The 53074-nt window shown below is 63.2% G+C and carries 60 protein-coding genes and 1 pseudogene (1 of these 61 running past the window's edge); 30 read left to right on the top strand and 31 right to left on the bottom strand.

Translation table 11 applies throughout. The annotated features are described in order from the left end of the window. Positions 1 to 891 carry the 3' portion of a LysR family transcriptional regulator gene (locus NLY42_RS10170; protein ID WP_023752874.1) on the top strand. 18 nt of this gene lie to the left of the window's left edge, so only the last 891 of its 909 coding nucleotides appear in the window; the start codon falls outside the window, past its left edge; its stop codon occupies positions 889 to 891. On the opposite strand, the gene NLY42_RS10175 is transcribed toward NLY42_RS10170, so the two are convergent. The 3 genes from NLY42_RS10175 to NLY42_RS10185 form a co-directional block, all read right to left on the bottom strand. Continuing rightward, positions 855 to 2030 (bottom strand): MFS transporter, encoded by a 1176-nt coding sequence (locus NLY42_RS10175; RefSeq protein ID WP_023752875.1) that lies wholly within the window; start codon positions 2028 to 2030, stop codon positions 855 to 857. The genes NLY42_RS10170 and NLY42_RS10175 overlap by 37 nt on opposite strands. Before the next feature lie 155 nt (positions 2031 to 2185). Beyond that, on the bottom strand, positions 2186 to 2494 hold the full coding sequence (locus NLY42_RS10180; protein ID WP_023690051.1) for a DUF1244 domain-containing protein: 309 nt from the start codon (positions 2492 to 2494) through the stop codon (positions 2186 to 2188). 12 nt (positions 2495 to 2506) lie between these two features. Continuing rightward, a complete protein-coding gene (locus tag NLY42_RS10185) occupies positions 2507 to 3304 on the bottom strand; it encodes an N-formylglutamate amidohydrolase (protein WP_023752876.1) in 798 nt (265 codons plus the stop codon). 246 nt (positions 3305 to 3550) lie between these two features. Here NLY42_RS10185 and NLY42_RS10190 point away from each other — a divergent pair, with 246 nt between their 5' ends. Both NLY42_RS10190 and pyk read left to right on the top strand, forming a co-directional pair. Continuing rightward, on the top strand, positions 3551 to 4039 hold the full coding sequence (locus NLY42_RS10190) for a DUF1036 domain-containing protein (protein WP_023673118.1): 489 nt from the start codon (positions 3551 to 3553) through the stop codon (positions 4037 to 4039). Continuing rightward, positions 4036 to 5481, top strand: coding sequence for a pyruvate kinase (pyk, locus tag NLY42_RS10195; protein WP_023673117.1), 1446 nt, complete (start codon positions 4036 to 4038; stop codon positions 5479 to 5481). The genes NLY42_RS10190 and pyk overlap by 4 nt, the downstream gene beginning before the upstream one ends. Before the next feature lie 8 nt (positions 5482 to 5489). On the opposite strand, the gene NLY42_RS10200 is transcribed toward pyk, so the two are convergent. The 4 genes from NLY42_RS10200 to ykgO all read right to left on the bottom strand — a co-directional run bounded on the left by NLY42_RS10200 (position 5490) and on the right by ykgO (position 7962). Beyond that, positions 5490 to 5954 carry a hypothetical protein gene (locus NLY42_RS10200; RefSeq protein ID WP_023754117.1) on the bottom strand — a complete coding sequence of 155 codons (465 nt, stop codon included), beginning with the start codon at positions 5952 to 5954 and terminating at the stop codon, positions 5490 to 5492. Positions 5955 to 5961: 7 nt separating this feature from the next. Continuing rightward, positions 5962 to 7026 (bottom strand): alpha/beta fold hydrolase, encoded by a 1065-nt coding sequence (locus NLY42_RS10205; RefSeq protein WP_023754118.1) that lies wholly within the window; start codon positions 7024 to 7026, stop codon positions 5962 to 5964. Positions 7027 to 7141: 115 nt separating this feature from the next. Beyond that, positions 7142 to 7723 carry a tetratricopeptide repeat protein gene (locus NLY42_RS10210; protein WP_023754119.1) on the bottom strand — a complete coding sequence of 194 codons (582 nt, stop codon included), beginning with the start codon at positions 7721 to 7723 and terminating at the stop codon, positions 7142 to 7144. Between the two features lie 113 nt (positions 7724 to 7836). Beyond that, positions 7837 to 7962: a type B 50S ribosomal protein L36 gene (gene ykgO, locus NLY42_RS10215; RefSeq protein ID WP_006327841.1), complete on the bottom strand. Its 126-nt coding sequence runs from the start codon at positions 7960 to 7962 to the stop codon at positions 7837 to 7839. A gap of 242 nt (positions 7963 to 8204) precedes the next feature. Here ykgO and NLY42_RS10220 point away from each other — a divergent pair, with 242 nt between their 5' ends. Continuing rightward, positions 8205 to 8633 (top strand): lysozyme inhibitor LprI family protein, encoded by a 429-nt coding sequence (locus NLY42_RS10220; RefSeq protein ID WP_023684031.1) that lies wholly within the window; start codon positions 8205 to 8207, stop codon positions 8631 to 8633. 38 nt (positions 8634 to 8671) lie between these two features. Here NLY42_RS10220 and NLY42_RS10225 read toward each other — a convergent pair whose 3' ends face one another. The 8 genes from NLY42_RS10225 to NLY42_RS10260 all read right to left on the bottom strand — a co-directional run bounded on the left by NLY42_RS10225 (position 8672) and on the right by NLY42_RS10260 (position 15138). Continuing rightward, the gene (locus NLY42_RS10225; protein ID WP_023754120.1) at positions 8672 to 9748 is read right to left on the bottom strand and encodes a 5-(carboxyamino)imidazole ribonucleotide synthase; all 1077 of its coding nucleotides are present in this window, start codon (positions 9746 to 9748) and stop codon (positions 8672 to 8674) included. Continuing rightward, positions 9745 to 10242, bottom strand: coding sequence for a 5-(carboxyamino)imidazole ribonucleotide mutase (gene purE, locus NLY42_RS10230; protein WP_023754121.1), 498 nt, complete (start codon positions 10240 to 10242; stop codon positions 9745 to 9747). Before purE ends, NLY42_RS10225 begins: the two co-directional genes overlap by 4 nt. A 74-nt stretch (positions 10243 to 10316) precedes the next feature. Further along, positions 10317 to 11522 (bottom strand): aminotransferase class V-fold PLP-dependent enzyme, encoded by a 1206-nt coding sequence (locus NLY42_RS10235; RefSeq protein ID WP_031244798.1) that lies wholly within the window; start codon positions 11520 to 11522, stop codon positions 10317 to 10319. Between the two features lie 20 nt (positions 11523 to 11542). Next, positions 11543 to 12004: a RidA family protein gene (locus NLY42_RS10240; protein WP_023673109.1), complete on the bottom strand. Its 462-nt coding sequence runs from the start codon at positions 12002 to 12004 to the stop codon at positions 11543 to 11545. 117 nt (positions 12005 to 12121) lie between these two features. Next, positions 12122 to 12916 (bottom strand): amino acid ABC transporter ATP-binding protein, encoded by a 795-nt coding sequence (locus tag NLY42_RS10245; RefSeq protein WP_023754123.1) that lies wholly within the window; start codon positions 12914 to 12916, stop codon positions 12122 to 12124. A 4-nt stretch (positions 12917 to 12920) separates the two neighbouring features. Further along, positions 12921 to 13571 (bottom strand): amino acid ABC transporter permease, encoded by a 651-nt coding sequence (locus NLY42_RS10250; protein WP_023754124.1) that lies wholly within the window; start codon positions 13569 to 13571, stop codon positions 12921 to 12923. A gap of 1 nt (position 13572) precedes the next feature. Beyond that, positions 13573 to 14238 carry an amino acid ABC transporter permease gene (locus NLY42_RS10255; RefSeq protein ID WP_023673106.1) on the bottom strand — a complete coding sequence of 222 codons (666 nt, stop codon included), beginning with the start codon at positions 14236 to 14238 and terminating at the stop codon, positions 13573 to 13575. Positions 14239 to 14307: 69 nt separating this feature from the next. Further along, the gene (locus NLY42_RS10260) at positions 14308 to 15138 is read right to left on the bottom strand and encodes a transporter substrate-binding protein (protein ID WP_023673105.1); all 831 of its coding nucleotides are present in this window, start codon (positions 15136 to 15138) and stop codon (positions 14308 to 14310) included. A 156-nt stretch (positions 15139 to 15294) separates the two neighbouring features. Here NLY42_RS10260 and NLY42_RS10265 point away from each other — a divergent pair, with 156 nt between their 5' ends. Then, positions 15295 to 16110 (top strand): IclR family transcriptional regulator, encoded by an 816-nt coding sequence (locus tag NLY42_RS10265; protein ID WP_023684025.1) that lies wholly within the window; start codon positions 15295 to 15297, stop codon positions 16108 to 16110. Between the two features lie 24 nt (positions 16111 to 16134). On the opposite strand, the gene NLY42_RS10270 is transcribed toward NLY42_RS10265, so the two are convergent. After that, positions 16135 to 16338 (bottom strand): YdcH family protein, encoded by a 204-nt coding sequence (locus NLY42_RS10270; RefSeq protein ID WP_023673103.1) that lies wholly within the window; start codon positions 16336 to 16338, stop codon positions 16135 to 16137. Positions 16339 to 16578: 240 nt separating this feature from the next. Between NLY42_RS10270 and NLY42_RS10275 the strand changes: the two genes are divergently transcribed. From NLY42_RS10275 to NLY42_RS10300, 6 genes are all read left to right on the top strand, one after another. Next, complete coding sequence (locus NLY42_RS10275) at positions 16579 to 16758, top strand: YdcH family protein (RefSeq protein ID WP_023684024.1); 180 nt, start codon at positions 16579 to 16581, stop codon at positions 16756 to 16758. Positions 16759 to 17045: 287 nt separating this feature from the next. Further along, entirely contained in the window at positions 17046 to 18299 is a 1254-nt protein-coding gene (ispG, locus tag NLY42_RS10280; RefSeq protein ID WP_023754125.1) for a flavodoxin-dependent (E)-4-hydroxy-3-methylbut-2-enyl-diphosphate synthase, read from the top strand. A gap of 3 nt (positions 18300 to 18302) precedes the next feature. Beyond that, positions 18303 to 19160 carry a lytic transglycosylase domain-containing protein gene (locus NLY42_RS10285; protein ID WP_023754126.1) on the top strand — a complete coding sequence of 286 codons (858 nt, stop codon included), beginning with the start codon at positions 18303 to 18305 and terminating at the stop codon, positions 19158 to 19160. 8 nt (positions 19161 to 19168) lie between these two features. Next, on the top strand, positions 19169 to 19720 hold the full coding sequence (locus NLY42_RS10290; RefSeq protein WP_023754127.1) for a chloramphenicol phosphotransferase CPT family protein: 552 nt from the start codon (positions 19169 to 19171) through the stop codon (positions 19718 to 19720). 287 nt (positions 19721 to 20007) lie between these two features. Next, positions 20008 to 20982 carry a sterol desaturase family protein gene (locus NLY42_RS10295; RefSeq protein WP_245263505.1) on the top strand — a complete coding sequence of 325 codons (975 nt, stop codon included), beginning with the start codon at positions 20008 to 20010 and terminating at the stop codon, positions 20980 to 20982. Positions 20983 to 21061: 79 nt separating this feature from the next. Continuing rightward, on the top strand, positions 21062 to 21814 hold the full coding sequence (locus tag NLY42_RS10300) for a Stf0 family sulfotransferase (protein WP_023754129.1): 753 nt from the start codon (positions 21062 to 21064) through the stop codon (positions 21812 to 21814). Here NLY42_RS10300 and NLY42_RS10305 read toward each other — a convergent pair whose 3' ends face one another. The 3 genes from NLY42_RS10305 to NLY42_RS10315 form a co-directional block, all read right to left on the bottom strand. Further along, complete coding sequence (locus NLY42_RS10305) at positions 21815 to 24157, bottom strand: response regulator (protein WP_023684019.1); 2343 nt, start codon at positions 24155 to 24157, stop codon at positions 21815 to 21817. A gap of 85 nt (positions 24158 to 24242) precedes the next feature. Further along, positions 24243 to 24428, bottom strand: a complete 186-nt coding sequence (locus tag NLY42_RS10310; RefSeq protein ID WP_023754130.1) for a hypothetical protein — start codon at positions 24426 to 24428, stop codon at positions 24243 to 24245. A gap of 36 nt (positions 24429 to 24464) precedes the next feature. After that, the gene (locus NLY42_RS10315; protein WP_084569953.1) at positions 24465 to 25484 is read right to left on the bottom strand and encodes a LacI family DNA-binding transcriptional regulator; all 1020 of its coding nucleotides are present in this window, start codon (positions 25482 to 25484) and stop codon (positions 24465 to 24467) included. Positions 25485 to 25702: 218 nt separating this feature from the next. Between NLY42_RS10315 and NLY42_RS10320 the strand changes: the two genes are divergently transcribed. The 4 genes from NLY42_RS10320 (at position 25703) to NLY42_RS10335 (ending at position 31034) form a co-directional block, all read left to right on the top strand. Next, on the top strand, positions 25703 to 26536 hold the full coding sequence (locus NLY42_RS10320) for an inositol monophosphatase family protein (protein ID WP_050588586.1): 834 nt from the start codon (positions 25703 to 25705) through the stop codon (positions 26534 to 26536). A 61-nt stretch (positions 26537 to 26597) separates the two neighbouring features. Beyond that, positions 26598 to 27623, top strand: coding sequence for an ABC transporter substrate-binding protein (locus NLY42_RS10325; RefSeq protein ID WP_023748323.1), 1026 nt, complete (start codon positions 26598 to 26600; stop codon positions 27621 to 27623). Positions 27624 to 27732: 109 nt separating this feature from the next. After that, complete coding sequence (locus NLY42_RS10330) at positions 27733 to 29919, top strand: ABC transporter permease (protein WP_050591097.1); 2187 nt, start codon at positions 27733 to 27735, stop codon at positions 29917 to 29919. Positions 29920 to 29975: 56 nt separating this feature from the next. Then, positions 29976 to 31034: an ABC transporter ATP-binding protein gene (locus tag NLY42_RS10335; RefSeq protein ID WP_023754132.1), complete on the top strand. Its 1059-nt coding sequence runs from the start codon at positions 29976 to 29978 to the stop codon at positions 31032 to 31034. A gap of 165 nt (positions 31035 to 31199) precedes the next feature. On the opposite strand, the gene NLY42_RS10340 is transcribed toward NLY42_RS10335, so the two are convergent. The 4 genes and pseudogenes from NLY42_RS10340 to NLY42_RS10355 all read right to left on the bottom strand — a co-directional run bounded on the left by NLY42_RS10340 (position 31200) and on the right by NLY42_RS10355 (position 36130). Next, entirely contained in the window at positions 31200 to 33581 is a 2382-nt protein-coding gene (locus NLY42_RS10340) for a xanthine dehydrogenase family protein molybdopterin-binding subunit (RefSeq protein ID WP_023754133.1), read from the bottom strand. Continuing rightward, complete coding sequence (locus NLY42_RS10345) at positions 33578 to 34570, bottom strand: FAD binding domain-containing protein (RefSeq protein WP_023754134.1); 993 nt, start codon at positions 34568 to 34570, stop codon at positions 33578 to 33580. The genes NLY42_RS10340 and NLY42_RS10345 overlap by 4 nt, the downstream gene beginning before the upstream one ends. After that, the gene (locus NLY42_RS10350) at positions 34567 to 35058 is read right to left on the bottom strand and encodes a (2Fe-2S)-binding protein (RefSeq protein WP_023730815.1); all 492 of its coding nucleotides are present in this window, start codon (positions 35056 to 35058) and stop codon (positions 34567 to 34569) included. Before NLY42_RS10350 ends, NLY42_RS10345 begins: the two co-directional genes overlap by 4 nt. A 239-nt stretch (positions 35059 to 35297) precedes the next feature. Next, positions 35298 to 36130: pseudogene (locus tag NLY42_RS10355) on the bottom strand (SDR family oxidoreductase). A 178-nt stretch (positions 36131 to 36308) separates the two neighbouring features. Between NLY42_RS10355 and NLY42_RS10360 the strand changes: the two are divergent. Then, positions 36309 to 37178, top strand: a complete 870-nt coding sequence (locus NLY42_RS10360) for a LysR family transcriptional regulator (protein WP_245263526.1) — start codon at positions 36309 to 36311, stop codon at positions 37176 to 37178. A gap of 308 nt (positions 37179 to 37486) precedes the next feature. Here the strand turns inward: NLY42_RS10360 and NLY42_RS10365 are convergent, their stop codons facing one another. Then, positions 37487 to 38074 (bottom strand): TetR/AcrR family transcriptional regulator, encoded by a 588-nt coding sequence (locus NLY42_RS10365; RefSeq protein ID WP_023754135.1) that lies wholly within the window; start codon positions 38072 to 38074, stop codon positions 37487 to 37489. Positions 38075 to 38179: 105 nt separating this feature from the next. Between NLY42_RS10365 and NLY42_RS10370 the strand changes: the two genes are divergently transcribed. After that, a complete protein-coding gene (locus tag NLY42_RS10370) occupies positions 38180 to 38995 on the top strand; it encodes an oxidoreductase (protein WP_023754136.1) in 816 nt (271 codons plus the stop codon). A gap of 68 nt (positions 38996 to 39063) precedes the next feature. Continuing rightward, the gene (locus tag NLY42_RS10375; RefSeq protein ID WP_023673085.1) at positions 39064 to 40065 is read left to right on the top strand and encodes an NADP-dependent oxidoreductase; all 1002 of its coding nucleotides are present in this window, start codon (positions 39064 to 39066) and stop codon (positions 40063 to 40065) included. A gap of 96 nt (positions 40066 to 40161) precedes the next feature. Here NLY42_RS10375 and NLY42_RS10380 read toward each other — a convergent pair whose 3' ends face one another. After that, a complete protein-coding gene (locus NLY42_RS10380; RefSeq protein WP_023754137.1) occupies positions 40162 to 41079 on the bottom strand; it encodes a polyprenyl synthetase family protein in 918 nt (305 codons plus the stop codon). Between the two features lie 132 nt (positions 41080 to 41211). Between NLY42_RS10380 and NLY42_RS10385 the strand changes: the two genes are divergently transcribed. From NLY42_RS10385 to NLY42_RS10400, 4 genes are all read left to right on the top strand, one after another. Then, positions 41212 to 41919 (top strand): transglycosylase domain-containing protein, encoded by a 708-nt coding sequence (locus NLY42_RS10385; protein WP_050588540.1) that lies wholly within the window; start codon positions 41212 to 41214, stop codon positions 41917 to 41919. Positions 41920 to 42072: 153 nt separating this feature from the next. After that, positions 42073 to 42255, top strand: coding sequence for a 50S ribosomal protein L32 (rpmF, locus tag NLY42_RS10390; protein WP_008834724.1), 183 nt, complete (start codon positions 42073 to 42075; stop codon positions 42253 to 42255). Between the two features lie 196 nt (positions 42256 to 42451). Next, complete coding sequence (locus tag NLY42_RS10395; protein WP_023670155.1) at positions 42452 to 43399, top strand: agmatinase; 948 nt, start codon at positions 42452 to 42454, stop codon at positions 43397 to 43399. A 192-nt stretch (positions 43400 to 43591) separates the two neighbouring features. Continuing rightward, positions 43592 to 43993: a hypothetical protein gene (locus tag NLY42_RS10400; RefSeq protein WP_023670154.1), complete on the top strand. Its 402-nt coding sequence runs from the start codon at positions 43592 to 43594 to the stop codon at positions 43991 to 43993. 122 nt (positions 43994 to 44115) lie between these two features. On the opposite strand, the gene NLY42_RS10405 is transcribed toward NLY42_RS10400, so the two are convergent. From NLY42_RS10405 to NLY42_RS10415, 3 genes are all read right to left on the bottom strand, one after another. After that, positions 44116 to 44547 carry a GlcG/HbpS family heme-binding protein gene (locus tag NLY42_RS10405; protein ID WP_023733046.1) on the bottom strand — a complete coding sequence of 144 codons (432 nt, stop codon included), beginning with the start codon at positions 44545 to 44547 and terminating at the stop codon, positions 44116 to 44118. A 176-nt stretch (positions 44548 to 44723) separates the two neighbouring features. Beyond that, entirely contained in the window at positions 44724 to 44957 is a 234-nt protein-coding gene (locus NLY42_RS10410) for a hypothetical protein (protein ID WP_023670152.1), read from the bottom strand. A gap of 79 nt (positions 44958 to 45036) precedes the next feature. Continuing rightward, positions 45037 to 45564, bottom strand: coding sequence for a winged helix-turn-helix transcriptional regulator (locus NLY42_RS10415; protein ID WP_023754138.1), 528 nt, complete (start codon positions 45562 to 45564; stop codon positions 45037 to 45039). 114 nt (positions 45565 to 45678) lie between these two features. On the opposite strand from NLY42_RS10415, the gene NLY42_RS10420 reads away from it, so the two are divergent. The 5 genes from NLY42_RS10420 (at position 45679) to NLY42_RS10440 (ending at position 48496) form a co-directional block, all read left to right on the top strand. Then, positions 45679 to 46512, top strand: a complete 834-nt coding sequence (locus tag NLY42_RS10420; protein ID WP_023754139.1) for an alpha/beta fold hydrolase — start codon at positions 45679 to 45681, stop codon at positions 46510 to 46512. 116 nt (positions 46513 to 46628) lie between these two features. Beyond that, positions 46629 to 47285 carry a glutathione S-transferase family protein gene (locus NLY42_RS10425; protein ID WP_023754140.1) on the top strand — a complete coding sequence of 219 codons (657 nt, stop codon included), beginning with the start codon at positions 46629 to 46631 and terminating at the stop codon, positions 47283 to 47285. Between the two features lie 5 nt (positions 47286 to 47290). Beyond that, positions 47291 to 47617 (top strand): ArsR/SmtB family transcription factor, encoded by a 327-nt coding sequence (locus tag NLY42_RS10430; protein ID WP_023699361.1) that lies wholly within the window; start codon positions 47291 to 47293, stop codon positions 47615 to 47617. Between the two features lie 23 nt (positions 47618 to 47640). Then, entirely contained in the window at positions 47641 to 48015 is a 375-nt protein-coding gene (locus tag NLY42_RS10435; protein ID WP_032887163.1) for a nuclear transport factor 2 family protein, read from the top strand. 16 nt (positions 48016 to 48031) lie between these two features. Next, positions 48032 to 48496, top strand: coding sequence for an SRPBCC family protein (locus tag NLY42_RS10440; protein WP_023754141.1), 465 nt, complete (start codon positions 48032 to 48034; stop codon positions 48494 to 48496). A gap of 29 nt (positions 48497 to 48525) precedes the next feature. Here NLY42_RS10440 and NLY42_RS10445 read toward each other — a convergent pair whose 3' ends face one another. The 3 genes from NLY42_RS10445 to NLY42_RS10455 all read right to left on the bottom strand — a co-directional run bounded on the left by NLY42_RS10445 (position 48526) and on the right by NLY42_RS10455 (position 50351). Continuing rightward, complete coding sequence (locus NLY42_RS10445; protein WP_023754142.1) at positions 48526 to 48789, bottom strand: ArsR/SmtB family transcription factor; 264 nt, start codon at positions 48787 to 48789, stop codon at positions 48526 to 48528. A 32-nt stretch (positions 48790 to 48821) separates the two neighbouring features. Beyond that, the gene (locus tag NLY42_RS10450; RefSeq protein ID WP_023670146.1) at positions 48822 to 50060 is read right to left on the bottom strand and encodes an MFS transporter; all 1239 of its coding nucleotides are present in this window, start codon (positions 50058 to 50060) and stop codon (positions 48822 to 48824) included. Between the two features lie 96 nt (positions 50061 to 50156). Beyond that, entirely contained in the window at positions 50157 to 50351 is a 195-nt protein-coding gene (locus NLY42_RS10455; protein ID WP_023670145.1) for a DUF1192 domain-containing protein, read from the bottom strand. Between the two features lie 135 nt (positions 50352 to 50486). Here NLY42_RS10455 and NLY42_RS10460 point away from each other — a divergent pair, with 135 nt between their 5' ends. From NLY42_RS10460 to NLY42_RS10470, 3 genes are all read left to right on the top strand, one after another. Then, positions 50487 to 51497: an NAD(P)H-quinone oxidoreductase gene (locus tag NLY42_RS10460; protein ID WP_031244805.1), complete on the top strand. Its 1011-nt coding sequence runs from the start codon at positions 50487 to 50489 to the stop codon at positions 51495 to 51497. A 356-nt stretch (positions 51498 to 51853) separates the two neighbouring features. Further along, complete coding sequence (locus NLY42_RS10465) at positions 51854 to 51994, top strand: DUF1127 domain-containing protein (protein ID WP_023670143.1); 141 nt, start codon at positions 51854 to 51856, stop codon at positions 51992 to 51994. Positions 51995 to 52320: 326 nt separating this feature from the next. Next, on the top strand, positions 52321 to 53013 hold the full coding sequence (locus NLY42_RS10470) for a DUF1013 domain-containing protein (protein WP_023670142.1): 693 nt from the start codon (positions 52321 to 52323) through the stop codon (positions 53011 to 53013). The last annotated feature ends 61 nt before the right edge of the window (positions 53014 to 53074 follow it).

The raw sequence follows: 53074 nt of genomic DNA on the forward strand, positions 1-53074 counted from the left end.
AACCTGATCAAGAGTTTCGTCACCGTGGCGGAGACCGGCAGCCTGTCGGCCGCGGCGCGCAAACTGTCGGCCAGCCAACCGACGCTCGGGCGTCACATCGGTGAGCTCGAACAGGCGTTGGGCGTCACCTTGTTCCGGCGCGGGCGGCGCGGCTATGCGCTGACGGAAGCAGGCGCCACGCTGTTCGAACGCGGCAGAGCGGTGAGCGAGCAGGCGAGCGCGTTCTCACTATTGGCATTGGGCTCGGTCGAGGCGATCGAAGGCACGGTGCGCATTGCGGCCAGCGAGGTGGTGGCGGCCTATGTGCTGCCGAGGATGACGGCGCGGCTCGGCATCGAGGAGCCCGGCATCGAGGTCGAGATCGTCGCCTCGAACCAGGTCGAGAACCTGCTGCGAAGGGATGCCGACATCGCCATCCGCATGGTCAAGCCGGCGCAGAACGAGCTGACGGCGCGCAAGGTCTGCGATATCAAGCTCTGCTGCTGCGCGGCGAAATCCTATCTCGACAGGCACGGACGCCCGCTCAAGCCCGCCGACCTTCTCGACCATCCGCTGATCGGCTTCGACCGCAGCGACGAGATGATCCGGGGCTTTACCCAGGCCGGCATCCCCGTCACCCGAAGCAGTTTCCGCTTCAGGACCGATAACCAGATCGTTCTGTGGGAAGCGCTGCGGGCGGGAAACGGCGTCGGTCTTGGCCAGGAGCCGCTGACGGACAGCGACCCGTCGCTGGAGAAACTGCTGCCCGGCCTGCCACTGCCCAGCCTGCCGGTGTGGCTGGCCATGCATCGCGACGTGCGCACCAGCGTGCGCATCCGCCGCGTCGCGGATTTCCTCTATGAGGAGCTGAAGCGCTATTCGGCGGGGGCGGCCGCGAATTCGGCGCGGTGAGCGAGCCCGGCCATCAACAGCACGACGATCAGCAGCGCCGACATGGCGACGAAGATCGGGCCGAAGCTGGAATGCTCGGCAACGAAGCCGATCGCCGACGGCGCCACCAATATGCCGGAATAGCCCATGGTGGTGACGACGCTCATGCCGGTGCCCGACGACATGCCTTCCTGGTTGCCGCCGGCCGAGAAGATGATCGGCACCATATTGGCGATGCCGAAGCCGCAGAGAGCAAAAGCCGCGATGGCGATCCAGGGCGAAGGCGACAGGCCGGCGACCAGCATGCCGGCGGCGGCGACCACCGCCGAGCCGCGCAGCGTGGCCACCGCGCCGAAGCGGTTGCGCACGCCGTCACCGAAAAAGCGTATGACAGCCATGACGCCGGAGAAGGCGGCGTAGGCAAGGCCGGCGATGGCGAGGTCGGCGCCGAGCTCCTGCCTGAGATAAAGCGCTGCCCAGTCGAGCACGGCGCCCTCGGAAATCATCGTCAGCAGCGCCATGAGCCCGACAAGATAGACCAGCGGGTTGGCCGGCAGCGTTAATCTGTGATGCTCGGCGGCCTGCGGCTTGTCCTCGGCGATGAGGTAGCCGACCGCCACGGCAATGACGGCAAAAGCTATGACCGTGACCACAGCCGCATGGGCGAGGTGGCCGTAAGTCTGGATGGCGTAACCGCCCAGACCGCCACCGGCGAAACCGCCGAGGCTCCAGAAGCCGTGCGAGGACGACATGATGGCGCGGGACAGCCGGCGCTCGACCACCACGGCATTGGCGTTCATGGCGACATCCATGCCGCCGATCGAGCCGCCGAAGATGATCATGGCGATCGACGCCAGCGGCACGTTGGGCGCCAGCGCCACGATCAGCAGGCCGAGGCTGCCGCACAGGCCGAACCAGCGCAACACGGTGCGCGAGCCATGCCTGGAGATCAGATGGCCGCACCAGCTCATGGCCGCGACCGCGCCGACGCCGAACAGAAGGATCAGCAGGCCGAGGGTGAATTTCGAGATGTCGAGCCGGGTCAGGAACACCGGAATCTGCGGCGCCCAGCTGCCGGTCAGGAAGCCGTTGGCGAGGAAGATCGCTGCTACGGCCCATCGCCCCTGAAGGGCGCTCTGCATGGTGTTTTGCGCGTTCATGGCCCGAATCCGGTCAAAGAATGGCTTTGCGCGGCAAATTAGATCGATTCAATTTCTCGTCAAGCGCTTGGCTGCGAAAAGCTTGTGGGCCACATCCAAGGGGAAACCGTTAGGCGCTGTCCCGCCGACGTCAATCCTGTGAACCGCGCGCTACTTCAGTGATCCCTCGGCCGTCTTGCCTCGAACTCCGCTTTCTTGGCGTCCGAAGCCTCGGTCTGGTTCAGCGCCTGCCATTGCGCATAGGGCATGCCGTAGACGATTTCGCGCGACTGATCCTTGCCGAGATCGACGCCCTCAGCCTCGGCCGCTTCGCGATACCAGTTCGACAGGCAGTTGCGGCAGAAGCCGGCGAGGTTCATCAGGTCGATGTTTTGCACATCGCTGCGCTCGCGCAGATGCTCGACCAGCCGGCGGAAGGCCGCGGCCTCGAAATCGCGTTTCTGGTCATCGCTGAGTTCGGTCATTGCCTTGGATCCTCACAGCGGCCCGGTGCGCGAGCCGAACATCTTCACCTGATGTATATCGGGACGGCGGTCGATGGCGTCAACGATCGGCGCCAGCCGTTCCGCCCAGGCCAGCGCCCCCTTGCGGTCTGATATCAGGTCCTGGCGGATCTCGATCAGCGCATGGGCAAAGCCGTTGACGATGGCGTGCTTGAACATGGTGTCGCCGCGCAACGCGCCGTCATAGGGTTCATTGTCGCCGACGACGAGGTTTTTATCCTGCGCCAGCATGTCGATCAGCGGCCGCGCCACGCGGTCGTCGAGGTCCCACAATATGCCGACATGCCAAGGGCGGATGAAGCCCTGCATGACAGGGGTGAAGGAGTGTACGGAGAAGATGAACGGCGCTTTGCCTGAGGCGTGCGCCACCGACGCGATCATGGCGCCGACCGCGTCCTGATAAGGCCGGTAGAAGCCGTCGAGCCGCCTTTCGCGTTCGGCCGGTGCCATAGGATAGTTTCCCGGCACGACGGTGCCGTCATAGAGCTGGCGGATCAGCGTCGGGTCGTCCTCGCCGCGATTGGGATCGATCAGCAGCCGCGAAAAATTGGCGATCACCGCCGGCACGTCGAGCGCTGCGGCCAGTTCGCGCGTCACCGTCTCGACACCGATGTCGTAGGCGATATGGCGATCGAGTTCCGCCGCCGGCAGGCCGAGACTGCCATACTGCTCCGGCAGGTCGCGGCGGGCATGGTCGGCGACAAGCACGATGCCTCGCTTGCGGTCGCCTTCGACGATATCGAAAGGCGCGAAAACTGTGGATCGGGTCATTGGCTGGAAAGGTCTGTTCGCTGGCTTCCGGGGAGGGTGGTATCGTCATTCCCACGAAGAGGACTGTTGCGCAATGCCGTTGTTTGGCCACGGTTTCTGCGAAAATCCTGTGACGCGCGGCAGATCGCGTGTCGGGGGCCTTTCTAAATCGATTGGAATTGGACAGAACGGCGCGTTGACATGCGCCCGGACTTTTCCGAAAAGGGGCGTTGAGAGATGCAGATGACGTTATTGAGGGGTTTCGGGATGGGTTCCGCCGGCAGGCCGCGTGCGCGCACCGCCTTTGCCGTGCCGCTCCTGACCCTGACGCTAGGGCTCACCGCGCTGGTCGCGGCTTCGCCTGCCCGCGCCGATTTCCGCGTCTGCAACGCCACGCAGAACCTGGTCGGCGTCGGCATCGGCTACCGCGCCAAGGCAGGCTGGATCACCGAGGGGTGGTGGCACATCGAAGGATCGAGCTGCAAGACGCTGATCGAAGGTCCGCTGTCATCAAGGTTTTACTATCTTTATGCAGAAGACGCCGAGCGCGGCGGGCGCTGGGATGGCCCGATCAACATGTGCGTGGCTGAAAAAGAGTTCAAGATCGCAGGCGTTACCGATTGCGTCGCCCGGGGCTTCCAGCGCGCCGGATTCCAGGAATATGACACGGGCGAGCAGGCAAGCTGGATGGTCCAGCTGACCGATGAGTCCACAACGGGAGGCGCTCCAGCCGCCCCGGGAACAAACAGTCAATGAGACGTAGCCGCAAGGTCAAGATCCTCGCCACCATCGGTCCTGCCTCCTCGTCCGAGGAGATGCTGCAGAAGCTGTTCGAAGCCGGGGCCGATGTCTTCCGCATCAATATGAGCCACACCGATCACGAGTTGATGCGCACGCTGGTCGGCCGCATCCGTGCGGTCGAGGAAAAGGTCGGCCGTCCAATCGGCATCCTGGCCGATTTGCAGGGACCGAAGCTGCGCGTCGGCAAGTTCGCCAACGGCAAGGAGGTTCTGACGCCGGGCCAGACCTTCACCCTCGACAACAATCCCGAGCCCGGCACGTCGACCCGGGTCTACCTGCCGCATCCCGAAATCCTGAGCTCGGTCGAGGCCGGCCACCGTCTGTTGATCGACGATGGCAAGCTGGAGCTCAGGGCGGTGAAGAGCGACGGCAAGTCTATCACCTGCACCGTCGTCGCCGGCACCACCATTTCCGACAAGAAGGGCGTCAGCCTGCCCGACACCGACCTGCCGGTCGGTGCGCTGACCGAAAAGGACCGCAAGGACCTCGATGCGGTGCTGGCGGAAAGCGTCGACTGGGTGGCGCTGTCCTTCGTGCAGCGGCCGGAGGATTTGGCGGAAGCCCGCAAGATCGCGCGCGGCCGGGCACTGATCATGGCCAAGATCGAAAAGCCGCAGGCCGTCGCCCGGCTGGCCGAAATCATCGAACTCTCCGACGCGCTGATGGTTGCCCGCGGCGATCTCGGTGTGGAAATGCCGCTGGAAGCGGTGCCCGGCATCCAAAAGCAGATCACGCGCGCCGCGCGCCGGGCCGGCAAGCCGGTGGTGGTCGCCACGCAGATGCTGGAATCGATGATCACCGCGCCGGTGCCGACCCGCGCAGAGGTGTCCGACGTGTCGATCGCCGTGTTCGAGGGCGCCGACGCCATCATGCTTTCAGCCGAATCCGCTGCCGGCGCCTATCCGGTCGAGGCGGTGGCGATGATGAACCGCATCGCCACCAAGGTCGAAACCGACCCGACCTATGCCGGCATCATCAACGCGCAGCGCTCGGAACCGGAAGCAACCGGCGCCGACGCCATTTCGCTCGCCGCCCGCGAGATTGCCGAGACGCTGAAACTGTCGGCGATCATCACCTATACGGCTTCGGGCACCACCGGCCTGCGCGCCGCGCGCGAGCGGCCGCAAGTGCCGATCATCGCCCTGTCGCCGATCCTCAACACGGCGCGGCGGCTGTCGCTTTTGTGGGGCACGCATTGCGTCGTCTCGCCCGACGCCAGCGACCTCGACGACATGGTCGACCGCGCCTGCCGCATCGCTTTCGAAGAGGGGTTCGGCCAGCCGGGCGACCGTGTCATCATCACGGCGGGCGTGCCGCTGAGGACGCCGGGTTCGACCAACATGCTGCGCATCGCCTATGTCGGGTCGGACGTGCAGGCCACCCGCAACATAGGTTGACAGAGGCTTCAACTCATCACAGTTCGCAGCGCTCTTGCCGCACCTTCGGCGTGATCGATGCGCCGAAGGAAGCGGTGTGCGCGAGGGATTGGGTCATAGAGATACTGATCTGGGCCGCGCATCTTTCGCCGGTTGAGGTCGGCGGTGTCGAGCAGGTCGAAATCGACCCTTTCCAGCGTGCAGTGCCAGCCTGCGCTATGCGAAGCCCATCCCCTTCCATGCTGCTGCAGAAGCCGCGCTCGGCTGGAATAGCCGTGATAGTCGAAGGCGATCACGCCGTTCGTCATATAGATATGGTTGCCGTAGAAATCCTCGCCCGGAATGATCCGTTCGCCGTAGAATCCGTCCAGGGGAGGATGGCTGAGGAAGGTGCCCGCAAGGATGTGGCAGGCGCCGTAGCCGAAGAAGATGCGATCCGGTAGCGCCCAGAACGCTTCGGGGTTTTTCTTGATTCCGTGCTTCAGGACATACATGCGGCCGTCACGTCGGGGCGAGTTGCGCGTCGGGCACCGTAATGTCGGGGCACTGTGCATCGTTGTAGGCATCGCCGGCGATCCGCGCTTCCACGGTTTTCGCGATTGCCTGCAGGTCGACGTCCTTGCCGGCGACTTTCTCGATCGCGCCGACGACGAGGTCGGAGGCGATCCAATCCGGCTTGTGGCCCAGATTGTGGACCCAGATCAGTTCGGCGCCGGGGATGTCCCTGACCAGGCCGACCGAATGGATCGAGGCATAGACCACCTTGTCGCGATCGCCCGAGATGACGATCGTCGGCGCTGTGATGTCGCGGTAATGCGGCGCGGCCTTCAGCGTATAGTCGTAGAGGCCGGCGACATCGATGGCGTTGGCGCGGAAAGCGCCGGGACGCAGCACCAGCGGAATCGAGGCATTGCCGACATAGGCTTCCGGCACCTTGTTGGGAGAAAACACGCAGGCCGTGGCGCCGTCCATCTGCAGCGTGCCTGCCGGATAGGTCAATGTCTCCGAGAACAGCCAGCCGATGACGGGGGTGGCGGTCAGCTTGTAGTACCAGGCGGTCGCGCCGCCCGGCCAGGGGTGGCTGACCGGCGACAGAAAGACCAGCCCGAGCGTCTTCTCCGGGTGTTCGCGGCCAAAGGCGGCGGTGATCACGCCGCCAAACGAATGGCCGACGATGATCGCCTTGTGGATGCCGAGACGGTCCATCAGCCCGGCGATGGTGTCGGCCTGCCCCGACGGGCTCTCATTGCCGGGGCCGCGCGCCGACCAGCCGAAGCCCGGCCGGTCGAGGAAGACCATCTCGGCGCGGCCTTCGAGCAAAGGCCTGATCGGCAGCATCTGATCCCTGAGATTGGCGCTGGCGCCATGGATGAAGACGATCGCCGGCAGTTCGGCATTTTGTGGCGCCGGCACGTGGACATAGTGGATGCGGGTGGCGTCGATGTCGGCAAATTCGCCGGCCGGCGGGTTCCGCCACTCGATCAGCCACGCGCCGGCGCGGGTGACACCGGCCAGGGCAAAGACGAGCGCGAGGAGCAAAGCACAGGCGGCGTAAATGAGGTTCATGCGCGGAGATACGGGGGTGGAGGGGGATAAGTTCTAGGGAGTAGGGAGTAGGGAGTAGGGAGGTGGCGTCTCGACCAATCTCTCTACTGACTAATCCCTAATTCCTACTGCCTAATCAAATTCCTTCGCCGGCAAGCTCTTCCGAAATTGCCGCGACCTGGTCCTGGGCGCTACGCATCATCGGATAGATGGTAAGCACCTTCTGCCAGGCTTCGAGCGCCGATTGCTTGTGGCCGGTGGCGGACATGATCTGGGCCAGGCCGGAAAGCGCGCCGAAATGGCGTGGTTCCAGCTGCAGCGTCTGGTCGATGTCGGACATCGACTTCCCGAAATTCTTCATCATGTAATGGACGGTGGCGCGCCGGTTCCAGCCTTCGGCATATTTTGGCTGCAGGATGACAACCTGGTCGAGGAAGTCGAGGGCGACGTCGAACTTCTGGTCGTCCATCGCCTTTTGCGACCATTGCATCATCAGGTCGATCGAGGCGCTGCCGGACTGGAACCATTCGCCCCAGATGCGCCCGGCGATGCGCTCGGCCGCCTTTTCGTTGCGCTCGCGCTTCAGCTCGGCAAACAGTTGGTCGAGCCTGGCTTCCCTGGTCAGGGCAACCGGCGGCTTTGCCGGCGGATCGTCCGCCGACGCCGGAGCGACGCCGAAAAGAAACAGGGTCGCCAAAAATGCAAAAAGAATCCGCATCGCCGGAATCTAACCCCGGACGGCGGATCGTCAAACTGAAATTAGCGTGAAAGTGCCTGAAACCAGGCAATTACCATCGTATGGACGGAGGCAACGAGCCTCCGGCCGAACACTCAGCCCTGGCGCGCCTTGTAGCGTGGAGCGGTCTTGTTGATGATGTAGACGCGGCCCTTGCGGCGAACCAGCTGGTTGTCGCGGTGACGCGCCTTCAGCGCCTTGAGCGAATTCTTGATCTTCATGGTCTTGCCCGTCGGTCTGGGCCCTGTCCGGGCCGAATTATTAAGGCGCGCCTGAAAAGCGCGCCTTTGAACTTGCGGTGGCTCATAAACGAGGAGCCTTGCCCGTGTCAACCGCAAGCGTGCTGGATAGAGGCCGAGAATGGCTTTGGCCATCAAATATCCGCCATCTCGGCTCCACGCCATTGCGCGGCCGAAGGCGGGCTGGAATGGTGCGGCACCCGCAAGCCGATTTGGAGACCTCCATGCGCCTGTTGTTTGTGTCCGCGAGCCTTGCCGTTATGGCAGCCGCCTCCATCGCGCAGGCGCAGGAATGCGACCGCAACGACGACAGCCAGCAGATGATGAACATCTGCGCCGGCGAGGACTATCGGGCCGCCGATGCCAAGCTCAACCAGGCCTACAAGGATCTCGTCGGTCGCAACGACGACAAGGGCAGGAAGCTGCTGCAGGTCGCGCAACGCGCCTGGATCGCCTTCCGCGACGCCGAATGCGCCTATACGACGACAGACAGCGAGGGCGGCTCCATCCATCCGATGGAGGTTTCACAATGCCTGACCGAACTGACGGACCAGCGCATCAAACAGCTCACCGCGGGCGCCAATTGTAGGGAAGGCGATGCGAGTTGCGCCAGCCCCGACGAGGACGGAGATCTGAACGACGAGCTGCAATAGGGCTCGAGCCACGCCCTCGCGCAAAGTGCCGGAATGGCTTAGCTACGGCGGCTGATGCGCGTGAAATGGCCCATCTTGCGGCCTGGGCGCGCTTCCGCCTTGCCGTAGAGATGCAGCATCAGATCGGGCTCGGCGAGCAAAGCGGGTACGCGCAGCACATCGTCGCCGATCAGGTTTTCCATGACGCAGTTTGAATGCCGGCCAGGGTTGCCCAGCGGCAGGCCGGCAATGGCGCGGATATGCTGCTCGAATTGCGAAACGATGCAGGCGGCTTCCGTCCAGTGGCCGGAATTGTGCACGCGCGGCGCCATTTCGTTGGCCAGCAGCGTGCCATCGGCAAGAACGAAGAACTCGACGCCGATGACGCCGACATAGTCGAGGGCCGACAGGATTTTCGCTGCCGACCCCTGTGCCGTCGCCGCCGTCTCCAGCCTGATCTGGGCCGGCAGGGTCGAGGTATGCAGGATGCCGTCGCGGTGGACGTTCTCAGCCGGATCGTAGGCGGCGACCGCGCCGTCCAACCCGCGCGCGGCGATGACCGAGATTTCGCGCTCGAAAGCGACGAAGGATTCGAGGATCAGCGGCACATTGCCCATGGTCTCGCATGTGCCGGCAAAGCCGCCCGTCTCCATGTTGCGGAAGACGCGCTGGCCCTTGCCGTCATAGCCCATGCGGCGGGTTTTCAAGATGCCGCTGCCACCGAACTCTCTCAGCGCCGCCGTCAGCTCGTCGTCATTGTCGACGGAGCGGAAATCCGCTGTCCTGATGCCGATGCCGTTCAGGAATAGCTTCTCCGCCACCCGGTCCTGGGCGACTTCCAGCGCCCTGGGTGGCGGATAGACCGGGACCTTGGCGGCGAGCGCGCCGGCAGCCGCTACCGGCACATTCTCGAATTCGTAGGTGACGACGGCGCTGACTGCCGCCAGTTCGGCAAGGGCGTCCGCATCGTCATAGGCGGCGGTGATCTGGCGGCTGGCGACCCGAGCCGCCGGGCAATCGGCCTGCGGTTCGAGGATAATTGTGCGGTAGCCGAGGCGCGCTGCGGCAACAGCCAGCATGCGGCCGAGCTGGCCGCCGCCGATGATGCCGATGCTCGATCCCGCGGGCAGACTCACGGCGCGTCCGTCGGTTCGGTGGCGACCCTGGCGGTTTGGGCGGTGCGCCAGGCATCCAGGCGGGCGGCAAGTTCTTCGTCGTTCAGCGCCAGCACGGCGGCCGCCAGAAGGGCGGCGTTGGCCGCACCCGCCTTGCCGATGGCAAGCGTGCCGACCGGAATGCCGGCCGGCATCTGGACGATGGAGAGCAGCGAATCCTGGCCTGACAGCGCCTTCGATTCGACCGGCACGCCGAACACCGGCAGCGGCGTCAGAGCCGCCGTCATGCCGGGCAGGTGGGCGGCGCCGCCGGCCCCGGCGATGATCACCTTGTAGCCGGCCGCCTTGGCGCCCTTGGCGAAATCATAGAGGCGGTCCGGGGTGCGGTGGGCGGAGACGATCAGCCGCTTGTGCGGAATGCCCAGCGCCTCCAGCGTTTCGGCGGCGTGGCGCATCGTCGCCCAGTCGGACTGGCTGCCCATGATGATGGCGACGTCGGCGCGGTGGTCGGTCAAGCGCATGCTCCCGGCGGTAAAGGCGCGCCTTAGCGGAATTCGGGCTGGCCCGCAAGGATGGCGGCCGCCGCAGCCTAGTCCGGCCAGCGCAGGGCGCCGGATGAATCCTTTCGCGGCTGTCTCATCGCATCCGCCGGCCTGTCGGCCGCGGTGAGCACGGCGCGCAGCTGCTCGGCGACGATCTCGGCCTCGCCGGGGTGCAGATTGCACGGGTCGAGGAAGAAATGGCCGCGCTCGGCCTCGTGGTTGCGCACGATGATGGGCGGCGATCCGGCCGCCAATGCCGAGGCGAGGCCGGCGGCGGTGAAGCGGCTTTTGGGCAAGACAAAGATTTGCAGCCGGTCGAGCGGATTGGCGGTCGGGTCGGGAATGATGTTTGCGACGATGCCGGGTATTCCCTGTAGCGAATCCCTCCACAGATTGAGCGCCGCTTCCTCGCGCCGGCGGATGCCGGCATGGTCGCGCTTTTCCCAGGCTTCGAGCGCAGCCATGGTGCCGGCGATGCTTTCCTTGCCGACCTTCATGGCGCGGGCGACGCCGCGGTTTTGCAGATAGGCGGCGCGGACCAGATCCTTGCGGCCGGCGACGATGCCGCTGGTTGGCCCCGACAGGAATTTGTGGCCGCTGTAGACGACGATGTCGGCGCCGCGGACCAGGAAGCTGCGCAGATCATATTCGGAAGCCGCGTCGACGATCACCGGCACGCCCCTGGCGTGGCAGATATCGCAGAATTCCTCGAGGGAAAGCATGCCGTATTGCACGGTGTGGTGCGCCACGACGTAGAGCGCCGCCGCCGTGCGCTCGTTGATAGCCTCGCGCACATGATAATCCTGCGTGACGCTGACCGTGCCAGCCGGAATGACCTTGGCGCCGGCGACGCGGATCGACTGGTCGATCGGTGCGCCGTAATTGACGATATGGCCGAGCTGGATGACGACTTCGGACTTCAGCCCTTCGGTATCGTCGGGCAGCCGTTCGATCGCCAGCAAATTGGTGCCGGTCATCGCCCCGGCGATCGCCATTGTGATGCCTGAGGCGCAGCAGGCGGTGATGAAGCCGGCCTCGCTGCCGGTGAGGCGGGCGGTGATCACGCTTGCGGCGCGCTGCAGATCGTCCATCTCCACCCATTGCGAGGCGATCTCGGCCATGGCGCTGATCGCCTCGGGAACGATGATCGAGGCGCCGAGCGTCGTCATCGTGCCGGAGACGTTGATGATCGGCCTCAGTCCCAGTCGTTCACGGATCGTGGTGTTGGAGCCGGTGTCGGAATAGGTTTTCATGTTCAGCAATCCCTTGACGGTCAGGCGGCGATCTCGACGACCGCTTCGATTTCGACGGTGATGTTTCCAGGCAGCGAGCCGACCCCGATCGCCGAGCGGGCATGGCCCCCAATCTTGTCGAAGACGCTGGCGAACAGGTCCGAGCAGCCATTGACCACTTTCGGGTGGTCGCTGAAGGTCGGCGTCGCATTGACGAAGCCGAGCAATTTGACGACGCGCACGATGCGGCCGAGATCGCCGGCGGCGGCGTGCATGACGGCGAGCAGGTTGAGGCCGGTGAGGCGGGCATGCTCATAGGCCTGCTCGACGGTGACGTCCTCGCCGACCTTGCCGGTGCACAGCGTGCCGTCGGCGCGCAACGGCCCTTGACCCGAAAGAAAGATCAGCCGGCCGCTTTCCGCATGGGTGACGAAATTGGCGATCGGCGTCGGCGGCTCGGGCAGCGTCAGGCCGAGTTCGGCGAGCCGGATGTAAGGCGTCATGTAAGAATTCTCCTTGGGCCGGCCTGTTGTTTTACGCAATTCCCAAGGCAAAGCGCTTCGCGCTTTTCCCGGGAAAACCGCTTACACTTTTCCTGGAATTGCTTTGGGCCGCCCATGTCAGAAATGCGAGGCGCGGAAGCGCGCCAGGAAAGAGCGCAGGCGCTCATTGGTGGTCTCTTCGGCAAGGATCTCCTTCGGCGGGCCAACAGCGCTGACACCGCCATCGGCCATGAAGACAATGCGGCTCGAAGCGTCGCGGGCAAAGGCCATCTCGTGCGTGACCATCACCATGGTCATGCCGTCTTCGGCCAGGCTGCGCACAACGGCCAGCACCTCGCCGACCAGTTCGGGATCGAGCGCGGAGGTGATCTCGTCGAGCAGCAGGATCTTCGGCTCCATGGCGACTGCCCGCGCTATGCCGACGCGCTGCTGCTGGCCGCCGGAGAGTTCCGCCGGCAGGCTGTCGGCCTTGTGGGCGAGGCCGACGCGGCTCAGCCAATGCTCGGCGATCTGGCGCGCCTCGGCCTTGCTCTTGCCGCGCACCTTGGTGAGGCCGAGCATGATGTTGCCGGCGGCGGTGAGGTGCGGAAACAGGTTGAAGCTCTGGAACACCATGCCGGTTTCGGCGCGCATATTGGCAAGGTCGCGCTCGCTGCGCCGCTTGCGCGCGCCGACCTCACGAAAACCGACCTCCTTGCCGTCGATTCGGATCGAGCCTGAGTCGTAGCTTTCGAGAAAGTTGACGCAGCGCAGCAGGGTGGTTTTGCCGCTGCCGGAAGGGCCGATGACGGTGACCACCTCGCCCCTGTCCACCTTGAGGCTGACCGCGCGAAGCACCTCGACCGAACCAAAGGCTTTCGAGACCCCGGCAATGTCGAGAAGGGCAGCATTGTCGTTCGAGCTTGTGGCCATCGTGCTAGTCCCGGATGAAGGCAAAGCGCCGTTCCAGCCGCCGGCTGGCGTAGGAAAGCGCATAGTTGACGGCGAAATAGATCAAGGCGCCGAGGATGTAGAGCGGCATCGCCTCATAGGTGCGGCCGATGACCTGGTTGATCGCCTGCATCAGGTCGGTGATGCCGAGCAGCGAGACCAGGGCGCTGCCCTTGACCGCATCGGTGACGCCGTTGATCCAGGGCGGCAGGAAGCGCCGGAAGGCCTGCGGAAAGATGACGTAGGTGAGCCGCTGGCGAAAAGTCAGCCCAATCGCCATCGCCGCCTCGGACTGCCCTTTGGGAATGGAGCCGACGGCGCCGCGGAGATACTCAATGACCTGCGCGGTCTTGAACAAGGTGAGCGCCAACACCGCCGCCGAGAAGGATTGCAGATGCAGGCCGATGGCCGGCAGGCCGTAATAGACGAAGAACATCAGCACCAGGATCGGGATGCCGCGGATGGTGTCGGAGAAGATGCGCACGGCCCAGCGCACCGGCGCCGGGCCGTAGACCAGGCCGACGCCGAGCGCGACGCCGGCAATCAGCGACAGCACCACGACCAGCAGCGACACCCACAAGGTGATGGCGAAGCCCTGGGCGAGGAACGGTACGGCGTAGAGGATCTGGCTCAGCATGTCAGCGCGCAGCCCTGAACCGGCGTTCGACCAGCCGCAGCCCGAAGAGTAGGGTGTAGCCGGTCACCAGGTACATCGCCGTCGTCACCAGATAGACCTCGACAATGCGGAAGGTGTTGAAGTTGATCCACTGGGCGCCGAAGGTGAGCTCGGGCACCGAGATCACCGAGGCGATCGACGTGTCCTTGAACAGCGAGATGAAGGTGTTGGACAGCGCCGGCAGCGTGATGCGCAGCATGGTCGGCAGGCGCACATGAACCAGCCGCTGCCAGGGCGTCAGGCCGATGGCTTTGCCGGCATCGAGCTGGCCGCGCGGCACGGCTTCCAGGCCGGAGCGGAACACCTCGACCAGATAGGCGCCGCTATAGACCGACAGCGTCAGCACGAACGAGGTCGGCGCGTCGTAGGCGACGTCGATCACCGTCGGCAGGCCGTAGAAGACAAGATAGACGAGCAGGATCAGCGGCACGTTGCGGATGAATTCGACGTAGGCCGCAATGATGGCGCGCACCACGCGTCCGGCCGAGACATACCAGACCGCCAGCATCAGGCCGATGACGACGCCGATGGCAATCGAAATCACGGCAAGCTCGAGGCTGAGCAGAAGGCCGCCCCACAGCTTGTCGAAATGCCGCCAGATCAGGTTGAAGTTGAGCGTATAGCCCATGCGTCTCCCGCAATAACCAAGGGGATGCGAACTAGAAGGCGGAAGGGCTAACCCTTCCGCCAGCACTTGTCAGACAACCGGGAAACCGGGATGGCGGGCCGGCGGCTCCTGGCCGAAATAGTCCTTGAAGGCGGCGTCGTAGAGTGCGGTCTCATGGCCGAACATAGCGATGGTGAAGGTCTGGTTGACGAAGGTCAGCCAGTCCAGGTCGCCCTGCCTGACCGCCGCGCCGTAGAGCATCGAGTACCAGCTCTTGCCGGCATCGAAATATTTGTCGGGGTTGCGCGAGGCCAGCCAGCGCACGGTTGAAAGATCGACAGCGGCGGCATCGGCGCGTTTCGATTCCAGTGCCTGCAGCACATTGGCCTGGGTGTCGATCTGCAGCACCTGCGCCTCCGGCAGGGCGTAATGGACCGAGCTTTCGGCATCGACATTCTGCAGGATCGAGATGCGCGTCGCCGAACCGCCGGCGAGCAGCTTGTCGAAGGTCTTGTTTTCCGCCGTCGGCAGCGTCAGCAGGGCGACGCCCTCGACATAGTATGGCCTGGAGAAGTGGATCAGCTGCGAGCGCTGCGCGGTCATGGTCATGAACTGGATGGTAATGTCGACCTTGTTGGTGGTGACATTGGGGATGCGCTGCGCCGGATCCTGCATGACGAACTCGACCTTGCTCGGATCGTCGAACAGACCCTTGGCCAGGATGCGGCCCATGGTGATGTCCATGCCGACCAGCTCGCCGGCATCGTTTTCGAAATGCCATGGCGCGTTGGTGCTGCCGGTGCCGACGATCAGCTTGCCGCGGTCAAGCGCGGTGCGCAGAACGCTGTCGGATGCGGCTTGTGCCGCCGCCTTTTCGGCGCTGACAGCGGTCATCACGCCCGCCGTTGCAAGCCCGGCCATGCCCAGTTTCAGAAAATCTCGCTTGGATGCGTCGTTCACTGCGACCTCCTGTTGTTTGAATTCCCCTTACAGACACACGTGTCGCCGACCTGAATTGTCTCTTACAATAGACACATGTATCCTGTACAAGACAGATACTAACATCAGGAATCAGTTATGCAAGACAGCAATGGACTCACGGATCGGGCGGAGCTTGGTCCAGCCGAGAGCCCGACGCCCGACAAGACCTCCGGCTCGCGCGAGAAGGGCCTCAACCGGGTGCTGGAGATCCTGGACTTCCTGCATGTTACGCAGCGCGCCATCGGCATTGGCGATCTCGCCAAGGGGGTGAATGCGCCTCGCTCCACCACCTATACGCTGGTGCGTTCGCTGGTCGATGCGGGTCTCCTGGAGATGGAGGGCGACGGCAACCGGGTCTATTTCGGCAAGAAGCTCTACCTCTATGGAATGGACTACGTCAGGGGCAACGACCTGCTTAGGAGAGGCCGGCAGGAGGTCGACAATCTGTCGCGCGAGACCGGCGAGACCTCCGAATTGTGCATGCTGCAAAGCGGCCGCTATACCATCGTCCATTCCAGCCCCGGCACTAGGCCGTTCCGCATCAGCTCGGCCACCGGCCTGCAGATCCCGCTGCCATGGACGGCATCGGGGCGGCTGCTTCTGGCCGGATTGGAAAGGGCCGCCATCCAGGACATGGTCTCGGAAGACGACCTTTTGCTGCCCGACGGCCGCAGGCTGCAGTTCGACGACTTCATTGCCGATATCGCGACGGCCAGAACGACCGGCTATTGCATCACTTCGGGGCTGGTCGACGCCTACACCAAATGCCTGGCCGCCCCTGTCTTCGCGGCCGCCGGCAAGGTCGAGGCGACGATGTGCCTGGTGGTGCCGATCGACACTTCAGCGGAGAAGACCGACGAATTGCTGACGTTGCTGCGCCATCGCGCGGCGCGGCTGTCGATAGCGGGGTGAGCAGTTAGGCCCCGAGGCCGTCGGCTAAGCGATGATGTCCGGAATGATCTTGTCTTCCAGCGCCATCAGCCGGTCCTTGAGGAAAAGCTTCTTCTTCTTCATACGCTGGATCTGCAAGGGGTCGCAGCCCATGGCGATCATCGCATTGATGGCCGCGTCGAAATCGGCATGCTCCTGCTTCAGGCGGGAAAATTCGAGGCGGACATCGGCCTTTTCCTGGTCGGACATTCTCTACCGTCTGCATGTCTGCGGCGCCCGGCAATGGGCATGATTGGGCGGGGGCGGCATCAATTGCCGCCGGCGCGCAGCCAATATCACATATCACATTGTCGTGGAATGCTACCACGCAGCATTCGACATCGCAGCCGGATGGTGGCAGACTGTCATGGTGCCGTCACAGATGCGACCTGCGGTGGACGTGCCTTTGACGGCTGCAATCGAGGAAAACCATGAAAGGGAGAACCAATCATGTCTCTTGCATCCCATCTTGATGAGTTGCAGCGGAAACACGGTGATATCGAACGCGAGATCGACGATGCGATGAACCATCCATCGGTCGACGACCTCGAAATCGTGAATCTGAAGCGACGCAAGCTGGCACTCAAGGACGAGATTGAAAAACTGAAGGCGAAACCGACGAGACACTGACGCCCTTCCAGGATTAGAAGCGCCGCCTTGGCGCGTGACTATCGCTCCGGTGGCGACATGCCGCCGGAGGCCTGTTTTTGCTACTGATTCCGATACTGTTGGCCGGCGAAACCCGTCTGTGGGGTCGCCGCGCTGCTGCGATTTGGCGGCTCTGCTTGTCTGTCGCCATTGACAAGCCATCTTTGCTCCTCCACCTCATGCCCGAACCTCAGCGCTGTGCGCTGATAGCTGTTTGAGCGTGCGTCGACGTGGACGTATGTCGCTCGGGTGATCAAGAGGCTGCCGGCATGACCGGGTATTTTTCCTCCCCCTTTGCGCGCCGGACATCGGTCGGCGTCGATGTCGGCGGCGTGGTCGTCGGCGGCGGCGCGCCGGTCGTCGTGCAGTCGATGACCAACACCGACACGGCCGATATCGACCAGACCGTCGCGCAGGTTGCGGCTTTGCATCGCGCCGGCTCCGAGATCGTGCGCATCACCGTCGATCGGGACGAGAGCGCCGCCGCCGTGCCGCGCATCCGCGAACGGCTCGAGCGGCTCGGCATCAATGTGCCGCTGGTCGGCGACTTCCACTATATCGGCCACAAGCTGCTGGCCGACCATCCAGCCTGCGCCGAGGCGCTGGCCAAATACCGCATCAATCCCGGCAATGTCGGCTTCAAGGACAAGAAGGACCGCCAGTTCGCAGCGATCGTCGAAATGGCGATCAGATACGACAAGCCGGTGCGCATCGGCGTCAATTGGGGGTCGCTCGATCAGGAGTTGCTCACCCGGCTGATGGACGAGAACCAGCGCCAAGGCTTTCCGCTGACGGCGCAGGAAGTAACCCGCGAAGCGATCGTGCAGTCGGCGATCCTGTCGGCCGAAATGGCCGAAGAGATAGGCCTCGCCCGCGAAAAGATCATCCTGTCGGCCAAGGTCAGCGGCGTGCAGGATTTGATCGCCGTCTACACCGAGCTTGCCACGCGTTCCAACCATGCGCTGCATCTTGGCCTCACCGAAGCCGGCATGGGCTCGAAGGGCATCGTCGCCTCGTCGGCTGCCATGGGCATCCTCTTGCAGCAAGGCATTGGCGACACCATCCGCATCTCGCTGACGCCGGAGCCGAATGGCGATCGCACTCGCGAGGTGCAGGTCTCGCAGGAACTGCTGCAGACCATGGGCTTCCGTCAGTTCGTGCCGATCGTCGCCGCTTGCCCCGGCTGCGGTCGCACGACCTCCACCGTGTTCCAGGAGCTCGCCCAGAACATCCAGGCCGATTTGCGCAAGAACATGCCGGTCTGGCGGGAGAAATATCCCGGCGTCGAGAACCTCAAGGTCGCGGTGATGGGCTGCATTGTCAACGGCCCCGGCGAATCCAAGCACGCCGATATCGGCATATCGCTGCCCGGCACCGGCGAGATGCCGACCGCACCCGTCTTCGTCGACGGCAAGAAGTCGGCGACGCTGCGCGGTCCGTCGATCGCCGCCGATTTCGAAAAAATGGTTGCCGACTATATCGAGCGGCGGTTTGGCCAGCACGGCAAAGCCGCGGCCGAATGAGCCATGCGGGGGCTGCTCAAAGCCGGTGTGATCCTGCTCTGCGGGCTGAGTGCCGGACAGGCACTTGCCGATCCACCGCAATCGCGCTCGGCGGCGAAACGATTGATCGGCCATGTCTGTGACCTGATCGAGACGCATGCCGAGCGGAACGGCCTGCCGAAGGATTACTTCGCCCGGCTGATCTGGAAAGAAAGCCGCTTCGATCCCAATGCGGTTAGCCCGGTCGGTGCCGAAGGCATCGCCCAGTTCATGCCGGGCACCGCCAAGATGCGCGGGCTGGCCGATCCTTTCGACATCGACCAGGCGATCCCGGCTTCGGCGAAATATCTCGGCGAGATGAAGCTCGCCTACGGCAATCTCGGCCTGGCGGCGGCCGCCTACAATGCCGGCGAGAACCGGGTGTCGCGCTGGCTGGATTCCGGCGGTTTCCTGCCGATGGAGACCGAGAGCTACGTCTTCGACATCATGGGCGAACCCGTCGACAAGTTTTCCGACAGCGCTTACGCCGGGACGGTCGAGCCGCTCGACGCGAAAACCAGCTTTGCCGTCGCCTGCCGCAAGCTGCCTGTGATCATGTCGAGAACCGTGGCGATGGCGTCGATCAATGTGAAGCCATGGGGCGTCCAGGTGGCCGGCAATTTCCGCAGGGGAGCTGCGATCAATCAGTGGCTGCGGGTCAGGAGCCGGTTTCCGGCGCTGCTTTCCGGTCGTGACCCGGTGGTCAGCCGGGTGCGCACGCCGATCGGCCGACGTGGCATCTACGCCGTCAGGATCGGTGTCGACGACCGTGCCGCCGCCAACGTCATCTGCCAGAAACTGCAAAGCGTCGGCGGCGCCTGTATCGTCGTGCGCAACCGATAGGGGGCGACATGACGGCCAAAATCGTCCTGCTTAATGGCGTCGGCAGCGCCGGCAAAAGCTCGATCGCCAGGGCGCTGCAAACAATCGCCACCGAGCCCTTCCTGCATGTCCAGATGGATGCTTTCATCGACATGCTGCCGCCGGCGCTGCAGGATCATGCCGACGGGTTTTCCTTTGAGACCGTGCTGGAAGACGGCAAGCCGTCGGTGGTGATCAGGAGCGGGCCGGTCGGCGCGCGAGCCATGCGCGGCATGCGCCATGCCATCGCCGCCATGGCCGGGCAAGGCAACAATCTCATTGTCGACGACGTGATCTTCAATGACGAGATAGCGGAGCACCGCAAGTTGCTGTCGGGTTTCGACCTGCATCTGGTCGGCGTCATGGCGCCGCTGGAGGTGCTGGAAGCGCGCGAGGCCGCGCGCGCCGACAGGCTGCCTGGCCTGGCGCGCTGGCAATATGGACGCGTCCACAAGGGCATGGACTACGACCTCGAAGTCGACACCAGCCGGCTGACGCCGCTTGAATGCGCCCGTCGCATCCAGGAAAGATTCCGACTATAGTGGCCGGTGTTCTTTTGTTGCAATCATGGCTCTTCCAATCGCCCAAAAGCGATAGTCACCCGTCATGTGCAGGGTCGTGGCGATTAAATATTAATGAGCCCTGCTGTAGCAAAAGAGGTCGATATCTCCGACGAGAGCTTTTTTGCGATCGTCAAAAAGGCGGGGCATAGGGGGCGGTGGCAAATTTCCTTAGACGCGTTGTAAGTGAACTTGAAACGCCGCGCGCCAAACGGCCGTTCGGTTCTGGCTGGCTGTCCGGCTCGATTGGCTTGCCGTCGCTTACATCGATGCCGGATCTGGCCCCCATCCACCAGATGCTGTTCTTCAAACCGGTGCTCTATTTCGTCCTCATCTCCGGCTATATCCTGGCGATCCTCAGCATGACGCTGCGCAGGCAAAAGACGCTCGGCGCGGCAGCGATGTTCACTGTGCTGCTGGCGTCGCTGGTCGGCATGCTTCCGGTGCGCCATCAACTGCACATCGACGGGGTGTTCTTCGGGCTCGATTTCTTCATCCTGAACGCCTTGTTCATGGGTGTGCTGTTCGTCCCGCTCGAACGTCTTTTCGCGCGCAACAAGGATCAGACCGTGTTCCGCGACGAATGGCGCGAGGACCTGTTCTACTATCTGGTCTCGTCGCTGCTGGTGCAGATTTTGACCTACCTGACCTTGGCGCCGTCCAACTTCGTCAATGCACAGGGCGCCCTTGGTTCGGTGCGCGCCTGGGTCCACGGCTTGCCGTGGCTGGTGCAACTGCTGGCGGTGATGTTCCTGACCGACCTTGCCCAGTATTGGGTGCATCGGGCCTTCCATCGCATTCCCTGGCTGTGGAAGTTCCATGCCGTGCACCATTCCGCCAAGTCGATGGACTGGATTGCCGGTGCGCGCATGCATTTCCTGGAAATCATCGTGCTGCGCAGCCTGACGGCCACCCCGATGTTCGTGCTGGGGTTCGATGAATCGGCTATCCAGACGTATATATTGATCGTCTACGTCTATTCGTCTTTCATCCATTCCAACATCGGAACCAGTTTCGGTCCAGTCGAAAAGGTGCTGGTGTCGCCGCGTTACCACCACTGGCATCACGGCCTCGAGAAAGAAGCGATCGACGTAAACTTCGCCATCCATTTCCCGCTGCTCGACCGGCTGTTCGGTACCCACCATATGCCTGAAGGACGCTGGCCGAACGGCTACGGCATTCACGGACATCCCGTTCCGAACGGATACTGGCAGCAATTCCTCTATCCCTTCCGGCGCGGCTAGACTGGATCCATTAGCGAAGCGCGCGTGTCACCGCGCCTGGCGAGGTAGCCCAATCCATGACAAGCGACAGAGCCCCCAGATGCGTGACGGCTACATAATCTGCGGCACGCCGAGAACCGGAAGCACATTGCTGTGCGGTCTGCTGGCATCGATGAAAACAGCCGGCGATCCGCACTCCTTCTATAGGCGGGAGGACAAGGCGGAATGGGCCGAAGAGGGGAAATTGCCGCATCCCGAGACGATGAGCGCGCATGATTTCGACCTCGCCTATCTCGGTGCGGCAATCAGCGCGGGAAGGGGCGGAACTGGCGTCTTCGGCTTGCGCCTGATGCGGGAAAACCTGGATGAACTCTCGGCAATCCTCGACCGGATCTACCCAGACCTGCCATCGGACAAAGCACGCTTTGAAAAGGCCTTCGGGCGGGTCCTCTACATCCATCTTTCGCGCGAAAACAAGCTGGCGCAGGCGGTGTCGCTGATCAAGGCCGAGCAGACCGGGCTTTGGCACATCGCGCCCGACGGAACCGAGATCGAACGAGTCGCACCGCCGCAGGAACCCCGCTACGATTTCAAGCGGATCCAGCGCGAGCTTGCCGAACTCGAAGCCTATGACGCGGGCTGGAACGTCTGGTTCGCGGAGCAGGGGATCGTCCCGCTGCGCATCGGCTATGAGCGCCTGTCAGGCGATCCGGCAGCGGCATTGGCATCCATCTGCAAGGCCCTGGGCGTTCCGGCGCCGAATGCCGCCGACGTAAAGCCGGGCGTCGCCAAGCTCTCGGATGAAATCAGCCTCGACTGGATGCGCCGCTATCGTCTGGACGCGGCGATTTGATCAAGCCCTCTTTACCGCGACCGTTTCGCTGAGCCATGTGCCGATCTTGCTGCCGAGGCGGTCGGGCGACACCGGCTTAGGCAGATAGTCGTCCATTCCGGACTCGATACATTTGTCGCGGTCGCCCTTCAGTGCGTGCGCGGTGACGCCGATGATTGGTGTGTGATTGCCACTCGCTGCCTCCGCCGCCCGGATGGCGCGGGTCGCCTCGTAGCCGTTCATCTCCGGCATGGAGACGTCCATGAGGATCAGCTTCGGCCGCAGCGCCCGGTACATCTCGACGGCCGTGCGGCCATTGCTGGCGATGCGGTAGCTGAGGCCAAGCCCATTGAGGATTTGGCCGAACACCAGCTGGTTCACGTCATTGTCCTCGGCGATCAGAATATCGATCGGGCCGTTTGGCGTGGCGATCGATTCAGGCACTGTGGCCGCCGGAATTGCCGGGCCGCGAATGACGGTGAAGGCGGGTGGCGTCACGGGTGCCGCCTGCGGAACGACAGGCTCGCGAACGAACTGGGCCTTGCCGATCTGGGCCCGCGCTTTCTGGATGGCCGAGATGACGGTGCCGAGCAGGATGGCCGAGCGCGCCGGCTTGGTGAGATGCGCGGCGATGCCGAAATCGATGACCATCTTGCCGAAATCGACCTGGTCGACGGAGGTCAGCAGCACCACCGGGATGGCGGAGAGACGGCTGTCGGCGGAAATCGCCTTGGCGACATCGGCGCCGTTCATGCCGGGCATCTGGTAGTCGAGGATGATGCAGTCGACCGCAGCACCGAGTTGGCTGGCCCGGTCTAGAAAGGCGAGGCCGACGGCGCCGCTTTCGGCGGCCGCGCAGTCGAAGCTCCAGCTTCTGAGCTGCTCCAGCAAGATCTCGCGGTTGACCGGGTTGTCGTCGATGACCAGCACGCGGGCGCCGGTGACATCGACCGGCACGATCTCGTTGCGCGTGTCCTGCTGATGCGCCGGCAGCGGCACGGCGAACCAGAACACCGAGCCGCGGCCGATCTCGCTTTCGACGCCGATCTTGCCGCCCATCAGGTCGATGAGGCGGGCGGCGATGGCAAGGCCGAGGCCGGTGCCTTCATGGCGGCGCGTCGACGAGCCGTCGACCTGCGCGAATTTCTCGAACACGTTCTCGAGCTTCTCGGCAGGAATGCCGATGCCTGTGTCCTCGACGCGGACCTTGAGCTGGACGATGCCGTCGACCACCTCGCCGCCGACATCGATCAGCACATGGCCCTTCTCGGTGAACTTCACCGCATTGCCGAGCAGATTGGTGACGATCTGACGAAACCGTCCGGCATCGCCGACGACATGGGCAGGCAGGCGCGGGTCGACACGCACGATCAGCTCGAGGTTCTTTTCGGCGACGCGCGCCGACACCAGTGTGGCCACGTCCTCGACCGCTTCGGCAAGCCGGAAGGGTGCAGGATCGAGCGTCAGCTGACCGGCATTGATCTTGGAGAAATCGAGGATGTCGTTGATGATGGTGAGCAGCGCATTGCCGGACTTGACGATGACTTCGGTGAAGGTCTTCTGGCGCGCGTTAAGCTCGGTCTTGGCGAGCAGTTCGGCCATGCCCAGCACGCCATTCATCGGCGTGCGGATCTCATGGCTCATATTGGCCAGGAATTCCGATTTGGCGCGGTCGGCCGCTTCGGCCTTGAACAAGGATGCGGCGGATTCGGTGAAGGCGCGGCGGATCGCCTTTTCCATCGGCCGGAAGATCCAGAGGGCAACGATGGCAAGAACCGCGAACAGAAGGCCGCTTGCCCACAACAGCAGCCTGTCGCTGGAGGCGTCGGCCAGATGGCGTTCGCCATCCATGGCGGTACGCACACGCACCAGCATCGGCTGGACGAACAGGTCGTTCTGGTTGAGGATTTCGCGCGAACTCCATTCGTCGGTCTGTTGCGCCGCCGACATCAGGTTGAAGTTGCGCACGATGTCGCGCGACGACCAGAACAGGTCGCCGTTGACGGCGGCCGACGAGAGTTCGTCCAGCGTTTTGGCCGATAGGCTCGGCTTGATCGCGGCCAACTCCGCGGACAGTGTTTCGATCTCGCTGGTCAGGCGTTGCGAATGGCCGCGCGCGGCGGCGGCAAGGCCGTCACGGGTTTCGGTGCGCCAGGTCGTGCTGGCGGTTTCGGCAAAGCTGGAGGCGTTGCGCAGGTCGCGGGTGAAGACGACGAGATTGCTGCTCAGCGCGTCGATGTCGTGGCGGAAGGAATTGACGCGATTGAGCGCAAACATCACCGCGGTGGAAGCCAGCGCAAAGATGAGCAATCCCGAGATGTAGCGGATCCGGATCGAGCGGATGAAGAAAGAATATTCCGGCATGCGCAACCCCAACACATACGCATCATTTTAACGGTCGGGATTACGCTTGATTTACATTAAAATTCCGTTCGCGCCTGGCGGGCCGTCAAGATCCTGGCTGCACGTGCCCGGAGTTGGCGCCATAGAGGGTGGCATCGCATTCGCGCATCATGCGCAGTGCTTCTTCCTCGGTCAGGCCGAACTTGCGCATCATGCTCCGGATTTCGGGGCCTACAGTTATCTCCACCGGTCTTGCCGCCTGGCGGGTCTTCCTGGCCTTTTTCTTGGACATCAGTACGTTTCCCGTCTTGACGACACATGTTTCGCATCAGCCCTGGCCCGGCCTCACCGTGCTGCGCCAGACCATGGGCGCATGGCAGATCAGGCGGCTGCCAGCCTCCTCCCGCGCGCCGGTCGCGAGCCGCACGGCGCGCCTGGCGATCTCCTCGATCGGCGGCGAGAACGTCGTCAGCCGGTAAGAGGCCCAGTCGGCCTGTTCAATGTCGTCAAAGCCGATGACGCAGAGATCGCGGGGTACGTTGATGCCGAACTCGTGGCGGGCCGCATCGAGAAAGCCGCACGCAATCAGGTCGGTCACGCAGAACGCCGCATCCGGCCGCTGCCGGCCGGAAAAGAGCCGCCTGGCGCCATCGGCTCCGGTGGCATAGCCGGTGCGGCCCTCGCGCCACACGGTCACCTCCAGCCCTTCCTCCTGCGCCGCGGTAAGGAAGGCGGTTTCGCGGGAGAGCAGGCTGGGCGTGCCGGCAGCCGAGGTCACCAAAGCGGGGCGGGTACAGCCGGCCCGGATGAAGGCATGCAGCGCTGCCTCTGCGGCTGCAGCGTTGTCCACACCGATATTGTGCGGGCCGTCGAAGCGGTCATCGCGATTGATCAGCACCAGCCGCTGGCCGTTCTCAAGACAGGTGCGGATCAGCAACTGCGGCGGCGAGCCGGACAGAACGATGCTCGCATCGGCGCGATAGTTCAGCGTGTTGCGCAGCGCCTGGTCGACATGGTGGCTGGGGCCGGAGGTGTTGAACACCATGGCCATTTTGCCGGCGTCCCGCAGATGTTGGGTCAGCGCCTTCTGCAGGCGGGCATGATAGGGCGTGTCGCCATCGGCAACGATGAGGCAGACAATGCCGGTCGAGGCCCGCATCAGGCCGCGAGCCAGATGGTTGACGTGATAGCCGAGTTGCTCGGCCGCCAGCATCACTCGCTCGCGGGTTTCCCCGGAAACGGAAGCGCCGGGCGTGAAGGTACGTGACACCGCCGAACGTGAAACCCCGGCGAGGTCGGCAACCTGCTGGGCGCTGGAAAAACCGGTGCGGATTCTCGGAACCGTCAAGCCAACGCTCTCGCTGCTGTTTTCGTGATTCTTTGCACGCCCGTGCAATGTAATGCAACTCTTCTGCCATTGCCACCCACCGCACTTGACAGGCATGGCCGAATGCAACAGCTTTGCACAGCCGTGCAATACAAGCCGGCTCAAGAGTGGCATCGGAGGAATACCCTGTCCATTTCGCCGAAGACGGCATTGAGGGCGCGATTGTCCGGACCGGCTGCATGAGCAGGGCGGCGGCGCATCCGAAGGCGGACCGGCTGTCCAAGGCCGAGATGGACAGGCGTGCCGAGGTCTGCCGGAAACTGCTTGTCACGGCCGGGCAACTGGCGATGGAAGGCTATGCCCGGCAGGGCGCCGTCCAGCCGGTGGCGATGAAAGGCCCGCAGGATTTTCTCACTGAAACCGACGGTAAGGTCGAGGAGCACATCCGCGCCACGCTGGCAGAGGCTTTTCCGCAGGACGGGTTTTTGGGCGAGGAAGGCGGCGGCATCGGCTCTGCCCGCATGTGGGTCGTCGACCCGATCGACGGCACCGCCAATTTCATGCGCGGTATTCCGCATTTCTGCATTTCGATAGCTTTCGTCGAGGACGGCCGCAGCGAGATCGGCGGCATTGCCAATCCGGCCGTCGGCGAAACGTACTTTGCCCGTCGCGGGCAAGGCGCGACGCGCAATGGCGCGCCGATCCATGTGTCGCCGACGCAAGCGTTCGACCGCGCCTTTGTCGAGTTCGGCTGGTCGCCGAGGATTCCCAATCGCGACTATCTGGACAAGGTGAGCCTTGTCTGGGCACTCGGCGCCAATGTGCGGCGCTCCGGCTCCGGAGCGCTTGGGCTGGCCTATGTGGCCGACGGCCGCTCGGATGCCTATGCCGAGCTGCACATCAATTCGTGGGACTGCCTGGCCGGATTGCTGCTGGTGGAGGAGGCCGGCGGCCGGGTGAACCGGTTCCTCGACGGCGATGGCATGGCGAAGGGCAATCCCGTGCTTGCGGCAGCACCCGGTGTTGCGGCGACATTGTCCCAGGTGATCGGAGTGCCGCTCGACGACGGGTAGATCGTTTCCAGTGAGAAGACAGGGAGGAATATCGATGAAGACATTTGACAGTAAGCAAGGCTTGCGCGCCGCCTGGCTTGGCCTTGGCGCGGCGCTGGCCATGTTCGGATTGGCGAGTGCCGCCCAGGCGGCCGACCGCAGCCTCACAATGTATTGCGCCGTCGACGAGGCCTGGTGCCGGGCGATGGCGACCACCTACCAGAAGGAGACGGGCGTCAGCGTCGACATGACCCGCATGAGCGCCGGCGAAATCTACGCCCGCCTCCGGGCCGAGAAGGACAATCCGCAAGCCGATATCTGGTGGGGCGGCACCGGCGACCCGCATCTGCAGGCGGCGGAAGAGGGCCTCACCCAGGAATACAAGTCGCCGCAACTGGCAAACTTGCGCGACTGGGCGCTGAAGCAGGCCGACAGGTCGAAGAACCGCACGGTCGGCATTTATCTCGGTGCGCTCGGCTACGGCTATAATGAGGAAGATCTGAAGCAGCGCGGGCTGACCGCTCCGGCGTGCTGGGCCGATCTGGTCAAGCCGGAATTCCAGGGCGAGATCGAGATGGCCGACCCGAATTCATCGGGCACGGCCTGGACTATGCTTGCCACCATCGTCCAACTGATGGGCGAGGACAAGGCATTCGACTATCTCAAGCAGCTCAACAAGAACATCGCCGAATACACCAAGGCAGGGGCCGCGCCGGCGCTCGCCGTCGGCAAGGGCGAGACGCTGATCGGCATCTCCTTCCAGCACGACGTGATCAATGCCGCGAAACAGAACCCTGCCGTGAAGGTGGTGTCGCCTTGCGAAGGCACCGGCTTCGAGATCGGTTCGATGAGCATCGTGACGGGCGCCAAGCATGCCGAAGAGGCGCAGAAATTCTACGACTGGGCGCTGAGCCCGGACGCGCAGAAGCTCGCGGCGCCGAACGGCAGCTTCCAGATCCCGTCGAACACCGCCACGCCGGTGCCGCCCGAGGCGCCGGACCTCTCGAAGATCAAGCTGATCGACTACGATTTCGCCAAATATGGCTCGTCCGCCGAACGCAAGCGGCTGTTGAAGAAGTTCACCGACGAGGTTCGCAACGGCGGCTGAGCGCGTTCTTTTGCGCTCACTCTAGCATCTCTGATCGCCGGCGCCCTTCGCGGCAGCCGGCGCACCATCCTTTGGCACAGAAAGACATTGAATGGCCGCGGCCGGTTCCATGGTCAGTTCCGCTCCTGGACGCAGCGCGCTCGCCTGGGTAATGGCCGCGTGGGCGAGCATCGTGCTCTTGCCTTGGTACAAGGTCGAAGGCGGCTTCCTGTCGTTCGACTGGCTGGCACAGCCGACGGATGCGACGCCGGCCATCATACTGGCGCTCGGTGGCCGGCCCTGGCTGTTGCCGCTTGTCCTGCCGCTTCTGCTGGCGAGCTGGCTGGTGGCGCGCAACAAACCCAAGAGCCTTGCGATTGCAGGCGCGGCGGGCCTGCTGTGGCTGGCCATCGAAGGCTTTTCCATCATCCATTCGGGCTGGGGATTTGGCTTGCTTACCCAGGTCGCCGGCACGCCGGGACCGATACAGCCGGGGCTCGGCTGGGGTGCGGCGCTCTATGCCGTGGCGATGCTGATGTTCATCGCCGAGGCGCTCGCCGCGCGCGGCTGGTGCAAGGGCGACCGTTTCGTCGTCGGCTCGCTCTCAATCGTGATTGCTTCGCTGATCCTGTTCGTTGCCTATCCGCTGCTGTCGATCCTCACCTCGGCCATCAAGGATAATGACGGCAATGTCGTGCCGGCGCTGTTCGTCGAAAAGATCTTCAGCGCCAACATATGGAGCCTGCGCTGCCTCTATGGCGAGGGCTCCTGCGGCGTGGCGTGGAACACGGTGGCGATCGCAGTCCTCGTCGGCTTTTTCTGCACGGCGCTTGGGCTGGCTCTGGCGCTGATTGCGCTTCGCACCAAGCTGCCGGCCAAATGGCTGCTGCGCGGCCTGTCCATCCTGCCGATCATCACGCCGCCCTTCGTCATCGGCCTGGCGCTGATCCTGCTGTTCGGCCGCGCCGGCATCGTCACCAACCTCATGTCGGTGCATCTCGGCATTCCGCGCAGCCGCTGGATCTATGGCATGGCCGGCATCACCATCGCGCAGGTGCTGGCCTTCACGCCGATCGCCTTCCTGGTTCTGGTCGGCGTGCTGCAAGGGGTCAGCCCGAGCATGGAGGAGGCGTCGCAGACCTTGCGCGCCAGTCGCTGGCGGACGTTTCGCACCGTCACCTGGCCGTTGATCCGGCCGGGCCTGGCCAGCGCCTTCCTGATTTCGTTTATCGAGAGCATGGCCGATTTCGCCAATCCGCTGGTGCTGGGCGGAAACTTCAACGTGCTGTCGACCGACATCTTCTTTGCAGTGGTCGGTGCGGCGCACGACCAGGGCCGCGCGGCGGTGCTGGCGATCGTGCTGTTGATGTTCACGCTGGCAGCCTTCGTCATCCAGCGCCGCTGGATCGGCAGCCGCAGCTACGTCACCGTCGCAGGCAAGGGCGATGGCGGTGTACCGGCGACGCTGCCCAAGGCCTTGCGGATCGGCTGCTACGCCGCCGTCGTTCCGTGGCTGGTTCTGACCATCGTGGTCTACGGCATCATCCTGGGCGGCGGTTTCGTGCAATCGATCGGGCGCGACAACACGCCGACGCTCGAGTATTTCCTCACCGCCTTTTCGATCGAGAAAGGCGTCAATGGCTGGTTTTTCAGCGGCTCGGCCTGGCCGTCGCTGCTGATGACCATCGGCCTGGCGCTGGTGGCGATGCCGTTCACCGCGGCGCTCGGCATCCTGACGGCCTATCTGCTCGACCGGCAGCGTTTCGCCGGGCGTACCATGTTCGAGTTCCTGGCCATGATGAGTTTCGCCATTCCCGGCACGGTGATTGGCGTCAGCTATATCCTTGCCTTCAACGTGCCGCCGGTGCAATTGACCGGCACCGGGCTGATCATCGTCATCTCCTTCATCTTCCGCAACATGCCGGTGGCGATCCGTGCCGGGCTTGCCAATCTCGGACAGATCGACAAGAGCCTGGACGAGGCATCGCTGACGCTTGGGGCGCGGTCTTTTGCTACCTTGCGGCGGGTGATCCTGCCGATCCTGAAGCCGGCGATCGTGACCGCGATGATCTACAGTTTCGTGCGCGCGGTGACGGCGGTCAGCGCCGTCATCTTCCTGGCGAGCGGCCGGTTCAATCTCGCCACGGTCTACATTGTCGGGCGCGCAGATGTCGGCGAATACGGCATCGCGATTGTCTATTCGGCGGTGATGATCGTTGTCATGATGGTCATCCTCATCGGCATCCAGCTGCTGGTCGGCGAACGCCGGCTCGGCCGGCGCCGTGCGGGTCCGGAAGCCGTCGTGGCGGCAATCTGATGGGGAGAAGCGGCGTGGATCAGACGGCGAAGAATGCTGCCCCGGTTGTCACGGACATGCCGGCCGTGCGGTTCGAGGGCGTCACCAAGAAATACGGCGCGGTGATCGCCGTCGACAATGTCAGCTTCGACATCGCGCCGGCCAGCCTGGTGACGCTGCTCGGGCCCTCGGGTTGCGGCAAGACGACGACGCTGCGGCTGATCGCCGGACTGGAACAGACCAGCACCGGGCGCATCCTGATCGACGACAAGGACGTCACCTTGCTGTCCGCCGCTGAGCGCGATGTCTCCATGGTGTTCCAGTCCTATGCGCTGTTTCCGCATATGAACGTGATGGAGAATGTTAGCTACGGCCTGCGGGCGATGGGGCTTGGCAAGGCGCAGGCAGCCGAGCGCGCCGCCGAAAAGCTGTCGCTTGTCGGCCTGTCCGGCTACGAGAAACGCCAGCCGAGCGAATTGTCCGGCGGCCAGCAGCAGCGCGTCGCGGTGGCGCGCGCTATCGTGCTGGAGCCGAAGGTGCTGTTGTTCGACGAGCCGCTGTCCAATCTCGACGCCAAGCTGCGCCGGCGGGTGCGCGACGAAATCCGCGGCCTGCAGCAGGATCTGGCACTGACCATGGTCTATGTGACGCATGACCAGGAAGAGGCGCTCGCCGTCTCCGACCGCATCATCGTCATGAACGCCGCTCGCGTCGCCCAGGACGGCACGCCGCGCGACCTCTACAACGAGCCGACCAACCGTTTCATCGCCGACTTCATGGGCGACGCCAATCTGCTCGACGTCGAGGTGCTTTCCAGCAATGCGACCAGTGCAAGGGTCAAGGTCGGACCCTTGCTGCTCGACATGCCGGGTCGCGGTAACGCTCCGGGGCCGGCGATGCTCGCTGTGCGCCCGAATGCCGTGCGCATCTTGCCCGGCCAGCCAGCGGGCACCATGAAGGGCCGGGTGGTCAAGAGCTCGTATCTCGGCGACCACATGGAATACCGCATCGCGATCAGCGATCCGGCGGTCGAACTGTTCGCGACATCGCCTGATGTCACACCCGCCGTGGCGGAAGGGACGATGGTCGGGATCGATTTCGATCCGGCGAAGATCGTGCTGATCAAAGACGATTGAACGCGCCGGGAAAACCGTTGCACACTTTCCCGGCGTTGCTTGGTGACGTTACAACAGGCGGCGACCAGGGATTAGCGACCCAGTTTTGCCTTGGGTTTAGAATCGTTGTTTTTGCATGCTCGCCTATTTGCGAGCCTGAGGGTCACCAGGGCGCATCGACCGAACTCAAACGAGCTTTTCCAGCGTGATCGGAAGGCTTCGAATGCGTTTGCCGGTCGCGTGGAAGACGGCATTACCGATCGCAGGTGCGACCCCTACGACACCGATCTCGCCGACGCCTTTGCCGCCAAGAGCGGTTGCCTGCATGTCCGGAATTCCAACCGAAATCACCTGGATGTCGGGCACATCGGCGTTAACCGGGACGGCATAGTCGGCAAAATTCGCGTTGATGGTGCGCCCGTCTCGCTGGTCGACGTAACCTTCTTCCAGGAGAGCCTGCCCGAGACCCATGACCATACCGCCGATCCACTGGCTTTCCGCAAGCTTCGGATTGAAGATCCTGCCGCTATCGAATGCCGAGACCATGCGCTTGACGCGGATCGTGCCAAAATCCTCATCGATCCGAACTTCCACGAAATGCGCACACCAGCTATGGGCCGAGACGCCTCCTTCCACAGCGCCCTTCAACTGTGCAAAACTGCGGTCAGCTCCGTTCTTCATCTCCTCGGTGGCGCCGGGAGCAAAGGTGTTACCCTCGATTTCCAGTTTGTCTTTGCCCACTGCCTTCAAGAGTTCCGCGATGCCGATACCGCCGTTCGGCCGTCGGGTCGGTTGCACCGAGCCGTTTTCGAACGTGAGGTCAGTCGCCTTCGAGGCTGCCAGCGGCGACTTCGGATCGGATGCGGCAAGCGCCAGCAAGGCGTCCCGTGCATTCCTGGCCGCCTTGTCCACCGCTCCCGTCAGGTTGTTGGCCTGCTGGGAACCGCCTGCGAGCGCCGATCTGGGGAGGAGGGTATCGCCCAGCCGCACCGCGACTGTCTCAACAGGAACGCCCAATGCGTCAGCCGCTGTCTGGGCGAGAATGGTATAGGTCCCCGTTCCCATGTCGGTGCCCGCGCTGAGGACTTCGATCTGTCCACTGGCATGGAGTACGATCTTGGCTTCGCTCGCGGTACGGATCATGGGGTATGACCCGGCGGCCATTCCATAACCGATCAACTCGCGGCCTTCGCGCATCGAGCGAGGGGCCGGGTTCCGGTTCCACCAGCCGAAGGCTTCCGCGCCCACGGCATAGGCTTCGCGTAACTGTCGAGTGCTCCACTTCATCCCATTGCTGGGATCCGTCTCCGCCCAGTTGGCAAGGCGCAGCGTGACCGGATCCATGCTGAGCGCGTACGCCAGCTCGTCGATCGCGCTTTCCACAGCATAGGCACTGGGGTTTTCGCCGGGGCCCCGTTTCCAGCCGGGCTGGACCGTATTGACCGGGACGACGTTGAGACGTGAAGAAAAGTTCGGCGTCGCATACATGATCTTCGTCACATTGTTGCAAGCCTCGATATGGACTTCGTCAATCGCCGTCTCGTTCCAGCTCTCATGGACGATCGAGCTTATCTTTCCGTCCTTCGAGGCTCCGATTGAGAGTGTCTGCCGTGTCGCCGGTCGGCCGCCAAGGCCGGTAAAGGTCTGCGGCCGCGTGAGAGAAACCTTGATCGGCCTGCCCAGTTTCCGCGAGGCCGCGCAAGCCAGCCCCACATGCGGATGTGCCCCGATCTTGGACCCGAACCCACCGCCGACATAGGGCGAGATCACCCGCACATTCTCGATGTCGATGCCGAGCCATTCCGACACGACGCTCCGTGCCCCGCCAACCCACTGGCTGGGCTCCCAGACGGTGATTTTCCCGTTGTGCCAGGAAGCGATGCACGCATGCGGCTCCATCGGCACATTGTATTCGCGTGACGTCGTGTAAGTGACGTCTACCTTGACCTCGGCATTGGCCAACGCTGTCGCCGCATCGCCCCACGCGGCACCCATCTCATCGATGGGCTGCACTTTTGCCTTGGGATCGTTGATGTCGAGAATAGGGTCGCCGTCCTCATATTCGATCTTGAGAAGACTTGCCGCTTCCGTTGCCTGCTCAAAGGTTTCTGCGACCACGAGCGCGATATGCATGCCGTTGAAACGGACCACATCGTCTTGAATTGGGGTAAATTCCTCGGTCGCTCCGCCGCCCTTGCTGTAGACGGTCGGCTTGTTGAGCTTCAGGGAATTCTGCGCGGTGTAGACATCCAGGACACCCGGTAGAGCCTTGGCGGCCGACGTATCGATACTGACGATACGCCCTGCCGGCCGCGTCGATTGGACAGCTACGCCATAGGCCAGGTTCTCCAGCTTCTGCTCGATCGCATAGCGAGCCTGCCCGGTTACTTTCAACGGGCCTTCGGCGCGGGAAAGCCTGGCACCGAGAGCTGGCGCCTTGGCGGGGACGGTCTCAGCCGCAACGGCTTTTGACGAGAGATCGACAGCGGCGCCAGCGACAGCGGCTACGCCGGCGCCGAGCTTCAAGACGGTGCGGCGGTTGAGTTCGAACGCGTTACCATGTGTCATGCGATACCTCCTACCGTCATCAGGGCGCGGGCCACGACCTTCGGTGCCAGTTCAATCTTGAATGCGTTGTGTCCGCTCGACTTCGCGCCGTCGCCGGCGGCTGACGAGGCGCTACGAAGCGTCGCCTCGTCGAGCGTCTTTCCCTTGAGCGAATTTTCGACGGCGCGCAGGCGCCAGGGCTTGGTGGCGAGGCCGCCGACCGCAATGCGTACTTCGCGAATTGTCTTGCCATCGGCTTCCAATTCGATTCCGACAGCGGCGCTGGCCGCGGCGAACTCGTACGACGCGCGATCCCGGACCTTGAGATAATGCGAGCGTTCCAGGGCTGCCGAACGCGGGATCTCGATCCCGACGATCATCTCTCCGGGCGACAGATTATGCTCAAGGTGTGCGGTATCGCCAGGGAGCAGGAAGAATTCGTCGGCGGGAATTTTGCGTTCGGAAGCTCCCCGGATGATGACCGTGGCGTCGAATGCCACCAGGGAAACCGCAAAATCTCCGGGGTAGATTGCTATGCACGCGTCACTCGTGCCGAGCACCGCGTGGTTGCGGTTGACGCCGTCAAGGGCAGCGCATCCGGAACCAGGATTGCGCTTGTTGCAGTTCGAATAAGCGCCCGGGTCCCGGAAGTAGGTGCAACGGGTTCGCTGCATCAAGTTTCCACCGATGGACGCCATGTTGCGCAGCTGTGCCGAGGCAGCGCGCCACAGGCTTTCGGAAAGCACCGGCGCAGCCTGCTTGATATCGGCGTGGTCGGCGACCTTGCTCATCTTGGCGAGCGCACCGATGCGAATGGCATCCGCCGATACCTGGATCGTGTCCAGGCCTGAAAGGCGTGTGATGTCGACCACCCGCGCAGGACGCTCGACATTCAGCTTCATGAGGTCAACAAGCGTGGTCCCACCGGCGAGAAATCTTGTCTCCGGCTTGGCAGCCTCGGCAATGGCCGTCGCGGCGTCTTTGGCGCGGAGATACTCGAAAGGTCTCATAGTGCTGCCTCCTTCTTCAGGCGGCTGGCGGCATCGCGCACCGCGGCGACGATATGGGGGTAAGCGCCGCACCGGCAGATGTTGCCGCTCATGTATTCGCGGATGTCCTCGTCCGTATCGGCGTGGCCCTCACGAATGCATGCAACGGCCGACATGATCTGACCGGGGGTGCAATAGCCGCACTGGAATGCATCGTGCTCGATGAACGCGGTCTGGACTGCGTGCATCACGCCGTCGGCAGCCTGGAGGCCCTCGATCGTCGTGACCTGACGGCCTTCGACCTGGGCCGCCAGCGTCAGGCAGCTCAATACCCGCTCGCCGTCGACGTGGACGGTACAGGCGCCGCACTGCCCATGATCACAGCCTTTTTTCGTGCCGGGCAGGTTGGCATGCTCGCGTAGTGCATCCAGCAGAGTCACGCGTACATCAAGATTGAACTGGTGGCGCCGGCTGTTGATGTCCAAGGCTAGCTGTCGGGGCTCTGGCATGTCGTCTCCTCGAGTGGCGGGCGGGATATAGGACGCGAAGCTAATCGGACCGACGACGCCTGGCGGCATCAGTGGGAAAGGGAACGTCCATTCCGAAGTTCGGTCGTTGGCCGGTTGCCCAACGGTCAACCCTCAGGAGAGCACGGGCGCGACATTCGGATTAGCCCCCAGAATTCGCATGAGCCTATCGATGGCGCTCATAAATAGACCTGCGACGACGGCAGTGCTGGATGCGACGTTCAGCTGTCGAAGGCCAGTGAGCCGGATAGCTCCTCATGGGCATCGACCTGCTGCTGCAGCAGAGCGAGTTTCTGCCTGACCATTGCAAGAGCATCGGCACCGGCGATGAACCGACGGGGCAGCTCCGGCTTGTCGACCAGAGTGATCAACGCCTGCGCGAGTTTGGCGGGGTCGCCGACTTGCTGGCCGTTCGCGGCTTTCCAACCCGTTATCTGCCGGGCGCGACGTTCGCTGTAATCGCTGACGAATGACGGAGCATATTGAGTGGATTCGTCCGTCAGCAGCTCCGTGCGGAAAAACCCGGGGTTCACGATCATCGTTTCAATGCCGAACGGCGCCACCTCGGCTTGCAGTGACTCGATCCAGCCATCAACGCCGAACTTTGCCGCGGCGTATGCAGAACAGAACTCAAAGCCGACCAGGCCTGCCGTCGATGAGATGGCAATGACCTTGCCAGAACCCTGCGCGCGCATGACCGGCAGGACTGCGCGGGTGACGTTCATGGCGCCGGTCAGGGTGGACGCGAGCTGAAGTTCGATATGGGCCGGAGTCAGGTCCTCGAAATAGCCGGCATAGAAGCCCGCGGCATTGTTGACGATCACGTCGAGGCGACCAAAGCGGTCCAGGTTGCCTTCACCGCGGCGTCGGCGTCGGCCGGCTTGGTCACGTCCAACGTGACGACCAAAAGATTGTCCGACTGCCCGATCCCCTTGGCGACCCGATCTGGGTTACGACCGGTCGCAACGACCTTATCGCCGATGGCCAGGGCCGCTTTGGCAAAGTCGAGGCCCATGCCTCGCCCTGCGCCGGTGATCATCCATACTCTACTCATAGTCGTATCCTTCCTGGTCGGTATCTTTCAGTTTATGCCGCGTTGGCTTGGCACGTCCGTCTCAGCGTTTCGTTGTCTGCCAGGTGACATAGGGAATAGGACTCGATACGATTAGCCTCTATAATCTGCATGAAGTTAGAAATGGGATTGATAAATGAGGCGCTGAGATTTCAGCGAGCTGGCAGTCTTCATCGCCGTAGCAGAGGCGGGCAGCTTCACACGCGCCGCAGCAAAGCTTGGTCTATCGCAGTCGGCGCTCAGTTACGCTGTCAGAACGCTGGAACAGCGCATGGGAGTCCGGCTGATCTCACGCACCACCCGCAGCCTGTCCGTGACGGTAGCTGGAGAGCGCTTGCTGCGAAGCCTGCGACCGGCCTTCGATCACATCGAAAGCGAGATCGCCGCCGTCGCCGCCCTGCGCGACAAGCCCACTGGCCTCATTCGCCTGACGACATTCCGGTATGCTGCCAAATCAGTACTGTGGCCCGTCATCGCCAAACTCCTTCTGCAGTATCCGGATATCGAAGTGGAATTGAGCCTGGACGAAGGTCTGGTTGACATCGTTGCAAGCAAATTCGACGCCGGTATCCGGATCGGCGAGCAGGTCCAGAAGGACATGGTGGCAGTAAGGATCGGCCCGGACCTGCGTATGGCGGTAGTTGGATCACCGTCGTATTTTGCAACCCGAACGGTTCCAAAGACACCGCGCGAACTTGGGGAACACAAAGGCATCAGCTACCGTCAGAAGACCAGCGGCGGGCTCTTTGCCTGGGAGTTCGAAAAACGCGGTGAGGAACTTGAAGTCAGGATGAATGGCCCACTCATTATCAATGACGGGGAAATGCTGGAGGCTGCGGCCCTCGACGGGCTCGGACTAGCATACACATTTGAAAGCCAGGTCGCTCCGTTCGTCGCAGACGGACGCCTGATCCGGGTGCTGGAAGACTGGTGCCAACCCTTCCCGGGCTATCACCTCTATTATCCCAGCCGACGCCAGCACACTGCAGCGTTCGCTCTTCTTGTGGAGGCACTCCGTCTCAAGGCGTGACGGAAGGGCGAAAACACGCCGCTCTAACTTGGCGAAGTGAGTTATCCCTCCCTCATCAGCACAATTTTCGGGCGTCCAATCGATTCCTCCGTCGCAAGTTACCCCCCTTACGGACTGCGTCGCGGTGGCCGTCCGATTCCGAGCCTTGAAGCTGCCAGTCGCTTCCGGCCCTTATGCGGTCATTCCCTGATGCAGGTTGAGATGGCCTCGTGCTGGCAATGGCCGATGACTTTAGGCAAAGCGACCCTTCTTGTAATGCGGCCCGCCATGATGAGGATGTCAGGCTCTTTGCTGCTGCCGCTCTATCTCTAAATGGATGCCTTCTCGCCCTCACGTGGCTGGATCAGGCTGCGCGCGGCGTCTGCTCCTGCCGCAAGGATGCGATCCGACAATTCCGTCCCCGCTGCCGCGCGGGCCAGCTGAAGCGTGCCTATGAGGGTCGCAAAAACGCCCAGGGCGGCGGCTTCCGGGTCCTTGGTCTGCGGAAGTACTGCAGACAACTGGCGCACCAGAACCAGCAAGCGTTCGGTATAGACTTGGCGCGTTTCGGGCGGCTGACGCGCGAGTTCCGGCAACAGGGCGGCCGACGCGCAGCCGGCTCCCGGATTGTCCCGGTGCTCAGCTGACAGATACGCCGCTATGCCCATCTCCGGACCACCGGCTGCCAATACCTCCTGCAGTTGCTGCGACTGGGCCTCCAGTGCCGCTACAAGGCTTTCACGCACAAGCTCCGCCTTGGATTGGAAATGCGGATAGAAGGCTCCGTTCGTCATCCCGGCGTCGCCCATAATGGCTGCCAGTCCGGACGCGGCGATGCCGTCACCGCGAAAACGCTGGGCTGCGGCCTCGACGATGCGATCGCGGGAGGCGTCCTTTCGGCCCTTTTCGTAGCGCATGGCGGCTCTTCCTTTCTGCTATTGCATTACGGTCGTAATTTGATATTATGATCATAATTCAACCAGCGAACGAAAGCTAGCCCCAGTGGCTTTGGAGCATAAAAAATGAATGCGAACTCTGGAAAGACCGCTGTTGTGACCGGAGCCTCCTCGGGCATCGGCCGCGCAAGTGCCGAGGCCTTGGCGCGGGCGGGGTATACCGTCTTCGGGACAAGCCGCAGCAAGGCTGGCAACGGCCCGGCGCAGGTGTCCATGCTGACCTGCGACGTGACCGACGGAGAGTCGGTCAGCGCCCTGGTTTCAACCGTGCTGGCCCAGACCGGCCGCATCGACCTCTTGGTCAACAATGCCGGTGTCGGCCTGCTTGGCGGCGCCGAGGAATCTTCGGTCGAACAGGTCCAGGCTCTGTTCGACGTCAATCTGTTCGGCGTCATGCGCATGACCAATGCGGTGTTGCCGTCGATGCGGCGCCGCGGCCAAGGGCGCATCGTCAACATCGGCTCGATTCTAGGATTGGTGCCCGCGCCATACTCAGCGCACTACTCGGCGGTCAAGCACGCGCTGGAGGGCTATTCGGAATCGCTCGATCATGAGGTTCGCGCCTTCAACATTCGCGTCTCGGTCATCGAGCCGGCATTCGTGCGCACCGTCTTCGACCAGAACGGCATCGAGCCGGATTCCCTGTTGAAGGACTACGATCAGGCGCGCGCCGGTCTCAAGGCGCTGCTTGCCGATGTGATGCCCAAAGCCGATCGGCCGGAAGTGGTGGCGGATGTGGTCGTCAAGGCAGCGACCGACGCCCGTCCGCGACGGCGCTATACCGCAGGGAAGGCAGCGCGCCAGGTCAGCCTGCTGCGCCGCTTCGCCCCCGCGGGGATGTTCGACAAGACCTTGCGCAAGCAGTTCCGCCTGCCGGTCTGAACAACGGTGGGACGGAGAATTTCACACACAAACGGCGCACCAACGGACACTCTCAGAAAGTCACTGCCATGAAGGCATTCGTTGTCGATAAATATAGCAAGAAAGGCATTTTGCGGCTGGCCGAGATGCCGGAGCCGGAGCTGCTGGACAATGACGTCCTGGTCGAGGTCCATGCCGCCGGGGTGAACCTGCTGGATTCCAAAATCAGAACCGGCGAATTCAAACTCGTCCTTCCCTATCGCCGGCCCTTCATCCTCGGTCACGACGTTGCCGGGAGGGTTGTCAGGGTGGGCTCGAAAGTCCGCAAATTCAAACCCGGCGACGCCGTCTATGCGCGGCCGCGCGACGGCCGGATCGGGACATTCGCCGAATTCATCGCAATCGATGAAGCCGACGTGGCGCTGAAGCCGGCGAACCTCAGCATGGAAGAGGCGGCCTCGGTCCCGCTGGTCGGTCTGACCGCCTGGCAGGCTCTCATCGAGAGGGCGGGTCTGAAGACAGGCCAGAAGATCTTCATCCAGGCTGGCTCCGGCGGCGTGGGGACATTCGCCATCCAGTTGGCAAAGCACCTCGGCGCGATCGTTGCGACAACAGCGGGCGCGGCAAGCAACGATCTGGTCAGGGATCTCGGCGCCGATGTCGTCGTCGACTACAGGAAGGACGACTTCGAGAAAATCCTGTCGGGCTACGACGTCGTCCTGAACAGCCAGGACGCCAAGACGCTTGAGAAATCCCTGACTGTGCTGAAACCGGGTGGGAAGCTCATCTCGATTTCCGGTCCTCCGGATCCCGAATTTGCCTGGAAACAGGGACTGAACGTGGTGCTAAGGCTGCTGCTGCGGCTGCTGAGCCGTGGTATCAGGACCAAAGCCAAGCGCCGGGGCGTGGGATTTTCGTTCCTGTTCATGTCGGCGCAAGGTGAGCAACTGAGCAAAATCACGTCCCTCATCGAAGATGGGGCGATTCGCCCGGTCGTCGACAGGGTCTTTCCTTTTGAAGCGACCAATGAGGCGCTGGCTTACGTCGAAACAGGACGCGCCAAGGGCAAGGTCGTCGTCAAGGTCAGATAGCGCGCCCAGTTGCTTTGGGGCATTTGAGAGACACCAAGCAAGGCAGCGCAAGGCCGACAAATTCCGAAAACGGTTCGGCATCCGATTGCCCAAACCTCAGTTGTTGCGGATTGCCACGAAGCTTGCCGCTGCCTTCAGCAAGGCTGCCTGTTCACCGTAAGGCTCAAGCAATTCATGGGCCTGCTTGACCAGCCCATGGAGCTGGCTGCGCGCCCAGTTCGCGCCATGCAGCGCGACCAGCGTCGCCTTGCCGGCGGCTGCGTCCTTGCCGGTCGCCTTGCCCATCTGGCTGGCATCGGCGGTCAGGTCGAGCAGGTCGTCGGCAAGCTGGAAGGCAAGCCCGACCGCCGAGCCGAATTCGGCCAGCCGGTCGCGGTCCTGCGGTGCAGCGCCGGCAATGATCGCGCCGGCTTCGCAGGCGTAGCGGATCAGCGCGCCGGTTTTCATCGCCTGCAGCCGGACGATGCCGGCCTCGTCCGGCCTGTTGCGCTCGGCTTCGAGATCGAGCGTCTGCCCGCCGACCATGCCCCCCGTGCCGGCGGCGCGCGCCAGCGCCAGCACCAGCGCCGCCCTGCGCTCCGCCGGCAGCGCCGTCGCCTCATCGGCGAGGACATCGAAGGCAAGCGTCAGAAGCGCATCGCCGGCAAGTATGGCGGTGGCTTCATCGAAGGCCTTGTGCACGGTCGGCTGGCCGCGGCGCAGATCGTCGTCGTCCATGGCAGGCAGATCGTCATGGATCAGCGAATAGCAATGCACGCATTCGAGCGCCGCCGCCACGCGCATCGCCGCCTCGCCATCGGCGCCAAAAAGGGCGGCACTTTCCATGAGCAGGAAGGGGCGCAGCCGCTTGCCGCCGTTCAGCACGCCATGGCGCATGGCCGCCATCAGACGCTCCGGCCGGGCGATCTCGCCGGCAAGCGTGCGGCCGTCGAGCAGCAGCCTGAGCCCGGCCTCGATCGCCGCCGCCCGCCCCAGAAGTGCGGCCTCAAAGGCCAATTGCTCGTCTTTCGTCATGGCCGGGAGCGGTAGCCGACACTCAGACGTTGCGCAAGAAGCCTCGCGCCATTATGCCGGAGGCGGGAGAGTGGCGCGGGTGGGGGCGGCTTGACGGAACCGATCGTCGATCATGAAACCGAAGGGTTTGAGATGGCGCGACCGAGGCGCGTGAACCGCGCCGGTCTGAAGCGCCTCGCCCGGCGTTGCCTGGTCGTCGCCGCCGTGCTGGCGGCGATACCCGTTGGGCTGACCTTCCTCTATCTGCCGTCCTTCGTGCATCCGATATCGACCTTGATGGTCAAAGACCTCGCGACCTTCTCCGGTTACGACCGGCGTTGGGTGTCGATCGACGATGTGTCGCCGGTGCTGGCCAATTCGGTGATCATGTCGGAGGACGGTCAGTTCTGCTTCCATCGCGGCATCGATCTCGGCGAATTGCGCGGCGTCGTCGACGATGCGCTGGCCGGCGAGGCGACGCGCGGCGCCTCGACCATCACCATGCAGACGGTGAAGAACCTTTTCCTGTGGTCGCGGCCGCTGGGCTCGGTGCGCAAGGTGGTCGAACTGCCGCTGGCCGTCTATTTCGACGCGGTGATGTCGAAACGGCGGATCATGGAGATCTACCTCAACATCGCCGAATGGGGGCCGGGCGTTTACGGCATCGAGGCGGCGGCCCAGCATCATTTCGGCGTTTCGGCCAAGCAGCTGTCGCGGCGGCAGGCGGCATTGCTGGCCGTCTCGCTGCCCAATCCGATCGCCCGCAATCCGGCCAAGCCCGGTCCGGGTCTGCGGCGGCTGGCGTCGCTGATCGAACGCCGCGCCGGCCGTTCGGGCGCGTATGTCGGTTGTCTTGATTAGGTCGAACCGCTGCCGGCTCAAAAAAAATCGCCACGGTGCTGGCCAAAACGGCGCAGGGCGTGTATAGGCACCCGACTTTCTCAGATTATGGCCCTGACGCGGCCCTTTCACGAGGGCTATCGGGGCATTTTGACCATGTAGTGGAGCATATCCATGGCCGTTCCGAAACGAAAAACCTCTCCGTCCAAGCGCGGCATGCGCCGCTCGGCCGACGCTCTCAAGGCCCCGACCTATGTCGAGGACAAGAATTCCGGCGAAATGCGCCGCCCGCACCATATCGACCTGAAGACCGGCATGTATCGCGGTCGCCAGGTGCTGACGCCCAAGGAAAGCTGAGACCAGCTTTCGAAGGGTTTGAATGCCAAAAGAACCGGCCATTGGCCGGTTTTTTTGCGTTTGGTGCGCGTCGCGCCGCCAACTATGCCAAAGACCGGGCGTCCGTGGCGATACAAGCTGCGGCGGCGGTGCTGTATTGAGTGATGCCTTGTCGCGGCGCTTCCGCGCGATGATCGGCCGGCTTCAGAGGGACCGCATGACCAAGCTCACCACAGCACCGCGCGATATCTTCCAGACCTTCATGAACTTCCCGCTGGTCGAGGACCTCGATGCGCTGAAGGCGGATGTCGCCATCATCGGCATGCCTTACGGCAGTCCCTACACGATCGACGAGTTGGTCAACGACCAGACCAACGCGCCGACGGCGGTGCGGCGCGCCTCGCAGCGCATCAGCCTCGGGCTCGACCGCTATGATTTCGACATTGGCGGAACCCTGTTCGACGGGCAGGACGTCAAGGTGGTCGATGTCGGCGATGTCGCCGGCGATGCCGCCGGCGGCCACTACAGGTTGGCCGAAGCGGCGATCCGAAAGATCCGCGTCGCCGGCGCCTTGCCGATCACCATTGGCGGCGATCACGGCATTCCGATCCCGATCCTGCGGGCGCTTGACGGCGAAGGGCCGATCACCCTGGTTCAGATCGATGCCCATCTCGACTGGCGCGACAATGTCAACGGGGTCAGGGAAGGCTATTCCAGCCCCATCCGCCGCGCTTCGGAGATGGCGCATATAGCCGGGATTTTCCAGCTCGGCATCCGCGGCCAGGGCAGCGCCCGGCTCGAGGAGGTCGAGGCGGCCCGCGCCTACGGCTCCAACATCGTCACCGCCAATGAATGGCAGGATATCGGTACGGCGGCGCTGCTCAAGCGCATCCCGGACCGTGGCCGCTATTACCTGACCATCGATGCCGACGGTCTCGATCCCGCTGTCATGCCGGCGGTCGAAGGGCCGGCGCCTGGCGGCATCAGCTACCGGCAGACGATCGAACTGATCAAGGGGCTGTTCGCCAAGGGACGTGTCGTCGGCATCGACATCGTCGAGATCGCGCCGGCGCGCGACGTCAACGAGATCACCTCGATGACCGCCGGCCTTTTCATCCTCAACGCTATCGGCGCCGCCGTGCGGACAGGCCAGTTCAAGCGCTGAATCCGGCGTGTCGGTGGTCAGCCGGGGCAACTGTGGCTGACAGGGTTGTTTCGCGCGGTCTTTTTCCGTGTTTGCGGGCGCTAGCGAAAAATCTTGACGGCGTGCCTGCGGGGCATTCTACAGAAGGTGCCCCCATTGTTTAGGCAATTCCTTGGGAAACCGCTTTCCTGGAATTGCTAGAGGAGACGCCTGATGTTCGGTGCCATCCCGCTGCTGATCGTGCCCTTCGTGGCCTACAATCTCGGACTCCTCGGAATATTCGGCAGCGGCGACGATCCGTGGGCGACCGAGATCTTCTCGTTCAGCATGATGTCGGGCGGGGTGTTCTCGATGACGCTCGGCGACCTGATGGTGGTGATCGGGCTGATCTTCCTGTTCCTCGAAATGGTGAAGTCGGTGCGCACCACGAACGCCTCGATCATGGACCATCTGTTGTCGACGCTGGTCTTCGTGGCGTTCCTGGTCGAATTCCTGCTGGTGAAGGGCGCGGCGCACTCCGTCTTCTTCACGCTGATGGTGATCGCCCTGTTCGATGTGCTGGCCGGGTTTTCGGTGTCGATGCGGTCGGCGAGTAGAGACATAAATTTGAACTAGCCGCCTTCGTTGGATGGTCGCATCCGTTCGCGATTGGCGTGGCTGCTCTTTCTGGTCGTCATCCCGGGGTCTGCGCCGCGTAGCTTCGCTCCTGCTTCGCCCTGGGATGACGAAGCTCCCCCTCAGCCCGGATCGGCAGTGAAGCCGGCGGCTTCGATGCCGGCGATGGCGGCGGCTTCGTCATTGTCCGACGTATCTCCCGAAATTCCGACGGCGCCGATGACGGCGCCTGCCTTGTCGCGGATCAGCACGCCGCCGACGACCGGCAATACGCGTCCACCCGAGACGTCGGAAATGCCGGCGACGAGATGCGGCCGCTCCTTGGCGAAAGCCTCGACACGGCGCGAGCCCATGCCGATGGCCAGCGCCCCATAGGCCTTGCCGGCCGACATTTGCGGGCGCAGGAACGAGGCGCCGTCCTGACGCTGGAAGGCGACGAGATGCGCGCCGGCATCCAGCACGGAAACGCCGAGCGGTTTGAGCTTCATCTCGGCGCCCTTGGCGAAGGCGGCGTCGATGATGTGCTTGGCTTTTTCGAGGGTCAGTGCGGTCATGGCTGTCTCCTGATCAAAACGCGTCAATCATCGACCTAACATGCGGAATGCGAAATCCCGGTTGCGGTTGAAATTGCTTCGCGCGGGAAAGCGGAATGGCGGGCTTTTGCGGATCGTGGCACATGGCGGATACGATCCCGCCGGCATCAGATCGGATGTCGATGAAGAAGACCGCGCTATTTTTTCTTGGCTCGGGCCGCTTTCTTGACCGGAGCGGCGGGGGCGTTGGCGAGGTCTTCCGCTTCCTTGGCAAGGCGCAATGCCCGGAGCTTGTTGGTCTTGGCCTGGCGGGCGTCGGCCTCGGCGACATACTCCGCCATCGCCTTTTGCCGCACCGTGGCGGCCTCTTCCTGCTTCTTGAAACGCATATCCGCCCGGGCGCGGGCAGTATCCTTAGAGTTCTCGACCAAGAGCGTTATCCAATCCCATAAATTATGTTTTTCAGCCCCTTGATAGCAGAGCCGGCCTGATAATGGGGAAATAAGTTGGTCAAGCGGCCGGGGCCTCGATGCCGCTCGACGCCTTGCGGGCGACCACCGCCTCATATCCGGCCTGCAATGTAGCGCGGACGGAAGGCCGCGCGGGTGTGGCGACAGGCGTGCCCAGATGGTCGTGGCGCAACTCGTCCATGAACTGCTCCCACATTGGCGGTCCGCCTTTCTCCAGCAGCTCGGCCCGGATCGAAAGCTCCTCGCTCACCGGCAGCCAGACGCGGCCCCAAGCGCCGAGATGCGCCATGATCGGCACCAGCGTGATGGCCATCTCGGTCAGGCTGTAGATCGCCTTCTGCTTGTGCGAGGGGTCGTCGGCCTTGGTCAGCATGCCGAGTTCCATCAGCCGCTTCAGCCGGTCGGCCAGGATATTGGAAGCGATGCCCTCGATCGAGCCGTTGAGCAGTTCGCGAAAGTGGCGTTTGCCGCCAAAAATCATGTCGCGCAGGATGATCAGGCTCCAGCGATCGCCGAACACTTCCAGCGACAGATTGATAGGGCATCCCGAGCGGTGTTCGGTTTTCATCCGACTCTCCTCAAAAACCAGTTGCATTATCGTATCAGTTTTATTATCGTGCAACCGATTGCAAAACGCAATCAGTTTGGTTGGCCTTTGATTGGCCGATGCGAGGAGAGTCCCATGACACGGGCCGCAGCACCCGAAATCGTCTCCCAGACGTTTGGGGATCCCGGCGATCCAACCGTTCTGCTGATCATGGGCGCCATGGCCTCGATGCTGTGGGGGCCGGAGGCGCTCTGCAAAAAACTCGCCAGCGAGGGCCGTTTCGTGATCCGCTACGACAATCGCGATACCGGCCTGTCGACCAAATATGCGCCGGGCGAGCCGCCGTATACCTTCGACGACATGGCGGACGATGCGGTGCGCGTCCTCGACGGTTGCGGCATCGGCGAGGCGCATGTGGTCGGGATGTCGATGGGCGGCATGATCGCGCAACGACTGGTGTTGAAACATCCCTCGCGTGTCATCACACTGACGGTGATCAGCAGTTCGCCGGTGGGGATCGATACATCGCACCTGCCGGGGACGACCGAGGCCTATATGGAGCACTCGGCCGATGGCGCCAAGGTCGATTGGTCGGACCGCGACCAGGTGATCGGCTTCGTCGTCAAGGATGCGCGTGCGATCGCCAGCACCGCGCATCCCTTCGACGAGAAGGCGATGCGCGCGTTCGTCCAACAGGACTACGACCGATCCGGCGGCTTCCTGAGCGCGACTAACCATTTCATGCTGAAGGGCTGCGAGGATCTGAAAGGACGCCTGCGCGAGATCAAGGTTCCGCTGCTCGTCATTCACGGGACATCGGATCCGATCTTTCCGGTCGAGCATGGCGCAGCCCTTGCCGACGCTGTTGCCGGCGGGCGGCTTGTCCGCGTCGAAGGCGGTGGCCACGAACTGCATCCCGACGACTGGGGCACGATCGTCGCCGCCATCGTGGCGCATACCGAACCCTGAAGGCGGTCTGGAACCTTGACACATTCGCCTCATGGAAATAGTTAAGTAAATGCTTCAGTGTCGGCGCTGGCTGGCACCGCTCCAGCATCGACGAACCGCAAACAGACAAGCAAAAAATGTCCCTGACGTTCCATTTCCATCCGCTGGCATCGTTCTGCTGGAAACCGCTGATTGCGTTTTACGAGAACGATACGCCCTTTACGCCGGTTATCGTCGACCTCGGCGACGAGCAGTCGCGGGCAGCATTCCTGAAGGTGTCGCCGACCGGCAAGATGCCGGCGCTGCGTGACGATGCACGCAATCGCACGGTGCTGGAATCGACCATCGTCATCGAATATCTGGCCGCGCATTATCCCGGGCCGGTCGAGCTCATCCCGGCCGAGGCCGACCTTGCCCTCCAGGTCCGCCAGGCCGACCGTTTCTACGATTTCTACGTGCAGGCGCCGATGCAGAAGATCGTCGGCGACAGGTTGCGCCCGCAGGACAAGACCGATCCGTTCGGGGTCGATGAGGCGCGCGCGCAACTGCGCAACGCCTATGCGATCATCGAGGAGGAGATGCGCTCGAAACTCTGGGCGGCCGGGCCTACCTTCACCATGGCCGACTGCGCGGCCTCGCCGGCGCTGTTCTACGCCAACAAGGTCGAGCCATTCGGCGACAGCTATCCGGCCCTGAAACACTACCACGACCGCCTGCTCAAGCGGCCGTCCTTCGCCCGGGTGGTCGAGGAGGCGCAGCCCTACTTCAAGTTCTTTCCCTGCAATAACGGCTGATCGCGATGCTGCACGATCCCGCCCAGCTCGACCTGATGTTCCAGGCGCTCGCAGACCCGGCCAGGCGCAGCATGGTCGAACGGCTGTCGCGTGGGCCGGCCTCGGTCAGCCAGTTGGCCGAACCGCTGGCGATGTCGCTGTCGGCCGTCGTCCAGCATCTCAACGTGCTCGAAGCAAGCGGGCTGGTGCGCTCGGAAAAGCTCGGCCGCGTGCGCACCTGCCAGATCGCGCCGCAGGCGCTGCGCAGCGCAGAACACTGGATCAACGAACGGCGGCTGACATGGGAGCGTCGGCTCGACCGGCTCGGCGATTTTCTCGCCGGGACCGAATGACCTGAAGCAGAGGAGAAATGACCATGCCCGGCAAAAGCAGAGCGGAGTTGATCCGCGGCTATTTTTCCGCCTACCAGGCGAATAACAAGGCTGCCGTCGCGGCGGTGCTCGCCGACGATTTCACCTTCACCAGCCCCTATGACGACGCCATCGACCGTGCGACCTATTTCGAGCGCTGCTGGCCGGACAGCCCGGCCTTCAGCTCGATCGTCATCGAGCGGATATGCGAGGACGAGGACGCCGCCTTTGTCCTCTATCGCTGCGAGACGGCGGACGGAAAGACCTTCCGCAACACCGAACTGCATCTGTTCCATGACGACAGGTTGCGCGCCGTCGAAGTCTATTTCGGCGCGTCCTATCGCGACGGCGTCTTCGTCGCGCAGAAACCATCAAGCTGACCAAGAGGACCTGACCATGGCCGAACGATCCGTCGTCCACTCCACCTTCGTCCTCGAGCGCCTCTATTCAGTTGCACCGGCGAAAGTCTATTTCGCGCTCAGCGATCCGGCCGCCAAGCGGCGCTGGTTCGCCGACCCCGACAACCCGATGACCCACAGGCACGAAATGGATTTTCGCGTCGGCGGCCAGGAGGTCAATGCCGGCGGGCCGAAGGACGGGCCGATCCACACCTATACCGCCACCTATCAGGACATCGTGCCCAACCAGCGCATCGTCTACAGCTACGACATGCTGTTCGGTGATGTCAGAATCTCGGTTTCGCTGGCGACAATTGAGCTTCGCCCGGAAGGCACGGGCACGCGTCTGGTGCTCACCGAGCAGGGCGCGTTTCTCGATGGGCACGACACACCGTCATCGCGCGAGCATGGTACCCGATTCCTGCTCGATGCGCTGGGCAAGGCGCTGGCAACGGACACTTGAAAGCCAGGGAGGCGAGCTGGAATCTCGGCCTATGCTTCCCAGAACTGATCAATCCAAATATTGAGCTTGAGGAAGCCGGCACTGCTGACTGTATAGACCCGCCTCGTGCCCTCGGCCCTGGCCTGAACCAGACCGGCGTCCAGCAACACTTTCAAATGCTGGGACACGGCCGGGCGGGAGACTGGCAGGCCCGAAGCCAGTTCGTTGACGGTTTTCGGGCCACGCCGGAGCTCTTCCAGAAGATAGCGCCGGTTGGGGTCGGCAATCGCCATGAAGGCGTCAGAAAAGATCATGCCTATACTTGTGGGGCAAAGCTTTTCAAATCTCAACCGTCGGCTTCCGCTTTTCTGAGCCGCAGTGCTTCAGGGGTGACCGAGCGATCGGCCGGCTGGGTCTTGAAGGCGTCGCGGTCTTCGATCGGCACCGGCGCGCGGCGGCTGATGCGCAGCAACGTGTAGGCGGCGAGGCTGAGATGCGCCAGCGCGGTGGCCAGGAACAGGCCTTCGGGGCGGAGCCAACCCATCAGGGCGGCAGCCAGCAGGGGCCCGATCATGGTTCCGAAGCCATACAGAAGCAGCAGGCCGCCCGAGACCTTGACGAAATCCTCCGATCGGGCGTGGTCGTTGGCATGCGCCACGGCGATCGAATAGAGCGTGTAGGCAAAGGCGCCGTAGGCGGCGGCGAAGACAATGACGAGGACGGCGGAACGCGGTTCGAACAGGAAGATCAGGATGGCGAACAGTGCGGCGCCGAAAGCCGCGCCCGCCAGCACGAAACGGCGGTCGGTCTTGTCGGAGAGGCGTCCGGCCGGAAGCTGCATGGCCGCGCCGGCAATAACGACAAGGCTCATCATCAGTGCGATCTGGGCGGTGGAGATGCCGATACGGGCGCCGTAGACGGCGCCAAGCGTGCCCCAGGCGCCATTGGCGATGCCGACCAACAGGCAGGCGATCGCCGACACCGGCGAGTTGGCGTAGAGACCTTTGACGTCGAGCTTGACGTCCTGCAAAGGCTTGGGAGACGAAGCCGACGACACCGCGGTCGGGATCAGCGACAAGCAGAACAATATGCCGGTGATCATGAACAGCGACGCCGATCTGACGTCGCCGCCCGCAACGATCATCTGGCCGCCCATGATCGAGGCATAGGTGACCATCATGTAGAGGCCGAAGACGGTGCCGCGGTTCTCGTTGGTGGCCTTCTCGTTCAGCCAGCTTTCGATGACCATGAAGGCTCCGGCCATGGTGAAGCCGGTGAAGGCGCGCAGCAGGATCCAGACATATTCGTCGATGATCAGGCCGGTAAGCAGCGCCACGATGGCGCCGGAAGCGGCAAAGGCGCCGAACGCCCGGACGTGGCCGGCGCGGCGCACCAGGCGCGGTGCGAAGAAGCAGCCGGTGACGAAGCCACCGGCCCAGGCCGTGCCCATCAGACCGAGCGATGCGGTCGAAAACCCTTCGATCTGGCCGCGCAACGGCAACAACAGGCCGTGCAATCCCGAAGCCGCAAGCAGGAAAGCGGTGCCGCGAAGCAGCGAGAGGATCGGCCTGTAGCTTGCAAACATTGTTTGATCCGTCTGGAGATTCGGTGGCGGGGTCTGAAGACAGGCGCATTCGGGCTTTTCGGCGGCGGATGCTCAACGCCGAAACTAACGCGAAAACTAGCCGCGGCGAAACAGGGCTTCGGCCGCCGATTTGGTGCTGCCCTTGGTCTGGAGCTCGGCTTCGAGCCGGGCAATCTCCTCGCGCAGGATGCTGATCCGTTCGGTCAGGTCACCGACCGAAAGCAGCGACAGATCCTGTCCGATCTCATGCGGGCGGGCTTTCTTCTTGGGTTCGTCGTCGAAGATCGCCATCGTCGCTCCTCCCTATTCAGTATTGGGCTGATTTGGCCATTTGCCTGATCCGGCAATCAGCATACATAGGGCAGGGGCGTAGATGCAAACAGCCGGCAAGAAGCTGGCAGCCGGCGGACCGAGACGGGAAATTTCATGGCGAGCGGACATAAAATTCCAGCCACGATGACGGCCATTGCAATCTCGCAACCGGGCGGGCCGCGGGTGCTGAAACCGGAAACGCGCGACGTGCCGGTGCCTGGTCCCGGCGAAATCCTGATCCGGGTGCGTGCGGCCGGCGTCAACCGCCCCGACGTGCAGCAGCGCAAGGGCGCCTATCCGGCGCCGCCCGGCGCTTCCGACCTGCCCGGTCTCGAGGCATCGGGCGAAGTGGCCGCCCTTGGCGACGACATATCGCGCTGGCGCATCGGCGACCGGGTCTGCGCGCTGACGCCGGGGGGCGGTTATGCCGAATATGTAAAGGTTCATGCCGGCAGCGTGCTGCCGCTGCCCGCCGGCTTCACCCACACGGAGGCGGCCGCGGTTCCGGAAAACTATTTCACCGTCTGGCACAATGTGTTCGAGCGCGGCGGCCTGAAAAAGGGTGAGACGCTGCTGGTCCATGGCGGCTCATCGGGCATCGGCACCACGGCGATCCAGCTGGCGTCGGCCTTCGGCGCCTATGTCGTCACCACCGCCGGCAGCAAGGAAAAATGCGACGCCTGCCTGAAACTCGGCGCCGACCGGGCGATCAACTACCGCGAGGAGGATTTCGTCGCGGCGGTCAAGGATGCGACCGGCGGCAACGGGGCCGACGTCATTCTCGACATGGTCGGCGGCGACTATATCGCGCGCAACTACGAGGCCGCCGCGGTCGAGGGCAGGATCGTCCAGATCGCCGTCCAGGCCGGCGCGGTGGCGAGCGCCGATTTCTCGAAAATCATGGTCAAGCGGCTGACCCACACCGGCTCGACGCTGCGGCCTCGCACGGTCGAGTTCAAGGCGGCGCTCGCCGCCGCACTGGAAGCACAGGTGTGGCCGCTGCTCGGCACCCGGAAGGTAGCGCCGGTGATGGACATGATCTTCCCGCTGACCGACGCCTGGCGGGCGCATGAGCGCATGGAAGAGGGCGAGCATATAGGCAAGATCGTTCTCGACGTCGGCTAGATGGGGCGAGATTCAGGTGAGGCCGGCCTGCGAATGGCGGCTCCCTGCGCTTCCGGCCTTCGCCGGCCGAAGCCCTCATGAGGAGTTGCGGCAGTTAAGGCTACGGCCGGCGTAGGCCGGTGCTTCGTACTGAAGTACGCTCCGCTCCGGTTCTCGGGAGCCGCCATTCTCTGCTCGGCCTGACCTGAACCTCGCGCCATGCTCCGCGCTCAGCCTGTCGGCAAGATGAACACAAGCTTAATGCTGCAATGCAGCATTTGCATTGCGGCTATGCAAAGACGTCTGTTCAATTCGTGGGCAGCACTGCCTATCTAAGCGTCATCGAAACGATTTGATCCAACAACTGGAGGACAACCATGAACCCGATCCGCGCTTTCCGTAACTGGCGTATGTACAACGAAACCGTGCGCGAGCTGAACAAGCTCAACGCCCGCCAGCTCAGCGACCTCGGTATCAGCCGCGGCGACATCGAGAGGATTGCCCGCAAGGCCATCTAATTCGAAGCCTGGTCGGCCGATGAGGCCTGACCACGCGGCAGAAGCAAGAGCCGCCGCAGACGGTATCCCGTCGCCGGTTCCGAGCCCGCTGGACCCTGTCCGGCGGGTTTTGTCGTCTTGGACCCCCTGTACAACTCGGCATCAATGATCGCCGGAGCCGAGGTCCTCCTGGCCTCCCCCGCTGTCCGGTGTCCGACGGCTGCGCCCTGCGCCAAAAACATTGCGAAACGGCAGCGGAGCGGTTATACAGGCCGCGAATTTCCCATTTTGGTGGCTCTAAACCACCGCCCGCGCGGGAACGCGGGCGAACGAGAAGGATTTTTGAAATGGCCAATACGCTGCTGATGCCCAAGGCGACCGCCGTCTGGCTGGTCGACAACACCGCGCTTTCCTTCGAGCAGATCGCGCAGTTCTGCGGGTTGCATCCGCTCGAGGTCAAGGCGATCGCCGACGGCGAATCGGCGCAGGGCATCAAGGGCATGGATCCGATCATGACCGGACAGCTGACCCGCGACGAGATCGCGCGCGCCGAGAAGGATCCGAACCAGCGCCTGAAACTGTCCGACCCCAAGGTGCGGGTGCCGGAATCCAAGCGCAAGGGTCCCCGCTACACACCGCTGTCGAAGCGCCAGGACCGGCCCAACGCCATCCTGTGGCTGGTCCGCAACCATCCGGAATTGAAGGACGCGCAGATTTCGCGCCTGGTCGGCACGACCAAGTCGACGATCGAACAGATCCGCGAGCGCAAGCACTGGAATTCGGCCAATCTGCAGCCGATGGACCCGGTGACGCTGGGTCTCGCTTCGCAGATCGACCTCGACATGGAAGTCAACCGCGCCTCGCGCGGCCGCGAGCAGGCGCAGCCTGTCGGCGACACGCTGCTGCCGGCTGCCGTGACCGAGCGCCTGGTGCCGGCGCCGGAGAAGCCGAAGGACGAGGATGCCGAGCTCGACGCAAACGCCGTGTTCGCCAAGCTCTCGGCGCTCAAGTCCAAGAAGGAAGATGCGGACGACGAGTAAGGTTTGCGACAGTTCATCAAAAAAGCCCGCTTCGAGCGGGCTTTTTCATTGATTATCGAAG

Origin of the sequence: Mesorhizobium sp. C372A (assembly GCF_030323245.1) — a bacterium.
Classification (GTDB): domain Bacteria; phylum Pseudomonadota; class Alphaproteobacteria; order Rhizobiales; family Rhizobiaceae; genus Mesorhizobium.

What these genes read in the sequence shown, in the direction of transcription:
- NLY42_RS10175 (WP_023752875.1), bottom strand. Translation starts at nt 2,030, where the DNA reads ATGAACGCGCAAAACACCATGCAGAGCGCCCTTCAGGGGCGATGGGCC.
- NLY42_RS10180 (WP_023690051.1), bottom strand. Translation starts at nt 2,494, where the DNA reads ATGACCGAACTCAGCGATGACCAGAAACGCGATTTCGAGGCCGCGGCC.
- NLY42_RS10185 (WP_023752876.1), bottom strand. Translation starts at nt 3,304, where the DNA reads ATGACCCGATCCACAGTTTTCGCGCCTTTCGATATCGTCGAAGGCGAC.
- NLY42_RS10190 (WP_023673118.1), top strand. Translation starts at nt 3,551, where the DNA reads ATGGGTTCCGCCGGCAGGCCGCGTGCGCGCACCGCCTTTGCCGTGCCG.
- pyk (WP_023673117.1), top strand. Translation starts at nt 4,036, where the DNA reads ATGAGACGTAGCCGCAAGGTCAAGATCCTCGCCACCATCGGTCCTGCC.
- NLY42_RS10200 (WP_023754117.1), bottom strand. Translation starts at nt 5,954, where the DNA reads ATGTATGTCCTGAAGCACGGAATCAAGAAAAACCCCGAAGCGTTCTGG.
- NLY42_RS10205 (WP_023754118.1), bottom strand. Translation starts at nt 7,026, where the DNA reads ATGAACCTCATTTACGCCGCCTGTGCTTTGCTCCTCGCGCTCGTCTTT.
- NLY42_RS10210 (WP_023754119.1), bottom strand. Translation starts at nt 7,723, where the DNA reads ATGCGGATTCTTTTTGCATTTTTGGCGACCCTGTTTCTTTTCGGCGTC.
- ykgO (WP_006327841.1), bottom strand. Translation starts at nt 7,962, where the DNA reads ATGAAGATCAAGAATTCGCTCAAGGCGCTGAAGGCGCGTCACCGCGAC.
- NLY42_RS10220 (WP_023684031.1), top strand. Translation starts at nt 8,205, where the DNA reads ATGCGCCTGTTGTTTGTGTCCGCGAGCCTTGCCGTTATGGCAGCCGCC.
- NLY42_RS10235 (WP_031244798.1), bottom strand. Translation starts at nt 11,522, where the DNA reads ATGAAAACCTATTCCGACACCGGCTCCAACACCACGATCCGTGAACGA.
- NLY42_RS10240 (WP_023673109.1), bottom strand. Translation starts at nt 12,004, where the DNA reads ATGACGCCTTACATCCGGCTCGCCGAACTCGGCCTGACGCTGCCCGAG.
- NLY42_RS10245 (WP_023754123.1), bottom strand. Translation starts at nt 12,916, where the DNA reads ATGGCCACAAGCTCGAACGACAATGCTGCCCTTCTCGACATTGCCGGG.
- NLY42_RS10250 (WP_023754124.1), bottom strand. Translation starts at nt 13,571, where the DNA reads ATGCTGAGCCAGATCCTCTACGCCGTACCGTTCCTCGCCCAGGGCTTC.
- NLY42_RS10255 (WP_023673106.1), bottom strand. Translation starts at nt 14,238, where the DNA reads ATGGGCTATACGCTCAACTTCAACCTGATCTGGCGGCATTTCGACAAG.
- NLY42_RS10260 (WP_023673105.1), bottom strand. Translation starts at nt 15,138, where the DNA reads ATGGCCGGGCTTGCAACGGCGGGCGTGATGACCGCTGTCAGCGCCGAA.
- NLY42_RS10265 (WP_023684025.1), top strand. Translation starts at nt 15,295, where the DNA reads ATGCAAGACAGCAATGGACTCACGGATCGGGCGGAGCTTGGTCCAGCC.
- NLY42_RS10270 (WP_023673103.1), bottom strand. Translation starts at nt 16,338, where the DNA reads ATGTCCGACCAGGAAAAGGCCGATGTCCGCCTCGAATTTTCCCGCCTG.
- NLY42_RS10275 (WP_023684024.1), top strand. Translation starts at nt 16,579, where the DNA reads ATGTCTCTTGCATCCCATCTTGATGAGTTGCAGCGGAAACACGGTGAT.
- ispG (WP_023754125.1), top strand. Translation starts at nt 17,046, where the DNA reads ATGACCGGGTATTTTTCCTCCCCCTTTGCGCGCCGGACATCGGTCGGC.
- NLY42_RS10285 (WP_023754126.1), top strand. Translation starts at nt 18,303, where the DNA reads ATGCGGGGGCTGCTCAAAGCCGGTGTGATCCTGCTCTGCGGGCTGAGT.
- NLY42_RS10290 (WP_023754127.1), top strand. Translation starts at nt 19,169, where the DNA reads ATGACGGCCAAAATCGTCCTGCTTAATGGCGTCGGCAGCGCCGGCAAA.
- NLY42_RS10295 (WP_245263505.1), top strand. Translation starts at nt 20,008, where the DNA reads ATGCCGGATCTGGCCCCCATCCACCAGATGCTGTTCTTCAAACCGGTG.
- NLY42_RS10300 (WP_023754129.1), top strand. Translation starts at nt 21,062, where the DNA reads ATGCGTGACGGCTACATAATCTGCGGCACGCCGAGAACCGGAAGCACA.
- NLY42_RS10305 (WP_023684019.1), bottom strand. Translation starts at nt 24,157, where the DNA reads ATGCCGGAATATTCTTTCTTCATCCGCTCGATCCGGATCCGCTACATC.
- NLY42_RS10310 (WP_023754130.1), bottom strand. Translation starts at nt 24,428, where the DNA reads ATGTCCAAGAAAAAGGCCAGGAAGACCCGCCAGGCGGCAAGACCGGTG.
- NLY42_RS10320 (WP_050588586.1), top strand. Translation starts at nt 25,703, where the DNA reads ATGAGCAGGGCGGCGGCGCATCCGAAGGCGGACCGGCTGTCCAAGGCC.
- NLY42_RS10330 (WP_050591097.1), top strand. Translation starts at nt 27,733, where the DNA reads ATGGTCAGTTCCGCTCCTGGACGCAGCGCGCTCGCCTGGGTAATGGCC.
- NLY42_RS10335 (WP_023754132.1), top strand. Translation starts at nt 29,976, where the DNA reads ATGCCGGCCGTGCGGTTCGAGGGCGTCACCAAGAAATACGGCGCGGTG.
- NLY42_RS10340 (WP_023754133.1), bottom strand. Translation starts at nt 33,581, where the DNA reads ATGACACATGGTAACGCGTTCGAACTCAACCGCCGCACCGTCTTGAAG.
- NLY42_RS10345 (WP_023754134.1), bottom strand. Translation starts at nt 34,570, where the DNA reads ATGAGACCTTTCGAGTATCTCCGCGCCAAAGACGCCGCGACGGCCATT.
- NLY42_RS10350 (WP_023730815.1), bottom strand. Translation starts at nt 35,058, where the DNA reads ATGCCAGAGCCCCGACAGCTAGCCTTGGACATCAACAGCCGGCGCCAC.
- NLY42_RS10365 (WP_023754135.1), bottom strand. Translation starts at nt 38,074, where the DNA reads ATGCGCTACGAAAAGGGCCGAAAGGACGCCTCCCGCGATCGCATCGTC.
- NLY42_RS10370 (WP_023754136.1), top strand. Translation starts at nt 38,180, where the DNA reads ATGAATGCGAACTCTGGAAAGACCGCTGTTGTGACCGGAGCCTCCTCG.
- NLY42_RS10375 (WP_023673085.1), top strand. Translation starts at nt 39,064, where the DNA reads ATGAAGGCATTCGTTGTCGATAAATATAGCAAGAAAGGCATTTTGCGG.
- NLY42_RS10380 (WP_023754137.1), bottom strand. Translation starts at nt 41,079, where the DNA reads ATGACGAAAGACGAGCAATTGGCCTTTGAGGCCGCACTTCTGGGGCGG.
- NLY42_RS10385 (WP_050588540.1), top strand. Translation starts at nt 41,212, where the DNA reads ATGGCGCGACCGAGGCGCGTGAACCGCGCCGGTCTGAAGCGCCTCGCC.
- rpmF (WP_008834724.1), top strand. Translation starts at nt 42,073, where the DNA reads ATGGCCGTTCCGAAACGAAAAACCTCTCCGTCCAAGCGCGGCATGCGC.
- NLY42_RS10395 (WP_023670155.1), top strand. Translation starts at nt 42,452, where the DNA reads ATGACCAAGCTCACCACAGCACCGCGCGATATCTTCCAGACCTTCATG.
- NLY42_RS10400 (WP_023670154.1), top strand. Translation starts at nt 43,592, where the DNA reads ATGTTCGGTGCCATCCCGCTGCTGATCGTGCCCTTCGTGGCCTACAAT.
- NLY42_RS10405 (WP_023733046.1), bottom strand. Translation starts at nt 44,547, where the DNA reads ATGACCGCACTGACCCTCGAAAAAGCCAAGCACATCATCGACGCCGCC.
- NLY42_RS10415 (WP_023754138.1), bottom strand. Translation starts at nt 45,564, where the DNA reads ATGAAAACCGAACACCGCTCGGGATGCCCTATCAATCTGTCGCTGGAA.
- NLY42_RS10420 (WP_023754139.1), top strand. Translation starts at nt 45,679, where the DNA reads ATGACACGGGCCGCAGCACCCGAAATCGTCTCCCAGACGTTTGGGGAT.
- NLY42_RS10425 (WP_023754140.1), top strand. Translation starts at nt 46,629, where the DNA reads ATGTCCCTGACGTTCCATTTCCATCCGCTGGCATCGTTCTGCTGGAAA.
- NLY42_RS10430 (WP_023699361.1), top strand. Translation starts at nt 47,291, where the DNA reads ATGCTGCACGATCCCGCCCAGCTCGACCTGATGTTCCAGGCGCTCGCA.
- NLY42_RS10435 (WP_032887163.1), top strand. Translation starts at nt 47,641, where the DNA reads ATGCCCGGCAAAAGCAGAGCGGAGTTGATCCGCGGCTATTTTTCCGCC.
- NLY42_RS10440 (WP_023754141.1), top strand. Translation starts at nt 48,032, where the DNA reads ATGGCCGAACGATCCGTCGTCCACTCCACCTTCGTCCTCGAGCGCCTC.
- NLY42_RS10445 (WP_023754142.1), bottom strand. Translation starts at nt 48,789, where the DNA reads ATGATCTTTTCTGACGCCTTCATGGCGATTGCCGACCCCAACCGGCGC.
- NLY42_RS10450 (WP_023670146.1), bottom strand. Translation starts at nt 50,060, where the DNA reads ATGTTTGCAAGCTACAGGCCGATCCTCTCGCTGCTTCGCGGCACCGCT.
- NLY42_RS10455 (WP_023670145.1), bottom strand. Translation starts at nt 50,351, where the DNA reads ATGGCGATCTTCGACGACGAACCCAAGAAGAAAGCCCGCCCGCATGAG.
- NLY42_RS10460 (WP_031244805.1), top strand. Translation starts at nt 50,487, where the DNA reads ATGGCGAGCGGACATAAAATTCCAGCCACGATGACGGCCATTGCAATC.
- NLY42_RS10465 (WP_023670143.1), top strand. Translation starts at nt 51,854, where the DNA reads ATGAACCCGATCCGCGCTTTCCGTAACTGGCGTATGTACAACGAAACC.
- NLY42_RS10470 (WP_023670142.1), top strand. Translation starts at nt 52,321, where the DNA reads ATGGCCAATACGCTGCTGATGCCCAAGGCGACCGCCGTCTGGCTGGTC.